This window comes from Pseudomonas sp. GW822-FHT02D10 (genome assembly GCF_058802345.1).
Genome location: NZ_JBXAOB010000004.1, coordinates 1 through 57671, shown reverse-complemented (window position 1 = coordinate 57671; position 57671 = coordinate 1). Strand labels below are relative to the sequence as shown.

Below are 57671 nucleotides of genomic sequence, written 5' to 3'. Positions count from 1 at the left end.
CTGCCACAGCCAGTAGCCGGCGATCAGCTCCTTGGTTTCGGCGAACGGGCCGTCGATCACCGTGCGTTTCTCGCCCGAGAAGCGCACGCGGGTGCCTTTGCTGCTGGGGTGCAGGCCTTCACCGCCGAGCAGGATGCCGGCCTTGACCAGTTCTTCGTTGTAGTTGCCCATCGCGGTCAACAATTCCTGGGTGGGCATCACGCCAGCTTCGGAATCCTGGCTGGCTTTTATAATGATCATGAATCGCATCGTCTTATCTCCGCTGGATTTGAACTACTCACAACCTTGTCGAACGGTGGCGTCCCAAATCGACAATAAAGAGACACCTGTTTGACCGGTCTTACGTCAGCAGCCAAAAAAGGCCTCTATCAGTCAGCCCACCACCGCTTCACCCACAATGCCCCCACAATCCCCACCACAATCGAGGCCAATGGCAACGTCGAGGTCAAACTCAGCGTCGGAAACACCAGCAAAATCTGTGAGTCGTTTCCGCCGAGCATCATCGACGCGCCAGTGCCCATCAACACCCCGGACAATAAGTGCGCGCACGCCTTCGACAGGTTGAACGGCTGGTAGCTGAAGGTCTTGCGGCGCAGGGTGAAGCTGAGCATGCCCACCAGCAACATCATGAACACCGCGACGCGCTGGCCGGTGATGGCCGTTTGTTCGGGCATCCAGAACAGCTGTGACAAGTGGTAGAAGAACACGCTGGGTGTCCATTGCGGTTCGAAGGTGTACAGCGCGCTGGTCAGCGCCCCCAGCAGCATGCTGGAGAACACCAGGTGTCTGTCGCCATGCACATAGGCCAAAAACAACAACGCCACCAGCACCACGCCGAGGGTGAGTAAATAGTGGCTGCTGGAAATTTCGGGCATCAGCAGGGTTCTGTGCTCGGGCAACATATTGAGCCGATACCACAGCACAATCCCCAGCACCCAGCCGACAATCGTAAAGGCCTTGTTGAGGTTGCCGCAGGTGAGCTTGGTCAGGGTGCCGACGCTGCAACCGTCGTTGAGCACCGAGGCGACGCCAAATAACAGTCCGCCACCGATCAGCAATGGATACCCGACTTCGGGCGTGAACAACGGCTGGCTGATGCCGAAATGGTGATAAATCGGTGCCAGCAGCAGGCCGAACAACCCGCAGGAAACCAGTGCCACGAACAAGGTGGGCCGGCGTTTGAGCAGCAAAGCGCTGGCATTGACCAGGCACATGCCCATCCGCTGCGAAACCCAGCCAATCAGGAATGCCAGCAACAACGCGACCAGCAACGAAAGCACATACCTCCTCACAGCTTGGCAGACCCATCAATGGGTTAAAGACTAGTCGGCTTTTCAGCGGGATCGCCAAGGCGCCTGCAACGCCATCGCATCGGCCCGCTCTGAAGCCGACATTGCCGCTGATCATTTACCTTGGACACGCTCATCAAAAGACATAACGGGTGACCGGCCCGGCTGAGCTATATACGGGTTGTACTTGCCGATAATGTTTCCAATTCACATTTTGTTAAGAAATGGCCTCGTATACTTTCGGGCCCTGTTTTACTCTCGGCCCTCATCCTTCGGTAGCCTGATGCCTATGTCACGCCCTGCCCCACTCCTGTTTCTACTCACCTGCCTGCTGTTCTTCTTTGCCCTCGGCAATCACCAGTTGCAAGGTTCCACCGAAGCCCGGGTTGCCGGCATCGCCATGGAAATGCACCTGGATAACGACTGGGTGACGCCGCGCCTGTTTGGCCAGCCCTTTCTGGAGAAACCGCCGCTGAGCCTTTGGCTCGACGCCGGGGCCATTCGTGCATTTGGTGGCACGCCATGGGCTGTGCGGCTGGCCTCGGCCTTCGCCGGGTTGTTCAGCGTGATGCTGCTGTACACCATGCTGCGACGCTTCGGCCGGCCAACGACCCTCGCCTGGGTCGCCGGGATCATGCTGGCGACCATGGCCAGTTATTGGGGCAACGTTCGCGGTGTTGGCGAAGACGCGCTGCTGAGCCTCGGCGTAACCCTGGCGCTGCTTTCGTTCTATCAGGCCCATCGCCAACACACCGAACAGCGTGGAGCCCTGGGCAGCTGGCTGCTCTTCGCCGTCGGTATCACCATCGCCACGTTGAGCAAAGGTGTACTCGGTCTGGCAATGCCTGGCGTGGTGATCTTCGCCTATCTGCTGGCCGAAAGCCTGATCGACAAACGCTTCAGCCTGCCACGCTGGACAGGCCCGGCACTGGCGACCCTGCTCGGGCTGATCCCCTTGGTAATCTGGCTCTTCATGCTCTACCAGCGCGGCGGCTCGCAGGCACTGGCCGAGGTGTTGTTTACCAACAGCATCGGTCGCTTCAGCGGTTCGTTCGTTCAAGCCGGTCACTATGAGCCGTTCTATTACTACCTGACCAAACTGCCGGAAGCCTTCCTGCCGTGGAACATTCTGGTGTATCTGGGGCTGTGGCATTTCCGCAAGAGCCTGGCGAACAATCGCTATCTGCTGTTCTTTACGCTGTGGCTGCTCGCACAGTTCCTGATGCTGACCCTGGCATCGAGCAAACGCACGGTGTACCTGATGTCACTGACACCGGCCGCCGCCGTCATCGCGGCGGAATATGCCGCCGTGCTGTTCGAGCGTCTGCGCCAGCACACCGAAGCATCGACCCTGCTCGGTAAAATCGCCCGCAATCGTCGGGGCATCGCGATCGGCATCGTCAGTCTGTTCATCGTTGCTTATCTGTCCGCCGCCCAATGGGCGTTTCCACGTGCCGACCGCAAAGAGTCGTTCCTGCCATTGACCGATCAAATCCAGACAATGCAGGCCAACGGCCAGGAAGTAGCGCTGTTCAAGGCGAACGAACGGACCGCCGGGGCGACCGTGTTCTACACCCATAGCCTGCTCAAGGACCTGGAGACCGACGCTGAGCTGACGGCGTTTCTCGCCGCCTCCCCAACCCATGTGGCGCTGCTTGCCGGCGATACAGAACCCACAGCACCGTTGAAGATAGTGAAGCAAATACTGGTGGGGCGTCAGGTGTACTACTTCGTCACGCTCTAAAACGGCCAGCAAAAAAACGGCACCTGATGCAGGTGCCGTTTTTTATTGTCCGGTGAAAGTAGTGGCGTTGAGTATCAGTTATTGGGCCAACGTCCTGTAAATCCTCGTGACGAAAAACGTTTCAGCTATCGCGTCTGCCGCCGATACCCCCCTACGAACACATTCTGCTGGCCGCCAAAAACAACAATCTTCCAGCCAACTGACGATCAAGAAGCGCAACGTTCCTGGAGGAATTTTTGATGAATAGCTGGTTCGCCAACATCAGCGTCAACCTGAAGCTGAGCCTGGGTTTCGGCCTGGTGCTGGCCCTTACGTGCATCCTCGCCCTGACCGGCTGGACCAGCCTGGGTGGGCTGATCGACCGCAGTAACTGGATGAGCGATATCACTCAGCTCAACGCGGGACTGACCAAACTGCGGGTCACCCGCTTGCAGTACATGCTGGCCGACGGCGACGAAACCGTGGCGCAGACCGTGCAAACTGCCCTCGACGGCTTCAAGGCTAAACAGCAATCGCTGACGTCGAGTTTCAAGAGCCCGGAAAACCTCAAGCTGCTCAACGAGCAGGGCGCGGTCATCGATGCCTACCAGCAATCGTTGAACAAAATGCGCAACGCTTATCGGGCTGCGGGTGCCGCGCGTCAGGCCATGGGCGAGCATGCCGAAAGCGCCAACATGCTGATCAGTGATATCGGCACCCGTGTGCGCCAGATGCCCTTGAGCGATCAACGCTTCGAGCAGTTTCAGGCCATTACCGAGGCCAAGGAACAGTTTCAGCTCGCCCGCTATGAAGTGCGCGGCTACACCAACGACAGCACGCCGGCCACCGAGCAAAAAGCCGTCGCTCAAATGGACGCGGCCATCGCCAGCCTGAAAATACTCAACACGCATTTCGCCGACACCCAGCAAGACGCGTTGCGCCAGCTGCAAAACGCCCTGTTGAATTACCGCAGCGCATTGCAGGCCTATAAAGCGGCCAACAGCGACGCGGTCCTGGCTCGCCAGGAAATGACTGCCCAGGGCAACGACATCGTTGCGCGCAGTGACGCGCTGTATCAAATCCAGCTGGATCGCCGTGACGCCGAAAGCGCCCGGGCACGTACCCTGCAACTGATCAGCACATTGCTGGCATTGCTGGTGGGCGTTCTCGCTGCCGTGATCATCACCCGGCAGATCACCCGCCCACTGCGCGAAACCCTGGCCGTGGTCGAGCGTATCGCCAGTGGCGATCTGACCCAGGATGTCCGCGTGACCCGTCGCGACGAACTCGGTGTATTGCAGCAAGGCATCGCACGGATGGGCGTCACCCTGCGCGACTTGATCAGCGGCATCCGCGATGGCGTTACGCAGATCGCCAGCGCTGCCGAAGAGCTGTCGGCCGTCACCGAAGAAACCAGCGCCGGGGTCAACAGCCAGAAGATCGAAACCGATCAAGTGGCCACGGCCATGCACGAAATGACCGCCACCGTGCAGGAAGTCGCACGCAACGCCGAACAAGCGTCGCAAGCGGCAGCCGCAGCTGACGGCGAAGCCCGTGAAGGCGACAAAGTGGTCAACGAAGCGATCGCTCAGATCGAACGTCTGGCCAGCGAAGTGGTGCGCTCCACCGAAGCCATGACCGTGCTGCAACAGGAAAGCGACAAAATCGGCAGCGTCATGGACGTGATCAAGGCCGTCGCCGAGCAAACCAACCTGCTGGCACTCAACGCCGCCATCGAAGCCGCACGTGCCGGTGAAGCCGGTCGTGGTTTCGCCGTGGTCGCGGACGAAGTGCGTGGCCTGGCCCAGCGCACACAAAAATCCACCGAGGAAATCGAAGGCCTGGTCGCCGGTCTGCAGAACGGCACCCAGCAAGTGGCCGTGGTGATGAACAACAGCCGCAGCCTGACCGACAGCAGTGTCGAGCTGACCCGCAAGGCCGGTGTGTCACTGGAAAACATCACCCGCACGGTGTCGAACATTCAGTCGATGAACCAGCAGATCGCCGCCGCTGCCGAGCAGCAAAGCGCGGTGGCCGAAGAGATCAGCCGCAGTATCATCAACGTGCGCGACGTCTCCGAGCAAACTGCTGCCGCCAGCGATGAAACCGCCGCGTCCAGCGTTGAACTGGCGCGGTTGGGCAATCAGTTGCAGATGATGGTCAGCCACTTCCGCGTCTAATCATTAGCCCTCGCCTGGAGGCTCCACGCAGAGTGGAGCCTCAGGCAAGTCGAACCAGCCCTCCCTCTGCTCAACGCATGCGCTACTCGCATGCGTCCACGTATCAACATCCTATCGACTAAAAATCCAGACAACGCATCGCTCTTTCGTACAGATCTCCCGAGCCCGTCCTACCGCCTTTTCCTGCACGCTCCTGTACGGTTTTTCCCTGACCGAGGACATTCCGTTCGAACAGGAGATTTACAGAACATGGACGTAAGCAACGACTCGCTGTTGCACAGGTTGGTTGACTTCCCAGGTAGCCAGGACGGTACACGAACTGACTTTAAAACAGCCATGCAACGTATGGGACTGGAGTCAGTGTTCGACATCGTGCGCATGAGCAAAGAGCAATTCACCCAGGCTCTCGCCGAACATTGCGACGCCGATGCGCAGCAGGCTTATGACAACGCGGTGAGTTACGCCCGACAGATCGGCCGTCTCTATCAGGAGCATCAGCTGTCCTCCGGCGATGCCAAACGGCGTACCCGGCGCAGCCTTGGTTCCGACTCAACGTCGGCGCCCGCCACCTTTCAAGCATTGTTCAACGAGAATTGGGAACAGTTCTGTAAAGACGGCGATATCGCTGCGATCGACTCGCCGGTGGCCTATCTGCGGGCGCTGTATCTGTTTGCCGGACAACTCGAGAAGTCGTCCACAGAAACAGGCAAAATCACTCTCGATACACGGCGTCCGGATATCAAAACACTGATACTGGATCAAGAAACCACATTCATTGCGCGACCGATGTTGAACATCGTCAATGACACCTTGAGCAGTCATATCCAGGAACACCTGAAAGAAACCAACGACTCGAAGACCGTTCACGAAGTACTGACTAGCGAGCACTACCCGTTCTCGCTGCCCTACGACCTTCATCACCAACAATGCTTGCTTGGGCTGGGCGCAGACAAACCGGCGCTGGGCGAGCTGAACTATCGGGTCAGTCTGAAACTGCCGTTTTCGCTGGGCAGTTCGGGTTACGGATTCGTTTTGAACGCCCCTGTTGAGGCTCAGAAACTGCTGTCCGGCCTGAGCCCGGAGCAACAGACGATGGTGATCGCACATTACGTCACAAATACGCTGAGCAAGGCCTACGGCATTGACGACTTCAATCGTTTGGGTGAGCTCGAGTTTTTCAAAGAACGTACCGGGCTGACGACAGATCAGGTTGAACAGGTGTTATCGCAGGGTAAACACCGCCCTCGAGCTTCAACCATCAGCCCAACGTCAATTCATCCTAACTACGGTTCCAGCTACATCAACGGATCGATCCACGAACAACAATCGAGGGGTGTTCTGGAAATTGCCCGGGCCGAAAAAAGTACACCGAAGATTACCAACAACTCTAGAGCCCGTTTCAACCGTCTGCAGCAAATGATCCGACTGCAACGCTGGACGGGTATCCCCGTTGCCGAACTCGACACGCTGATCGTCAACGCCATGCGCTCGGACGGCACTACATCAGCGGGGCTCAACACCAATACCGTCCGCGTCCTGGGGGTGTATCGATACCTGAATCAGCGTCACGACATCGCGCCCGAGGAGTTTGCTTCGCTTCTGCACGACATGCCGACATCCGCGTGCGGTGATCGTGCTCCGTTGTTCGATCAAGTGTTCAATCGCACTCAATTGCTCCCCAGCCCTCCACTGCAAAAGCAGGGGGAGGACATTGATATCCAGGCTACCGATTCGCAACCGACTCTCAACTATCTCAGCGCTGGATTGGGTCTGCCCGTCACGCAAGACTCGCTGTTACTGCTCGCGAAACAGACCAAGAAACACCTTTCTTCGCTCAAATATGATTTACCCACAGTGTCTTCGCTCTACCGCCAGGCCCGAATCGCCCGGATGTTTGGTCTGTCACCTCTCGAGTGCACGGCGCTGGCTCGATTGCTGGGAGGAGAAGCGTTCTGCAAGCTGTTGGTGACAGGAACATTGAGCAATCCGAAAACTCCGATTACCGACATTCTCGACGTACTGATGGCCATGGATTGGGCCGTTGACTGGCTCAAGCAAAACAACCGTGATGTGCTGCAATGGTGTCGCTTGTTCGATGCAACAAGGGACGAGTTACCGCTCAACCCGAATCTTGAAAAACGGCTGGAGACACTTCGAACACCTGCCAATCCCGCCGATAACCAACCACTGCGTCTGCTGGAAGGCCTGTTGCACGACATCGCCGATCTCTCCGCTGAACATGTCCCCTGCGTGATGAAACTGGCCGGGACATCCACGACGGCGATCTTCACGGATGTCAAAAACACTCCTTCAGGAAAGACGCCTACGTTATTGGCAAAGGTGCTACGCGCGACCGAGGTGTGCCATAAAATGCACCTTGGCAGCAGCACTTTGCTGACGCTGTTGAGTCATCCCACATGGCTCGCATCAGGCAGCCAGGGGACCTTGACACCCCAAACGCTGTACTTGCTCGAATGCTTCAGTCACTGCGCCCACCATCAGGCACAGTCAGAAGAAAACCTTCTGCATTACTTGCGTCTCGCCAATCAGGACCCAACGCAAGATCCAGAGGAAGAAGCCAACGGCCTGCTGGCCAACCTCCTGAACTGGAGCATCGAAGAGATCAGTGGCCTGACAGCGTTGTTGCCGTCCAAGCGCGCGCAATCAATGGAAGAAGTGGATTGGGTCATGCGCTGCCAAGCCTGCTGCGAAAGCACAGGACTGTCGGCAAGTCTCCTGCTCAAGGCCACCACCCTGACAGCCGACAGCCCGACCTCGGACTGGAAAACTGTCGGTGAAGCGCTGATCGCTGCCCGTCATTGACGCGCACACCTTCTTCAACATTCAAGGATTGAATATGACCGTTGCCATAAAAAAGCAGCTTGATGAAAGCCTGCGCGATGCCCTGTTGGCGCTCTACCTGAACAAAGTCGCGCCCGCCAACGACACGACAAAAACACTCAAGCTCAAGACCGCCCAGGATCTCTACGAATACTGGTTGCTCGATGTGCTGGTCAGCCAGGATGTGCCGACCACTCCCGTGGCTTGCGCCATTGCCAGCCTGCAGCAGTACATCAACCGCATCCTGATGAACCTGGAGCGCGGTTATGACTCGGCAACCCTGACTCCCGCGCACCGGCAGACATGGCGCAACGAGCTGCACCAGTACTCAACCTGGGCCGCCCACCAAAAGCTGCTTTACTTCCCCGCGACGTATCTGGACCCGGCCCTGAGAAACAACAAGAGCGACAACTTCCGGCAACTGGAAAACGACCTCAATCAGAGCCGAATTCAACCCGATGCCGTTCAGGCAGCCGTGCTGGCTTACCTGACCCGGTTCGAAGAAGTCGCCAACCTGAACATCCTCAATGGCTATATCGATGGCGAGGACTTTGCCAACAGCACCTACTACTTCATCGCCAAATCCCGCTCCGAGAACACCTACTTTTGGCGTTCGCTGAATATGGCTCAACGCCCACTTGATGGCACACCGCCGCAACCGCCAGCCACCCCGCCCAAACTCGATCAACCCGATCCGTACGCCTGGTCGGACTGGGAAAAAGCCGATGTGCCTATTCCGGATGACGCGATCGAACACTCGATTCGACCTGTCTGGTTCAACAATCGCCTGTTTGTTGTATGGGCTGAGTACATTCATCAGGATCCTGCGGCCAGCAGCTCCTCACCTTCGCAGAGCAGCGATAGCAAAGAAAACAAATGCAATCCTCTGCTGCGCTTGAACCTCTGCTACAAAAAAAACGATGGCAGCTGGAGTACCCCACGAACATGCCTGCAAGGTTACTGCGAAGATAAAACATTGCGTGCCATGGACCTAGACGCCATCAAGCAAAGGATCAACACCTTCGCAGTGCAACGCTCGAACAGTTCACAGGGGGCACTGTATCTTGCGCTGTTCGCCTACGATAACAACGAGGCAAAAAACACACCTGCCGAAATTTTTTTATTCATTAAAACTGTATACATCGACAAGAATTTCACTCCCACTCCTGGCCTGTCAGCCTCAACAAATAGTACTGTAACAAAAAACAGAAGCCACTTTATCCCCGAAATGATAGAAAAACTATCAAAACCATATAAAAACACAAGATCCGCCACCCCTTGCCAATATAAAATTCAAGCCACCCCCTTACCAACCATAACTACATCTACACCTGACACAAACAATACCAGCACATGGAATCACAGAAACTACCAACACAATATAGACAACAGCTATACAATTGACTCAACCTCTTCAACACTCACCCTTGTCTCAAAGACAACGGCCGAGCTTAATCCAAATGCCAACTATCCAAATTCCGATTTCGACCAGAATTTAGAGTTTATAATTTTCAATTTTATTAACAGCACGAATCTACCAGTGCCCACAGGGCTCCGCCTTAAAATCCGGGCAGAACCTCTACCCACGGATGGATACATAACACTTGAGTCAGGTTCGCACTTTACAACCCCTGATAGCTTTAACAAAATTGCTGACCAAACTTACACACTATCCATCGAAAATTCTGCCGACTTACTCAGCTCAAATAGTATATTGAAAGACGCTGTAAATTCTCTCGGATTCACCTTCAACAACAGTTTTCCGAACAGCAACCTGACAGGAAGACTAGTTTCCACAAAGGCACTACACCTTGTATTAAAAAAATCCGCCGACTTATCCCAAGTCGAAACTGAGAGACTCGCCCTCAAAGTCGGAAACCTTATACTAAAGAATACTGACCGCAATCAAACCACACAACTAACATTCAAAGATGTCTCTTTATTTCACAAAGAGCCGCTCAACATTCAGCATATTCTATTGCATAAAAAAAATGTATCGGACGCAAATTCTAATCTCTATGAAAATATGGTCGTATTGGCAAAGTCAGACCCCGTGAAGACACTTAAAGGCGACTTTGCCTTTACATTGAACTTGGACAATTTCAATGATCAGATTGAAACGCTCTACTGTGGTGTGGCGTTGAGTCATCCCTCCCGTCCAAACGTGTTGCGAGCGTCCGCTCTTAAAGCCATCAATCTGGTACAGACGACCGCTCCAGTTCTGCCTACCCCGCCGACCATCACCAACGACAAGCACCCCCATCTGGGCACCTTCCAATTTGTCGAATTTTCCGGCTCCCCTATCAACAACGGCGACAACACCCAGCAATTGCGCCAGCCGATCAGGCTAAACACCGCATTCACCGCAGAACTGATCCGGCGCACCGAAAATAACCTCGATGAACTGTTTAGCCGGGAAACACAACACCTGTCAGAACCACCCATCCCCCCTGATGCCACCACCGGGATGGATTTCCATGGCCCCTACGGTCGTTATTTCACGGAACTGTTCCTCTACCTGCCATGGTTGGTCGCCCATCGATTAAACGCAGAACATCAATATGATGAGGCTGAACGCTGGATCCGGTACCTGTTCGATCCAGGCCGCAGCCACTCTGATTACTGGTGCGCCGTGCCTTTGACCGGTACCGACGTCCCGTCCTATTCCAATCAAGCCCCCCATGATCCACATCAGATTGCCCTCAGCCATCCGGTGCACTTTCGCAAGGCGCTGTACTTCCTGTACCTCGATATCCTGATCAACCGCGGCGATGCCGCCTACCGCGAGCTGACACCCGACAGCCTTGGCGAAGCAAAGCTGTGGTACGTGCGGGTACTGGATCTGTTGGGCCCGCGCCCGGTCGTTCAACGGATCGATCAGTGGTCGGCCATCAGCCTGAAAACGTTGAGCGAAACATCAAGTGAAAGCCTGCGCACATTCGAGAATTCACTCACCCGTTCAACCGCCAGCCGCCCACTGCTCATACGCGAAGACAGTCAGCAGACGTCCTTGCCTGCGATCGATACCCCGCATTTGCATATACCGTTCAACCCGGAACTGCTCAAGCGCTGGGACATTGCCGAAAGTCGCCTGTACAACCTGCGGCACAATCTCGACATCACCGGCAAACCTCTGCACTTGCCGTTATTCGCAGCCCCGCTGGATCCTCGCGCATTGCTCAGCACCAATGCACTGAGCGCCTCGAGTGGCGATGCTTCGGGATTGCCAGACACGCAAATCCCCCACTATCGCTTCGCGGTCATGCACAGTCAGGCCCTGAGTGCAGTGGAAAGTGTCAGCCAGTTCGGCGCCACGCTGCTGTCGCTGATCGAGCGCAAAGAGCAGGCTCAGATGCAGGAACTGCAGCAGCAGCAAGCCTGGGACCTGGCGAAAATGTCCGTCGACCTGCAAACCCAGGCGCTGCGCATCGACCGTCAGAGTCGCCTGGCCCTGCTGGCCAGTAAGGCGATTGTCCAGGGGCGGGTCAGCCACTACCAACAATTGCTCGAGAAGGATGTCATTCAAGAAGAAGCGGCAGCCGGACAGCTGTATTTGATCAGCGGCTCATCCGAGCTAGCTGCATCAGCCTGCCAGGTCGCAGCTGGCGGAATGATGATGGTTCCGAACATCTTTGGTTTCAGCAATGGCGGCAGCCGCTGGGAAGGTGCAATGCACGCCGCCACGGCACTCGCCCAAGGCACTGCTATTGCGAGTCGTACCGCTGCGGCCCATCTCGACCGTACGGCGCAATTCAGTCGTCGGCGGGAGGAGTGGACCCTGACCCGTGACCAGGCACAACTCGAGCTGGCGCAAATCGACGCACAACTCGCGCACTTCACCGAGCAGGAAACAGCCACCCGCCTGCAATTGCGCCTGGCTGAAACAACATTGAGCCAAACCAAAGCCAATTATGACTTCCTCAGCAAACGCTTCACCAAAGCGCAGCTGTACCAATGGCTCAACAGCCAGTTTGCCGCGCTGTACTACCAGGCCTATGACGTAGCACTGGGAATGTGTCTGGCCGCCGAAGCCTGCTGGCATTACGAGCGTGCCGACTTCACCACGCGTTTTGTTCTACCTGGTGCCTGGAACACAACCTACCGTGGGCTTGGGGCAGGCGAGCAGTTGAAGCTAAGCCTGTTGAAAATGCAGACCGAATATTTGCAGCGTCACGAGCGGGAGCTGGAAATTCGTAAAACGGTGTCGCTGCGTCAGATCAAGAGTCAGGACAAAAACAGCCCGATAAACGAAGAATGGGTGGATATCCATCCCAAACTGACGCGTGGGGCCTGTGATTTCGAACTGACCCACGCGATGTTCGAGGACGATTACAAGGACCAGAATCATTACCTGCGGCGCATCAAGACTATCAGTGTGTCCTTGCCGGCCATCCTCGGCCCCTTTGAAAACATTCGGGCAACGCTGACCCAGACTTCCAGCAAGGTGTTCATGTCTCCTGGTGACAAGGGACAGTTCATGGAAAACAAGCGAGCCAGCCAGCAGATCGCCCTTTCCACCGGAGTCGACGACAACGGCCTGTTCACCCTGAACTTCAGCGATGAACGCTACCTGCCTTTCGAATACACCGGTGCAATCTCCACATGGCGCCTGACCTTTCCCAATCACGAAGCACAGAAAGCCATGCTTGAGTCTCTGACCGACATCATCGTGCACGTGAGCTACACGGCCAGAGTGGGGAGTGCGTAATGAGTGAACAAAACGCATTGCCTGTCATCGCGCCGTCACTGCCCAAAGGTGGTGGCGCCATTCAAAGCATTGGCAAAGGCTGGGGCGCGGTCGGCGCCCACGGCGCGGCCTCTTATGAGCTTGCCTTGCCGATTTCGCCGGGTCGCGGCTTTGCTCCCTCCTTGTCTCTGAGTTATGGCAGCTCAGTGGGTAACAGTGTGTTTGGTATCGGTTGGGGGATTTCATTACCCACCGTTGCGCGACGCACCAGCAAGGGTGTACCGGCCTATGCAGAGGATGACGAGATTGTCGGCCCCAGCGGTGTTCTATGGATGCCCGAGCGCGATCCACAAGGCGCCATCACGTCAACCAGCATCGACCATTACAACGATCTGGTACTGGGTGAAACCTATGCCGTCACGCGCCATTTCCCGAGAATCGAAAGCAGCTTCGACCGAATTGAGCATTGGTCCTCGCAGAGTGACAAAGCGGGCTTCTGGCTGGTGCACGGTGCTGATGGCAGCCTTCACGTGTTCGGAAAGAATCCCGCATCGCGTCGTGCCGATCCGCAGGATTCGAACCGTGTCGGCGAATGGTTGCTGGAGGAGAGCCTAAACCCACACGGCGAGCATATCCTTTACCAGTACAAGGCAGACACAGCAGCCCAGCGCTACTTGCACCGTGTGAGCTACGGCAATTTCAAGGCCGATGCACACCTTTACTCATGGAAAGCCGATCGACTGAAGTCGGTGCAATGGCACTTCGAACTGGTGTTCGACTATGGCGAACGGAGTACGGCGTACGAACACAAACCACTCTATGAAGGCCAACAGTGGCAAGCCCGTAGCGACGCGTTTTCCAGCTTCGCCTACGGTTTTGAATTACGTACGGAGCGCCTGTGCCGCCAGGTGCTGATGTTTCACCGCTTTCCCGATGAATTGGGCACCGCCCCCGTTCTGGTCCGACGCCTGCTGCTCGATTACCGCCAGACGCCTCTGGGTTATCACCACCTGAGCGCTGCCCATGAGCAAGCATTTGGCAACGCTGAAACCGCCGATAGCCGTCCCCCCGTTGAATTCAGCTACAGCGAGTTCAAGCTTCTGCCTGAGACCCACACATGGCAGCGTTTTCAGAACATGCCAGGGCTCAACGACGGCCACGGGTATCAACTAGTGGATCTGTACGGCGAAGGCCTGCCGGGCGTGCTCTATCAAAGTGACACAGGCTGGTATTACCGCGAACCCATACGAGCCAAAGCCAAAAACAATGAAGTGGCTTACGATCAATGGCGAGCGTTGCCCAGGATTCCCGTTGCCGACACGGCAAAACCTGTGCGCCAATCACTGAGCGACCTCACGGGCGATGGTCGACTGGACTGGGTCATCGCTCAGCCAGGGTTGAGCGGGTTTTTCTCCCTGGGCCCCGACCGAGACTGGTCGGATTTCGCCACGTTCCATGCCTTCCCTGTGGAGTTTTTCAATCCACTGGGGCAGTTGGCCGATCTGATGGGCGAAGGGCTCAGCGATCTGACGCTGATAGGCCCGCGCAGCGTTCGCCTGTATGCCAACCGGCGAGAATACGGTTTTTCAGCACCCCGCGAGGTGCCTCGTAAAGAGAATGAAGATGCCCTTCCTCTACTCACGTCTTCGTCCAGTGAGCTGGTGGCTTTCAGCGATGTTCTGGGCAGTGGTCAACAGCACCTGGTGCGCATTCGTCACAACGAAGTGAAGTGCTGGCCAAACCTGGGTCATGGGCGTTTTGGTAAAGGAATCGTGCTGGGTTCGCTGGGGCTTGGGTACGAAACATTCGACGCCTCGCGTATCCGTCTGGCGGATCTGGACGGTTCCGGCGCCGCCGACCTGATCTATCTGGAAGCGGACCAGGCACTGATCTTCATGAACCGCAGCGGCAACGGTTTCGCCCCTTCAGTTGCCCTGCCCTGGCCACAAGGTGTGCGCTACGACCGTTTCTGCCAGGTGAGCATCGCCGATCTGCAAGGGCTCGGTTGTTCCAGCCTGATACTCAGCGTGCCGCACATGGCCCCCCAACATTGGCGCTACGACTTCGTCAGTGAAAAACCCTATTTACTCACCGCGACCAATAACAACATGGGCGCCGCCGGCAACATCCGTTATCGCAGTTCAGCGCAGGAGTGGCTGGATGAGAAAGCGGAGAAAATCAAAGCCGCAAAGCCCCTCACCTGTCATGTACCCTTTGCCCTGCATCTGGTCGAGAAACAGACCCAGCTCGATGAGATTACCGGCACTCGACTGACCCAGCGTTTTTCCTATCGCCAAGGCTACTACGACGGTATCGAACGAGAATTTCGCGGCTTCGGTCTGTTACTGCAAACCGACAGTGAAACCAACCCCGGCGATACCGACTCGCCAGGTTTTACGATGCCGTGTCTGAAAAAGAGCTGGTTCCACACCGGGCAAGCAGTCGATGCGTCACGTAGCGGTTATCACCTTGCCGACAAGCAAGCCGTAGCGCTGGGCAACACGTTGTTGTTCCGCTACTCACCCAACACCAAAAGCGACACACTCATCACCCCGCCAGATGTGGCAACCACCCTTGAAATGACCCGTACCCTTAGCGGTCATTTACTACGCACCGAGTTCTTCGGACTCGATAGGCGCCTGAAAACCCGAACACTGTATTCGGTTCAGGAAAACCGCTACCGGGTGCGCCTGCTACAAGCGCCAGGCGACAACCCGCGCTATGCCCGGATGTTGCCGCTGCTACTGGAATCGATCAGTTATCAGTACGAAGGCATTGTTGATGATCCGCAATGCCAGCACACCCTCAATCTGCAGCACGACGCCTACGGGGCGCTGACTCAGGGCGTGAGCATCCATTACGCCCGACGCAAAGCCGCCAGCGATACCCCGCCGCTCAGCGATGCCGACCAACAACAATGGTGGCGCGACGCTCATGATCCGGCGCAACAGTTCTACTACCTGAACGAAACCCGCGCCGAGTTCATTCATCTGGACAGCGCCCAGGGATGGCGGCTGGGTCTGCCTTACCGCCAGCGCAGCAATGCGTTGAAATTCCCCAAAGCCCCTCAAGCGTTGGGGCTGGCCACAAAGGATATGACTTACGAAAAGCTTATCGAGCTCGTCAAGGGAGCGGCCTGGACGACCCAGAGCGTCCTGACTGGCCTGTCCGTGCAACGCTATAAACACAGCTCAACCGCAGAAACCCTGCCGGACGGCACAGCTCACTTCGAAGCCTTGGCCGACCACCTGGAAACAGCCGAGCTGGACGAAACAGCCCTGAAAGCTTACGACGTACTGTCGCAAGCGGTGCGCCCCAAGGGAAAACTGCTCGAACGAAGTGGCTATCAGCGCATGACCGATTTTCTCCCGGCGTCCACGTCACCCACAAAACTCTGGTCCGTCAAAAGCGCTTTCGTGACCTATGCCCCTCTGGAAGGTTTTTACCGGCCACAGACCTTACAGGCGAGCAAAAGCCTCGGCGTGACCGAGGTCAGCTACGACAACTACCACTGCTTCATCAGCGAATTCAAACTGCCCGATGGCTGCGTCACCAAGGCCACCCACGATTACCGCTCCCTCCTGCCCCAGAGCATTACCGATCCCAACGGCAACGTACAAGAAGGTCTCGTCGATGCTTTCGGCCAAGTACTGGCCACCAGCTTTTATGGCTACAAGCACAAAAAACTCACCGGTTTCAAACCCATCGTGGAGTACCAACGGCCGCTATTCAAAAGCCCGACAGACGCGATCAAACATGACAAGGACGCTCTGCAAGACGCCGCCACTGCCACCTGGTACGCGCCCTTCAACTGGATGGGTTGCGTATCGGCCGCAGCGCTGGCGGACACTGACTGGCTAACGCGTTGCGTAGCCAACCGTGACGTGCTGCCGAGCGGGCATATTTGCGCGTCGACCCGAGCCCGGTTGTCGGGTCTTCAAACACTCAGCGTCGATGAGGTGAAACTGAAAAGCGAACTCAATGCCTCGACACGTGAACCCGTGCACATTGCCGTGCTGATCGCTGATCGCTTTCCCGATGACGACCGGAGGCAGATCCGTATCACCGTCACCGACATCGACGGCTTCGGTCGGACGTTGCAACACAAACAAAAGGTCGAGCCGGGAATGGCCCATGTCGTCAACGACCAGGGACAACTGACACTCGTTGGATCAACAGCACGCCAGCAAGTCGCCGCACAACGCTGGCGCGTCAGTGAACGGGTTGAATACAACAACAAGGGATTGGCGATCCGGACCTACCGTCCCTATTTTGCCGATCAACATCGCTCTATCGATGATGCGTCCTTGCGCACGTTCGGCCACCACGACCAACAGTTTTACGATCCATTGGGACGCCCTACCCATGCGCGTCAAGCCAAACAAAACGGTGTCTCCTATCTGCGGCGCCAGACCCGCCACCCGTGGTACACCGTGGACGAGGACGAGAACGACACGCTGGAAGAAATCATGTCCGAGTCATCCGCTACTGGAGGTGAGGCATGAACGCACGCCTTCACCGCAAGACCCCCACCATCAGCGCCATCGACAGCCGCGGCCTGCCGGTGCGGCAAATCGCCTATTGGCGACGCACTGCAGATGACAGCCCTCAAGTGCGCATTACCCGCCAGCACCATGACACTGCCGGGCACCTGATTGCGCAGTGGGACCCACGACTGTTTGCCGAAGCCTCGAAGGCCAACCTGACGACCGTCTACAGCCTGTCCGGCAAAGCGCTTTTGGTGGACAGCGTCGATGCCGGGTGGCGCCTGAGTCTGCCTGGAGACGCCGGACAGTCATTGCATAACTGGGATCAGCGTGGCAGTCGCTGGCAAACGACCTTTGATAATCAACTGCGGCCGATAGCAATCCAGGAAGAGTCATCAGGGTATCCCGCACGCATCGTCGAACGCTTCAGTTACGGCGACAGCTCCTCGGATTGCGCCGAACTCAATCGGTGTGGTGCGTTGATTCGCCACGATGACAACGCAGGCTCCCTGCTCATCAAGGAATACTCACTCGGCACCAAACCCTCGCGCCAGACACGCCACTTTCTCTTGAACGCTGAACCGCCAGACTGGCCAGCAGAGGAACGGGATCGGGACCTGTTACGTGAAGAGGGCGATGGCCACGAAACGATCTGGCACTACGACGCAATGGGAGAAGTCATCCGACAGGTCGATGCCGGTCAACACCAACAGCGCTTTTCCTTTGATGTCGCCGGCCAGCTCAAGGCCGTGAGCCTGAAAATAAAAGGCGCCGAGATCGAAAAAACCATCGTGAAGGATCTCGCCTACAACGCCTTCGGCCAGGTGGAATCCCAGACGGCCGGCAACAACGTGATCAGTCGCGCCGTGTTCGATCCGGCCAGCGGTCGATTGACCTCGCTCACCGCGTCCGTTTCCACCAGCACGTTGCAGGCTCTGCATTACCGCTATGACGCGGTGGGTAATGTGACGCACATCGAGGATAAGGCCCAACCCGTGCAATTCGGCAGTAACCAAAGGGTCGAAGCCGTCAGCACATTGACTTACGACACCCTCTACCAACTGAGCAGCGCAACCGGACGTGAAGCGGCCGGACCTGGGCCCCAACCACACCTTCCCGCTCTCGGCAGAACACCGATTGACGCCCGGCAACTGTTCAACTTTACCCAGCACTACGATTACGACGCTGGCGGCAACCTGACCGAGCTACGCCATGTTCGCGATCGCAACAATTACACCCGAACCCTGAATGTGGATAACGCAAGCAATCGGATCACGTCCTGGAACCAGGGGGATTCATCGCCCGACGTGACAGCTGCCTTCGATACCAACGGGAGCTTGCAATCACTGCAACCCGGCCAGGCGCTGCAATGGAATGCTCGCAATCAACTCGGCAGCGTGGTGCTGGTGAAACGCGAAGATGGCCCTGATGACAACGAACGCTATGGCTACGACAGCAGCGGCCAACGCGTACGCAAGATACAAACAACCTATGCCGCGTCGGTGACTCACACCCGAGAAGTTCGTTATCTGCCAGGACTCGAAATTCGCACCCGCCATAACGAACGCCTGGAAGTCATCACCGTGCAAACCGGGCGCGTCAGCGTTCGCTGTCTGCACTGGACCGAGGGTCAGCCGTCGGGCATACCGGCAGATCAACTGCGCTATAGCCTTGACGATCATTTGGGTTCCAGCTCACTGGAACTCGACGACCAGGCTTGGCTGATCAGCCAGGAAAGTTATTTGCCCTATGGCGGAACTGCGTGGACGGCGTCTCGTTCGGCGGTGGAAGCCGATTACCGAACCATTCGGTATTCCGGCAAGGAGCGCGACGCCAGTGGTTTGTATTACTACGGGCACCGGTATTACGCGCCGTGGTTACAGCGCTGGATCAGTCCCGACCCGGCGGGGGCGGTTGACGGGTTGAACCTGTATGGCATGGTGGGGAACAATCCCGTCAGATTTACCGATGCGCAAGGACTGACCAAAGAGGACCGCCTGGATTATCTCGATCTGGCAGAGGTGAAACTCGACAAGATGGCGGGATACAAAGAGGGGATGTCTCGTGATCATTTCATTGATGTCGCCCGCCGGGAGATCCCTATAGTCAAAAAGCACTATAAAAACTTCACGGTGGAAACACTCAGAATAATTAAAGAGGCCGATGCCAATAAAAATAAAAAATTCAATCAGTTAAAGGCATTGGAAAAATCGAAAGAATGGAACTACCCCGAGCCTGTGAGATTTTCAGATCCCGTCTATACATCAAATGCACTGGATAAACTTACCGCGTTCTCGGGAATTGTGAATGAACATCACGAACATCCATTGACCGGTTTTCATAATATCCCGGGAAGTTTAAGCCCTGATAGTCTGTTCCCCGGAATCACCCTTGATGAGTCTACAGGGGGCAAGGAGAATACTTACCGAGTATCAAATATTCCGGCTTTCATGAATGGCATACAAAAAGCGTATTTAGCTGAAGGTGTGCGACTCCACCAATTCATGACCAAACGGATCATTCGTCATGTGACCCTCCATCAACAGATCCCGGTAAGCGCCGGTGTAGCAGGCTTACATGCCGAGGTTGTAGCGGCCAATGTCTGGTTGCAGGGAGGAATACGCACGCGCGGTCACCATCAACGACTCTCAGAAGCCTTTATTTACACAGCACGTATGCAAAAACGCAATCGAGGCGCGGACTTCCCTGCCTGCTTCAACTGCAGTGGAATCCTGCCTCCCTTCATCAACGTCGTCACAGGACAAAAAGGTAAGCCCTCTTAACCACTACGCATCTGGCTGTTTCTTCAAACACTGATTGCATTGGTAAACACCAACCGATTGCCGAACGGATCGCTGATGGTCATGTCCTGGCTGCCCCAAGGCATGGCCTGAATCTGTGGGTAGGCGAATCGGTAGCCCTTGGCCAGCAATTGCTGCTGGAACGCTTCCAGCTCATCGGTTTCGATGCGCAGTGCCGAACCCGGCGTAGCGTCGCCTTGGTGCTCGGACAGGTGCAGCACACATTCACCCCGCGACACTTGCAGATAGAGCGGGAAGTTCTCGCCGAACGTGTGCTGCCAGTCGATCGAGAAACCGAGGAAGTCGACATAGAACTCCAGCGCTTTGGCTTCATCGAAGATCCGCAGGATCGGGGTGGTTTTACCGAAGCTCATGGCGCTACTCCCAAACTGAAAGACCCCACTGTAGGCGGGTTGCATGTCAGCGCTTCGGCTTGGTAATGGCTTTCTTTAATTTCACAGTGCCATCATGACGCCTGGATCAAAGGATTGTCCGAACGCATTTACCTGAAGCTGCCGAAGGCTGCGATCTTTTGATCCTCAGCAATCAAACACCTCATTCGCGTAACCGGCCAACTTGCTCTGGATAAAGTCCAGGAAGCACTGGATGCGCAAGGCCAGTTGCGAGTTGCGGTAGTACACCGCGTTGATCGGCTGGCGATAACCACTGTTGGCCTGCGCCAAGAGCAACTTCAGCCGTCCGGCCTTGATGTCATCGATGGTCATGAAGTGCGACAGGCACGCAATGCCCTGCCCCTCCAGCGCCAGATGACGCAGGGTTTCACCGCTGGAAGCGCTGATGTCCGGCTGAATCTCCCAGCGGTCGCCGTGCCCATGGCGCAGCGGCCAGTGGTTGAGGCTTTCGGTCTGGGTGAAGCCCAGCAGCGAGTGGCTGGCCAGTTCCGCAACGGTGGTCGGTGTGCCGTGTTTTGCCAGATACGCAGGGCTGGCGAGGATGTGCAGCGGGCTGCACCCCAAAGAGCGCGCGTGCAGGGTCGAGTCCGCCAACGGCCCGATGCGGATCGCGATGTCGGTACTTTGTTCCAGCAGGTCAATGATCAAGTCGTTGCTGTTGAGTTCCAGCTGGATGTCCGGGTACAGACGGCGGAACTCATCGATATACGGCACGATGGCGTGCAGCATGAACGGCGACGCGGCGTTGATCCGCAGCCGTCCGGAAGGTGTTTTGTGGCGCGAGGACAGGCGCTCTTCGAGTTCGTCCATCTGGTCGAGAATCAGCTTGGCCTGCTCGAAGAAGTACTTGCCCTCTTCGGTCAGGTCCATGCGCCGTGTGGTGCGGTTGATCAACGTGGTGTCGAGCTTGGCCTCCAGACGCGACAGCGTGCGGCTGACCGCCGAGGGCGTTTGCCCGACCTGTTCGGCCGCCGCAGAAATCGAACCGCACTCGATCACGCAGACGAAAATCTGCAACTCATCGGATCTGGCTTTCACGAATGCCCCTTCAATCAAAACAGCTGTGATAGTAGCCGGATGCGGGGCATAACGCAGGTTATGCCGGCAAGTTGAAGACCTGCTTGAGGTGCTGCTCGTAGCGCACAAGGTCGCCTTCAACGTTCGGCCGCTTCATCACGTCAACGCACAGGAAGGTCGGCAGACCGCTCATGCCCAGGAAGGTATTGGCCTTGTGGAACGGGAAGTACACCGCGTCCACGCCTTTGGCTTCGAAGAAGTCGGTCGGGTCGTCGAAGGCTTGCTGCGGTGCGTTCCAGGTCAGCGACAACATGTACTGCTTGCCCTGCAACAGACCGCCGCTGCCGTATTTTTGCGAAGCATCGGAACGGGTCCGACCGTCGCTGGCGTAGAGGCTGCCGTGGCCTTCGGTGAAGACTTCGTCGATGTACTTTTTCACGGTCCAGGGCGCGCCCATCCACCAGCCTGGCATCTGGTAAATGATCACGTCGGCCCAGAGGTACTTGGCGACTTCTTCAGCGATGTCATAGCCCTCGTCGATGTGGGTCACTTTCACGTCGACACCGCCGCGATCCAGCACGCTCAAGGCGGCTTCGTGCAGGGTGGCGTTATAGCGACCGTCGGAGTGGGCGAATTTCTTGCCACCGTTGAGCAACAGAACTTTTTTCATGGGAAGCCTCATCAAGGTCCGATGCGCCGCGCTGTGGATAAGTCGCGGGATCGAGAAGTTTTAAAGTTGATGGCGGCAGGTTATCGATGAGTCCCCCACTGAATAAGCCTGAAGTCGGCAAAATACATTTGACCAAAACGCACGAATCATTAGTAGATTGTTGCCATATAGTTTCCTCAACCCTGACTTGAGGAGTTCTACATGAGCGAACAACACGGTTTCATCCTGCACGCCAAAACCCGTCCGGAAAAAGCTGACGCCTTCGAAGCCCTGTTCCGCGCGTACGTCGAACCCAGTCGCGCCGAGCCTGGCTGCATCGAGTACCACATGCTGCGCGACCAGCAGGACCCGACGCTGTTTATCTTCTACGAGATCTGGCAATCCCGGGCTCATCTGGACGTGCACTCGAACCTGCCACACATGCAGCAGTTTTTCGAAAACCGCATGGATTACCTGGAACACGATTTCGATATCCGCCGCATCGATATGCTCAGCCCGTCGTCGGCCACCCCCTGATAAGCAGATGGCCGACACTAAACCGACGAGTGCCAGCAGGTCCTTGTCTCACGATTGCGTTGGATTCAACGCGGGATTGGCCTTGGTTTTTCTGAAGAACACGCCATAGACCAGCGTAAGGATCAGCAGAAAAGGCACACCAAACACCAAGGTCATTTTGAAGGCTTCGGTGAAGTAGGTGGTGATCATCACCGCGCCCATCAACACCAGCCCCAACAACGTGGTGTAGGGAAACAGCCGCATGCGGAACGACAGTTTCCGCTCGCCATGACGCTCGTGATAGCGACGGAAACAGTAGTGCGTGAGGAAGATCATGAACCAGGTGAAGATCGCGCCGAACATGGAAATCGCCATCATCAAGGTGAAGGAGCTTTCCGGGTACATCACGTTCAACAGCGTCGCCAGCGCAATGCCCGAACTCGACAGCAGCAAGGCATTGAGCGGGATCCCGCTTTTGCTCAACGCGCCCATCGCCTTGGGTGCGTAACCACCACGGGACAGGCTGAACATCATCCGCGTGGTGATATAGAGCTGACTGTTCATCGCCGACAACGCGGCAATCAGAATCACGAAATTCATCACCCCGGTGGCGCCGGGAATACCGATGGTTTGCATGACCGTGACGAACGGACTCTGTGCGTGCCCCGCCTGAATCCACGGCACAATCGCCAACATCAGGGCCAGGGTCAGCAGGTAAAACACCACCAGCCGCACGATGGTTGCGCGAAAGGCTTTCTTCACTGCGCGCTCCGGATCCTGCGCCTCACCGGCCGCCACCGCGATCATCTCCACGCTCAGGTAGCTGAAGATCGACACGATGACCGCCACCCACATTCCTTGCAGACCATTGGGGAAAAACCCGCCGTGGCGGGTGTAGTTGTGCACACCGTAATCCGGATTTCCCGAACCGAACACCACGTACACCGCAAGGATGATAAAACCGACAATCGCGCCGATCTTGATGGTCGAGAACCAATACTCAAAGGTGCCGAAGGTCTTCACGCTGATGGCATTGAGCACGATCAGAACGCTGGAGAACGAGACAATCCAGATCCACTCGGGCACGCTGGCGAACCAGTACTTCATGTACATCGCAACCGCCGTCACCTCAGTGCCGACCGCCAACACAATGGCCGCCCAATAGGCGTAGCGCACCAGGAACCCGGCCAACGGGCTGACATAGAATTCGGCATACGCGCCGAACGAACCCGAGGTCGAGTGGGCCACGGTCATTTCCGCCAGACAGCCCATCAACAGCAGCGTGATAATCGCACCAATCGCATAGCTGAGCAGCACGCTCGGCCCGGCATAGCCGATGGCGTAGGCACTGCCCATGAACAGGCCAGTGCCAATCGCACCGCCAATCGCGATCATGCTCATCTGCCCCGACGTGAGTTGGCGCCTGAGGCCATGCTCACGCTTGGAAATGCTTTCAAAGCCGGTGGTGTCGGTCATTTCTCTGTCCTCTGAATATTGTCTTTTTTGAAGAGAGCACACGGTTCGAAAATGTAAGGCCGTCAGAGGGATCAGGTGACGCTGTGACGAACCTGGAACTGCGCTTGCGCCCAGGTTTTCTGATCGAGAATTTCGCCAAGGATCTGCACCGCATCAAAGACTTCGGTGAAGCTGGTGTACAACGGCGTGAAACCGAAGCGCATGATCCGCGGCTCGCGGTAATCACCGATCACGCCTCGGGCGATCAAGGCCTGGATCACCGCGTAGCCTTGCGGGTGTTCGAAGCTGACATGGCTGCCGCGCTTGGCGTGTTCGCGCGGGGTGATCAGTTTCAAATCGTGAGCGGCGCAGCGCTGCTCGACCAACCGGATAAACAGGTCGGTCAATGCCAGGGATTTACGGCGCAGGCTGGCCATGTCGGTCTGGGCAAAAATCTCCAGGCCGCACTCGACCATGGCCAACGAAGTGATCGGTTGAGTGCCGCACAGGTAGCGCGCGATACCGCTGCTCGGCTCGTAGCCTGACGCCATCTCGAACTGCCGGGAATGCCCGAACCAGCCGGACAACGGTTGCGTGACCAGATCGCACAGTGCCGGCGAGACCCAGACAAACGCTTGCGAACCGGGGCCGCCATTGAGGTACTTGTAGGTGCAGCCGATGGCGTAGTCCGCACCGGCCTCACGCAAGTCGACCGGAACCGCACCGGCGGAATGCGCCAGGTCCCAGATCGCCAGCGCGCCACATTCGTGGGTCAGCGCGGTCAGGGCCTGCATGTCGTGCATGTAGCCGGTCTTGTAGTTGACGTGGGTGAGCATGACCACCGCGGTGTCCTGGTCAATCGCCTGCGCCAGTTCTTGCGGGCTGTCGACCAGACGTAAGGAATAACCCTGTTGCAGCAAATCCATCAGCCCTTCGGCGATGTACAGGTCGGTGGGGAAGTTGCTGCTTTCACTGACAATCACCCGCCGCGTCGGCGCCCGCGTGGCCTGCACGCGCAGGGCCGCGCCGAGGACCTTGAACAGGTTGATCGAGGTGGTGTCGGTGACCACCACTTCGCCTTCACCGGCGCCAATCAGCCCGGCCAGTCGATTGCCCAGACGCTCCGGCAGATCGCGCCAGCCGGCACTGTTCCAGCTGCGGATCAAACCATTGCCCCACTCCTCGGCGATCACCGCTTGAGCACGCTCAAGCGCTGCAATCGGGCGCGCACCGAGGGAATTTCCGTCGAGGTAAATCACGCCGTCGGGAAGCGCAAACTGGTGACGCAGATGAGCCAGGGAATCCTGCGCATCGAGTGCCAGGCAATCGTTTCTTGTGGTCATTGTCGGTCCTGTTCTTGAGATGACATGCCGCCGCTGGATGCGCGGCCTTGGGCATTTTTGCGGCGGCACAATGAGCAAATAATGAACGAAGCTTTGGAGAATTTTCGTGCAAAGTGAAGGGCCATAGCGTAGTTATCTCGAAGATAATTCGAATCCAACTCCAAAAATCGCGGATTTATTCAAGCCATGACGCTCGACTCGACAGACCTGCGGATCCTGCATTACTTGCAGCAGGATGGGCGTATCAGCAATCAGGAACTGGCAGAGAAAGTCGCGCTGTCGCCGTCGGCTTGCCTGCGCCGTTTGCGGCTACTGGAAAGCGAGGGAATCATCACCGGCTATCGCGCGGTGTTGAACGCCGAACGGCTGGGCATCGAACTGGAAGCCATCGTCCATGTATCGTTGCGACAGGACGTCGAAGACTGGCACGAGACGTTTATCAAGAAGGTGCAAGGGTGGCCGGAAGTCGCCACCGCGTACGTGATTACCGGGGCCAGCAACTATGTGCTGCGGGTTCAGGCGCGCAACCTCAAACACTTCTCGGACTTCATCGTCAACAAGCTCAACCGCACGGCGGGGGTGACCGATATTCGCTCGGAAATTGTCCTGCAGAAAATCAAGGAACGCGACGAGCTGCTCGATCTGGTCGTCCGCAAATAAGCCGTTACTGACTGCCTCTGCGTTAAAGCCCGCGCATGCGCCGGGCCTCGTGGCGCTGCAAGGTTGTGCTGGGGGATTCGTCGAACAACTTGCGGTACTCAGCGGAAAAACGCCCCAAGTGGGTGAACCCCCAGCCCATGGCAATTTCCGAGATATTGCGCGCCAGGCCATGCTCAAGAATCTCCTGACGCACCGCGTTCAAGCGGTATTTTTTCAGATAGGCCATCGGTGACAAGGCAAAGTATTTCCTGAACGCTTCGAACAACTTGAACCGCGAAACCCCGGCCGCCGCTTCGATGTCTTCCAGGTGCAGCGCCTCGCGGGCGTTGTCGTGAATGTACTGTTTGGCCCTGATCAGGTAGTGCGGCAACTTCACGCCCAACACGCTCCGCAGCTCATCGGAGTAATTGTTCGGCTGAGCGAGAATCAGGCCTTTGATCAATGAACTTTCGATGTCCCGCGTGAAAGCGACCTGCTCAAACAGCGCGCTGCTGCGCTCAAGCTCAGCGATGAAATACCGCGCCATGCGCCACCACGAGGCCGACGCGCCGTCCACCGCATCCATCACCGACTCGAAACGCAGCGGCGCATCCAGCGGGCGCTGCAACATCCCTTCAAGCGATTCACTCATCGCCGCACGGGTGATCACCACCTGGACCTTGCGACAGTCGCCGGAGATTGCCAGCATCTGGCTTTCATTCGGGGAGATGATCACGCCTTGATCGCGATTGGATTTGAGTAGCGTGCCGTTCTTGCTCAACTCCTGCTCACCGACCAAAGGCAGGCTGAGGCTGTAGCTGCTGAAGTGCTCGGCGTCTTCGATATCGACGGTCACGTCGGTGCCGTATGAGAGTGTGCCCAGGGTCGTGGCCATCGATTTGAAGACGTTGGCCGTGTGATGAAAACGGATCCGCTCGGGCGTCGCGGTTTCGAGACGATGCGGCCCGCAGATACCCGACATCCAGGTCCTCGCCCCCTCAAGGTCATAGCGATCGATACGAATATCGCGAAACTGCGGATCAGCTTTGCTACTCATCACGGCGCACCCACGGCAATATTTTTTCAGCACGCTCTGACGGCGCGCCTCTGACTTGAGTCGAGCAAGTTCCAGACCACTCAACACCTGCGCCAATCCAGTGGATAGCAACCATCGACTAAGTGGATAACGCGGCGGTTCTGGAGCTGGGGCTCACCATCGAACAACACTCAAGGCTGCCCAAGACAGTACCTCAATGCTGCAAACAGGGGCGGCCGTTCATCGCAGGGTGCAGGGGCTTGAGTATTAGCTGCCCAGAGCAGCTTACGGGTGTTACCCCTCTTACTTTGTGGACTGCCTTCGTCGACAAACCGGATAGACCCCTGCCCGCCCCACTCTCTCTAATGAGCGCACCGATTGACCTGAATAAAAAAGGTGCACACCCATGAGTGGCGAAAAAAACCTCGAGCAGTGGAAAACGTTCATTGAAGGCTGCCTGGACTTCCGTCCGGCAGAAGGCGTATTCCGCATCGCTCGGGATATGTTTACCGAGCCGCAGCTGTTCGATCTGGAGATGGAGCTGATCTTCGAGAAGAACTGGATCTACGCCTGCCACGAAAGCGAACTGGCCAACAATCACGACTTCGTCACGATGCGCGCCGGCCGCCAGCCGATGATCATCACCCGTGACGGCGACGGCCAACTCAACGCGCTGATCAACGCCTGCCAGCATCGCGGCACAACGTTGACCCGCGTCGGTAAAGGCAACCAATCGACGTTTACCTGCCCGTTCCACGCCTGGTGCTACAAAAGCGACGGGCGCCTGGTCAAGGTCAAGGCTCCCGGCGAATACCCGGAAGGTTTCGACAAAGCCACACGCGGTCTGAAAAAGGCCCGCATCCAGAGCTACAAGGGCTTTGTGTTCATCAGCCTGGATGTCCACGCTGATAACAGCCTCGAAGACTTCCTCGGCGACGCCAAAGTGTTCTTCGACATGATGGTCGCCCAGTCGCTCACCGGTGAACTGGAAGTGCTGCCCGGCAAGTCGGCCTACACCTACGACGGTAACTGGAAACTGCAGAACGAGAACGGCCTGGACGGCTATCACGTCAGCACGGTCCACTATAACTACGTGGCCACCGTGCAGCACCGCCAGCAGGTCGACAGCGAGAACGGCACCCGCGCCAGCGGCACCCTCGACTACAGCAAACTGGGGGCCGGCGACGCCAATACCGATGACGGTTGGTTTGCCTTCAACAACGGCCACAGCCTGCTGTTCAGTGACATGCCCAACCCGACGGTGCGCTCCGGCTACGCGACGATCATGCCGCGCCTGATCGAGGAACACGGTCAGCAAAAAGCCGAATGGATGATGCATCGGCTGCGCAACCTGAACATCTACCCCAGCCTGTTTTTCCTCGATCAAATCAGCTCACAGCTACGGATCATCCGCCCGGTGGCCTGGAACAAGACCGAGATCATCAGCCAATGCCTGGGCGTGAAAAACGAGTCGGATGCCGATCGGGAAAACCGGATTCGCCAGTTCGAGGACTTCTTCAACGTGTCGGGGCTCGGCACCCCGGATGACCTGGTGGAGTTCCGCGAAGCCCAGCGCGGTTTCCAGGCGCGGCTGGAACGCTGGAGCGATATCTCGCGCGGCAGCCACCAGTGGGCGACCGGCGCCACGCCCAACAGCGAGTCGATCGGCATCGCACCGGCCATGACCGGCACCGAATTCACCCACGAAGGGCTTTACGTCAACCAGCACAGCCACTGGCAGAAATTTCTGCTCGACGGCCTGGACGCGAAATCCCTGAAGCTGCGTGAGGTGTGAACATGAATCCGCAACTGCAGTACCAGATCGAGCAGTTTTTCTACCGCAAATCCGAACTGTGCGACGCCAAGGACTGGGACGCCTACCTCACGCTCTTTGACGAGCAGAGTGAGTTCCACCTGCCGCAATGGGACTCCGAGCACGTCTATACCCGCGACCCCAAGCGCGAAATGTCGCTGATCTACTACGCCAACCGCTCGGGCCTGGAGGACCGCGTGTTCCGCCTGCGCACCGGTAAAGCCGCGTCGGCCACGCCGATGCCGCGCACCCTGCACCTGATCAACAACGTGCGGATCAGCGAACTCGAAACGGGTGAGCTGGAGGTGCGGCTGAACTGGCACACCTTGTTCTATCGCCTGGCCACGTCCGAGCAGTTTTACGGGACCGCGACCTATCGCCTCAAGCCTCACGCAGACAGCTGGATGATTACCCGCAAACACGTGTTGCTGCTCAACGACACCATCAACTCGGTGCTCGATTTCTATCACCTCTGAATCCATGGAGACCGGGGCATGAACCACAAGGTTGCGTTCAGTTTTGCCGATGGCAAAACACTGTTCTTTCCCGTGCAGGCCAACGAAATACTGCTCGACGCCGCCCTGCGCAACGGCATCAATATTCCGCTGGATTGCCGCGAAGGTGTCTGCGGAACCTGTCAGGGTCGCTGTGAATCCGGCGACTACAGCCAGGATTATGTGGATGAAGAAGCCCTCAGCAGTCACGACCTGCAACAACGCAAGATGCTCACTTGTCAGACGCGGGTGAAGTCCGACGCCGCGTTCTATTTCGACTTCGCCTCCAGCCTGTGCAATGCCGCAGGGCCGGAACAACTCAGCGGTACGGTCACGCATGTCCGCCAAGTCTCGGCCAATACCGCAATCCTGCATCTGGATTTGGGCGCGGCCAACCAGCCACTGGATTTCCTGCCGGGGCAATACGCCCGTTTGCTGATCCCGGGGACCACGAGCAAACGCTCCTACTCGTTCGCCAACCGCCCGAGCAGCAGCAATCAGCTGCAATTTCTGATTCGCCTGTTACCTGACGGGGTCATGAGTCATTACATTCGTGAACGCTGCCAGGTCGGCGATGAAATCGCTCTGGAAGCACCGTTGGGCGCGTTCTATCTTCGCCACATCGCCCGGCCGCTGATTCTGGTGGCCGGCGGCACCGGACTGTCCGCGCTGCTGGGCATGCTCGACGAAATCGTTGCGCGCGGTTGCGATCAGCCTGTGCACTTGTTCTACGGCGTTCGGGACGCTGCCGATCTGTGCGAAAGCGAACGGATCAGTGCCTATGCTCAACGCATTCCGGGGTTTCGCTACACCCCTGTGGTCAGCGATCCGTCTGCGGATTGGGACGGAAAACGCGGCTATATCGCCGAGCACTTCGATGCCAGCGAGCTGCGCGGCGCCGCGCTCGACATGTACGTTTGCGGGCCACCGCCGATGGTCGAGTCGATCAAGCGCTGGTTGCAGGCGCAAACCCTGGACAATGTGCAGCTGTACGACGAAAAGTTCACTGAAAGTAATGTCTGAGGCTCACAAACGCGCGGTAATTGAATAAGCTGTCGACCTGTAACAAAGGCTGACCATAACAACGAGAAGGTAACCCGATGGCGGATGAACTACAGCAACAGGGCGTACTCAAGCGAGGGCTGAAAAACCGGCATATTCAGCTGATCGCATTGGGCGGCGCGATCGGTACAGGGCTGTTTCTCGGCTCTGCCGGCGTGCTCAAATCGGCGGGCCCGTCGATGATCCTTGGCTATGCCATTGCCGGCTTTATCGCCTTTCTGATCATGCGCCAGCTGGGAGAGATGATTGTCGAAGAGCCAGTCGCCGGCTCCTTCAGCCATTTCGCTCACAATTACTGGGGTAGTTTTGCCGGCTTCCTGTCCGGCTGGAACTACTGGGTGCTGTATGTACTGGTGGGCATGGCGGAGCTGACCGCCGTGGGCAAGTACGTGCAGTTCTGGTGGCCCGAGGTCCCGACCTGGGTCAGCGCGGCGGTGTTCTTCGTACTGGTCAACCTGATCAATACGATGAACGTCAAAGTCTTCGGTGAAATGGAGTTCTGGTTCGCCATCATCAAGGTCGTGGCGATCATCGGCATGATTGCCCTCGGCTGCTACATGCTGGTCAGCGGCACGGGTGGCCCGCAGGCCTCGGTGAGCAACCTGTGGAGCCACGGCGGTTTCTTCCCCAACGGCACCAGCGGTCTACTGATGTCGATGGCGTTCATCATGTTCTCCTTTGGTGGCCTGGAGCTGGTCGGTATTACCGCTGCTGAAGCCAGCGAACCGAGGAAAGTCATTCCCAAGGCGATCAATCAGGTGGTTTACCGCGTGTTGATCTTCTATGTCGGCGCACTCACCGTGCTGCTGTCGCTGTACCCATGGGACCAACTGCTACAGACACTGAGCGCTTCCGGCGATGCCTACAGCGGCAGTCCGTTTGTGCAGATTTTCGCCTTGATCGGCAGCAACACTGCGGCGCAAATCCTCAACTTTGTAGTGCTCACCGCGGCGCTCTCGGTCTACAACAGCGGCGTCTACTGCAACAGCCGCATGCTCTACGGCCTGGCGGAACAGGGCGATGCCCCCAAGGCGCTGATGAAGCTGAACAAACAGGGCGTACCGTTACTGGCGCTGGGCGTATCGGCGCTGATCACCCTGTTGTGCGTGGTGGTCAACTACGTCGCCCCGAATGAAGCGCTGGAGTTGCTGTTCGCGCTGGTGGTCGCCTCGTTGATGATCAACTGGGCGATGATCAGCCTGACCCACCTGAAGTTTCGCAAGGCCATGGGCCAACGCGGCATCGTCCCGGGCTTCAAGGCCTTCTGGTCGCCGTACACCAATTACCTGTGCCTGGCCTTCATGGCCATGATCATCTACGTGATGCTGCTGATTCCAGGCGTACGCGCGTCGGTCTATGCCATTCCGGTCTGGGTGCTGATCTTGTTTGTGTTCTACCGGATTCGGGTCGCACGAACCCGCGCGTTGTCGGTTGCTCAATAGCCTTCAGCCAGTCGACAAAAAGCCCCGGCATTCTGTGAATGCCGGGGCTTTTTATTGATATCCAAGCCTGTCAGGCCAGGGTTTTTACCCCCCGCCTACACCCGGTAAGGCCAACGATAAACCCCTTCAAAGCACCCACCAGTGCGTAGGCACCATCAATCATCCTGACGTAGGACGGTCATGTAGAAGACTTCCACAGAAAACTTGTCGCAAATTGTGATTCAATACGAAAATTAATCAAGAAAACCGATCTTGATAAAGCCTGCCTGTACACGAAAGACAATTTTGCATATTGCGACAAGGATGATTTTCCATGCTGAACCCCTATCTTCTTGGACTGGACGCCCCTGTGGTATGGGATACGCAGCTAGCATTTCTCCATCTGAACCAACTCAATCAAGCCGATACCAAGCGCACAGCCGAACGGCGACTGCACGAGCTTGAACTCCTGCCTCCCGAGCTAAGCGCGCAGAACCTGAGCGACGAACTCGGACGCCAGCCGACGCCATCGGTCCTGACCTGGGAGATTGAAAAGGCGCGCACAAAACGCAAGTTGGTACTTTTTGCTCAGGTGCTCCGCGCCGCTAATGGCGAGGAGTTCTTGCATGCTAACGATGCCCGGGGAGCTCGCTACTGGCTGCCACTCGGCACTCACGTAGTTGATGCGCAGCAGCTCACGAGCGCACTGCAACGCCTGCAAGAGCATATTGCCAAGAGCATCGTTATCTTTCCAAGCGGTCGCCTGGTTGCTGTTTGCAGGCAAGCCGACGCTCCAGCCGGTGTCGAATTGGGGCTACTGGGTTTCTCCGCCCTGCTGGATGAAAGCAGTCGAACCGGCGCTGTCGATACATTGAAAGTGCGCACACCCCACCTCAAGCGCCTTGAAGCTGAAAGCCTGCAGATCATTCGTGAAGCGGTTGCCGAGGCCGAAAACCCCGCCATGCTTTACTCCATGGGTAAAGACAGCGCGGTAATGCTGCACTTGGCTCGCAAGGCCTTTTATCCTTCGCCGCCGCCATTCCCACTGCTGCATGTAGACACGCGCTGGAAGTTTCAAGAGATGTACATGTTTCGCGACTTCATGGCGCGTGAAAGCGGCATGGATCTGCTTGTACATATCAACCCGGAGGCCATTAGCAAAGACATCAATCCCTTCGATCATGGCTCGGCGCTGCATACCGACATCACCAAGACCGAAGGACTGAAGCAAGCACTGGATAAATACAAGTTTGACGTCGCATTCGGTGGCGCACGCCGGGATGAAGAAAAGTCGCGTGCAAAGGAACGCATCTTTTCGTTCCGTACCCAGAGCCATCACTGGGATCCGAAACAGCAGCGACCAGAGCTGTGGAATATCTACAACTCGCGCAAAAACCAGGGTGAGAGTATTCGCGTCTTCCCGCTATCCAATTGGACAGAACTCGATATCTGGCAATACATCTACCAGGAAAATATCCCGTTAGTGCCTCTGCACTTCGCCAAGGAGAGACCTGTTGTAGTACGCAACGGCATGACACTCATGGTTGATGACGCGCGCATGACCCTGTTGCCAGGCGAGAAGATTGAAGCCAGGAACATTCGCTTTCGCACCCTTGGCTGCTATCCCCTGACCGGTGCAGTGGAATCGAATGCCATCACCATAGCTGACATTTTGCTGGAGTTACTCGGATCCACTCGTTCCGAAAGACAAGGGCGAGCCATTGATAGCGACAGCTCGTCCAGCATGGAAAAGAAAAAACAGGAAGGCTACTTCTGATGGAACCGAAAGCACAAACAACAAACACCAGTAAGCCCTCGACGATTGAGGCCTACCTTGAACAGCAACAAGGTCAAGACCTGCTGCGTTTCATAACGTGCGGCAGCGTCGATGACGGCAAAAGCACACTGATTGGACGCCTGCTATGGGACGCCCAACAACTGACTGACGATCAGTTGGCAGCCCTGAAAAACGAATCGAAAAAGTACGGCACCCAAGGTGCTGACATTGACTTCGCCTTGCTCGTCGATGGGTTGTCGGCAGAGCGCGAACAGGGCATCACCATCGATGTGGCCTACCGTTTTTTTGCTACCAGCAAGCGCAAGTTCATCGTTGCCGATACGCCCGGTCACGAGCAGTACACGCGCAATATGGTCACCGGCGCTTCAACCGCAGACGTGGCGGTCATCCTGATAGATGCCCGGCAAGGTGTACTGACACAGACGCGCCGGCATGCGTACCTGGTATCGCTGATGGGTATTCGCCACGTGGTGCTTGCGGTGAACAAGATGGACCTGGTCAGCTTTGACGCCGCCATTTTTCAGCGCACCGTTGATACCTTCCAACAATTCGCGCAAACACTGGGCTTTGAAAGGGTAACGCCCATTCCGCTGAGCGCGCTAAAGGGAGACAACGTCACTCGGCGCTCGGCAAACACGCCTTGGTATTCCGGGCCGACACTGATGGGCTGCCTGGAAACGATAGAAATCAACACTCCAAAATCCGAGCGTTTGGTGTTTCCAGTGCAGTGGGTAAATCGACCTGATGCTTCGTTTCGCGGGTTCAGCGGTTATGTCGGTGAGGGGCAGGTCCGCGTAGGCGATGAGGTTCGTGTCACCCGCTCCGGGCAAACGGCGACGGTAGCCGATATTGTCAGCATGGACGGTCCGATGCAGGAAGCCCATTGTGGCGATGCCGTTACGTTAAAGCTCAGCAAAGAAATTGACGTCTCCCGAGGCGATATTATTTCCCTGAGCCAACGCCCGCTGGAAGTGACCGACCAGTTTGAGGCAACACTGGTATGGATGAATGAAGAGGCTGGACTGAGCGGTCGTAGTTACGACATCAAATTGGCTACGCAGTGGGCATCCGCATCGATCACTGGCATCAAGTACCGAGTGGACATCAATACCCTCGCCCATGGCGCCAGCAAGCATTTATCGCTGAATGACATCAGCGTATGCACGCTCGCCATCAGCAAACCGTTGGTATTTGACAGCTATCAGCACTCTAAAACGCTAGGCAGCTTTATTCTGGTTGATCGAATCAGCAATGCCACTGTTGCTGCGGGAATGATCACCCACACCCTGCGGCGCGCGCAAAATGTGCATAAACAAGCGCTGTCGATCACTCGCGACAACCGGGAAAAGCTCAACGGCCACAAAGGTAAGGTCATCTGGTTTACCGGTCTCTCCGGCTCGGGAAAATCGACACTCGCGAACGCACTTGAAGTTGAGCTGCATGCACGCGGTCACCGAACCTACATCCTCGACGGCGACAACGTGCGCCAAGGGCTCAACAAAGATCTTGGGTTTACCGATGCAGACCGCGTAGAGAATATTCGGCGCATCGCCGAAGTGGCCAAACTGATGATGGATGCCGGGCTTGTTGTCATGGCCGCATTTATCTCCCCGTTCAGAAGAGAACGGCAAATGGCACGAGAACTGATTGGGGAGGAGAACTTTGTGGAAGTGTATGTCAACACACCATTGGAGGTGTGCGAGCAGCGGGATGTGAAGGGGCTCTATAAGAAGGCCAGATCGGGGCAGCTGCCGAACTTGTCGGGGGTGGGTAGCCCTTATGAACCGCCCCATGCTGCCGAGATTGAAATAGAGGCGAATGAAATGACCATTGGCGAATCCATCGCCAAGGTCGTAGAAGCCATGAAACCATGAGTTTTTTTACAGCACGCCGTTTGCAAGGCTTGTTGAAGAACACGAAAAGCACCGACTCGAACGCTACCACTTTAATTTCTACCAGGGCGGCCAAGCCGCCGACAGGCAGGTGTCAACCTGTTTCAGGACTGACACCTGTCAGAGGCTCGAACGCACGCGCCACAACTCCGGAAACAGCACGGTATCGAGCATCTTGCGCAGGTACCCAACACCTTCAGTACCACCAGTGCCCGGTTGAAAACCGATGATCCGCTCGACCGTCGTGACATGGCGGAAGCGCCATTGACGGAACGAGTCCTCGAGGTCGATCAGCTTCTCCGCCAACTGGTAAAGATCCCAGTACCGCGAAGGGTCGGTGTACACCACACGCCAGGCGGCTTCGACCGAGGCATCATAAGCGGTCGGGCTGGCCGGATCGCGCTCGAAGCGCTGTGGATCAATCGCCAATCCTGCGCTGGCCATCAACCGAATCGCTTCGTCATACAGCGACGGCGTGGCAATCGCCTTTTCAAGCTCCGCCAACAGTTCGGGCCGGTGAGCATGCGGACGCAACAGCGTTGCACTTTTGTTGCCGAGGATGAATTCGATCTCGCGGTACTGGAACGACTGGAAGCCCGATGACTGCCCCAGAAACGGCCGGATCGCGTGGTACTCGGTAGGCGTCATGGTCGCCAGCACCGTCCAGGCATGCACCAGTTGATCGAAAATCCGCGAAACCCGCGCCAGCATCTTGAACGCCGGTGGCAACTCTCCCAGTCTGACGTGTTCGCGAGCGGCCTTGAGCTCGTGCAGCATCAGCTTCATCCACAGCTCGGACGTCTGATGCTGGATGATGAACAGCATCTCGTTATGATCCGGGGACAAGGGGTGCTGAGCGCTGAGAATCTTCCCCAGATCCAGGTAGTCGCCGTAACTCATGGAGTCGGAAAAATTCAGCTCGGCGTTATGCCATTCTTCTGGCTGGCTCGAAGATGACGGGTTTGAAGGTGACTGATTTGACGATGACTGATTTGACGATGAATAGGGACATTGGCTCATTGAGCAGGCTCCTCAAGTGGCGGTTTGTTCAGTGGACGCAAAATAGCCCTGACCGGACTCGCGTCCAGGTTGGCAAACCGCAGCGGCAGCGCAATCAGTTCATAGTCGCCTTCCGGCACGTCATCGAGCACGATGCCTTCAAGGATCGCCATGCCATGGCGGGCCACTGCGTTGTGCGAATCCATGGTCTTGGACTGTTGAGGGTCCAGCGACGGTGTATCGATACCGATCAGCCGTACGCCAAGGCTCGACAGCAAGTCGACGGTTTCCTTGGCCACAGCGGTGAAATCCGGATCCCAGGCCGTCAGCGGCGCTTGTCGATAAGTGCGCAGCAGGACGCGCTCGGGCAGATCGACAAGGCGTCCCTCCAGTTGCTCAGGCTGAACCAGTCGTCCGCTGTCCAGGCAATGCAAGACGCGGCACGGACCGATGTAGACATCCAGCGAAACATCGCCAATAGCCACGCCGTCAGCGCTGTAATGCAACGGTGCATCGACATGCGCGCCCGTGTGAGGAGACAGGGTGATGCGGCCGACATTCACCGGACATTCAGGCCCGAAGGTCCAGACGCGCTCTTCCTGAAACGGCGTATCACCCGGCCACGTCGGTGTTGCCGCGCTCAAGGGTGGGCTGATATCCCACCACGACAGTGTTTTTTTCATTGCATAACTCTCGGCCTACTCATCCGTGAATGATACGAGTGACGCCTGTGAACATTCTTGCGAAAACCGTCGGGAACGCCCAAATGTTTCGCACTTTATTCCAGGAATTCGAAGTTTAGCGGATGAAAATTTCAATCAGCGAATCAGACTCCTGAACGGCTTCTGAATGTCCGATCGAGCGGGTTTGATCAATAGCGCGTTTCTGGATAGCTGAGTGTCGAGCACAGACAACTGACACCATGCCGGGCGCTATAGGGTGCGACTTCAGTCCTGCCTAACGCTCGGAGTCAGCATGTCCAAACCCATTACCGTTCTTCGCGATACCCACCCACTGCCAGTGCTGGATGCCTGCAAATGGGAAAAGCTCGAAGGTGACCCGCACACCGTCAACCTCAACGCCTACACCAGCGAAGACGGCAGCAAGATCATGGGCACCTGGATCTGCACGCCAGGTAAATGGCGAGTCGAGTATGTGAAGTGGGAATACTGCCATTTCCAGGAAGGCTACTGCGTGATCACGCCCGACGGCATGGAACCGATCCATCTGCGCGCAGGCGATATTTTCGTGATTGAGCCGGGGATGACTGGCACGTGGGAAGTGGTCGAGACCGTGCGCAAGTATTTCGTTTTCGCCTGATCGGCAAAAAACCGGGAACCCGCCCGACGCGGGTTCCCGGAAAACCCCTAGTGGGGTTTGCGATAGCTGTTGATGATCGCCGAGAAATCCTTGCCGCCTTCGCCACGCTGACTCATCGCCTGATACAACTGCTGAGCCACCGCGCCGAGCATCACCGGCTGGTGCGCCTGACGCGCGGCTTCAGTGGCCAGCCCCAAGTCCTTGAGCATCAGCTCGGCACCAAAACCGCCGGTATAACCACGCGACGCTGGTGCCGTTTCAACGATACCCGGCCACGGGTTGTACATCTCCGAACTCCAGCAACGACCGGTCGAACTGTTGATGATCCCCGCCAGCACCTGAGTGTCGATGCCCAAGGCATCGCCAAGGGCCATGGCTTCGCTGACGCCGACCATGGAAATCGCCAACAACAGGTTGTTGCAGATCTTGGCGATTTGCCCGGTGCCGACTTCACCGCAATGCACGATGTTGCGGCCCATCTGCGCCAATACCGGTTGCAGGGTGGCGAACAACTCCGGCGTGGCGCCGACCATGAACGTCAGCGTGCCGGCCGCAGCGCCGCCGGTGCCACCGGAAACCGGCGCATCAGCCATGGCCACACCTTGTTTGGCCGCAGCAGCAGCGACGTCGCGGGCGGTCTGCGGGTCGATGGTGCTGCAATCCACAGCGGGAACGCCCTTGGCGATCCCGGCCAGTACGCCGTCTTCACCCAGCCAGACGCTGCGCACATGGACCGCGGCCGGCAGCATGGTGATCACCAGTTCCGCGCCTTGCGCTGCCTCACGTGCAGAGGCGCTGATGGTGCCGCCCAGTTGTGCCAGTTCGGCGAGTACGGCTTTGTTCAGGTCGACCAGGTTCAGCGAATGGCCAGCCTTGATCAGGTTGCGCGCCATCGGCGCGCCCATGTTGCCGAGACCGATAAAAGCGATTTTCATGTCCGGCTCCTTAACGCAAGTTGATGGTTGTGTTCACACCGTCATTGACGCTGTCATCGTCGAACCAGCGACTGGTGACGGTCTTCGTCTGAGTGTAGAACTGCACCACTTGCTTGCCATACGGACCGAGGTCGCCGAGCTTGGAACCACGCGAACCGGTGAAGCTGAAAAACGGAACCGGCACCGGAATCGGAATGTTGATGCCGACCTGACCGACGTCGATTTCATTCTGGAATTTACGCGCCGCCGCGCCGCTCTGGGTGAACAGCCCGGTGCCGTTACCGAACGGGTTGGCGTTGACCAGGGTAATGGCCTGATCAAGGGTGTCGACTTCCAGCACCACCAGCACCGGGCCAAAGATTTCCTGGGTGTAGATCTGCATGTCGGTGGTCACGCCAGAGAACAGGGTCGGGCCGACAAAGTTGCCTTTTTCGAAGCCTGGGACGGTGATGTCACGGCCGTCCAGCTCCAGTTTCGCACCTTCCTTGATGCCGCTTTCGATCAGCTCCAGAATCCGCGCCTTGGCCCGTTTGGAAATCACCGGCCCCACATCGGTGCCCGGCTCGCTGCCGGCATTCACTTTGAGTTTTTGCGCCAATGTCTTGAGGTCCGGCAGCCATTGTTTGGCCGCGCCCACCAGCACCACCACCGAGGTGGCCATGCAGCGTTGACCGGCCGCGCCGAAACCGGCACCGACCAGCGCATTGAGGGCTTGCTCACGATTGGCATCGGGCAGCACCACCGCGTGGTTCTTGGCGCCCATCATCGATTGCACGCGCTTGCCGTGTTTACCGGCCAGGTCGTAGACGTGAGTGCCAACCGCGGTCGAACCGACGAACGAAACTGCCTTGATGTCTTTGTGGGTGCAGAGCGCGTCCACCACGTCCTTGCCGCCGTGAACCACGTTGAGCACACCGGCTGGCACGCCAGCCTCGATGGCCAGCTCTACCAGGAGCATGGTCGACATCGGGTCCTGTTCGGACGGTTTGAGCACAAAGGTGTTGCCGCAGGCGATGGCCATCGGGAACATCCACAGCGGAATCATTGCCGGGAAGTTGAACGGCGTGATGCCGGCGCAGACGCCGATAGGTTGGCGCAGGGTGTAGGTATCAACGCCGCCCGCGACGTTTTCAGCGAATTCGCCCATCTGCAGACTGCCGATGGAGCACGCGTGCTCGACCACTTCCAGACCACGGAAAATATCGCCTTCAGCGTCGGCGATGGTTTTGCCCTGTTCAGCGCTGAGGACCACGGCGATGCGCTTGGAGTGCTCGCGAATCAACGCCTGAAGCTTGAGCATGATGCGCATCCGCGCGCCGATCGGTGTCAGCTTCCAGGTCTGGAAGGCCCGGTGAGCGGCGCTGATCGCTGCGTCGACTTCCTCAGTTGTCGCGAACGGTACTTTGGCCAGAACTTGCTGGGTCGCCGGGTTGACGATGTCGTGCCATTCGGTGGTCTGGGACTCGACCCATTGGCCGTCGATCAACAGCTTGACCTTTTGCACGGTGGTTTCTGGCGTGAGCGATGCGTTCATGTTCGTCTCCTGGCTTCTGGTGACTGAAGCGGTGTTGTTATCTTGGGAGCGAAGGCGAGAAAGTCGCCTTGCGATGAGGCGTGTGTCGCAAATTGGTTGTCGGACTGTTTTTGGAGTATAGATGTGCAAACTTCTAATAAGAACGCACATAAAAGCCGGTCCAACATGCAAAAAAACATCACATCGCTGGGCTCATTGAACTGGGACGACCTGAAGTTTTTCCTCGAGGTCGCCCGCACCCGCAAGGCCAGCACCGCCGCCAAACGCCTGGCCGTGGATTACACCACCGTGTCACGGCGGATCAGTTCGCTGGAAGGTGCATTGGGGACGTTGTTGTTCGAAAAATCGCGGACCAACGGCTTCGTATTGACCGCCGAAGGCCAGCGTTTGCTGGGTTATGCCGAGTCCATAGAAAGCACGCTGCACATGGCGTGCGAGCAGGTGTCCGGCTCAGGCGTGGCGTTATCCGGCCATGTGCGGATGGGCTGCACCGAGGGGTTCGGCAGCTTTTTCATCACCCCACAGCTCAGCCACTTCGTCGATGCCTATCCGGCGATTTCGGTGGATATCCTGCCGCTGCCGCACTTCATCAGCCTGTCCAAACGCGAGGCGGACATTGTCATCGCCCTGGAGCGCCCGGAACACGGCCCGTACGTCTGCTGCAAACTCTGCGACTACCGTTTGCAGCTGTACGCGACCCAGGACTACCTCGACCAACACCCGCTCATCCGCCGCCCGGCAGACCTGGGCAAGCATCAATTCATCAGTTATGTCGACGATCTGGCGTTCAGTTCGGAGCTGCTGTACCTGGCCAATGTGCTGCCCGGCGCCAGCGCCAACCTGCGCAGCACCAGTGTGATTGCACAGTTCGTGGCAGCGCAGCAGGGGCGCTCGCTGGCAATTCTGCCGTGTTTCCTGGCAGCCCAGGATCCACGACTGCTGCCGGTGCTGCCGGAGGAAATCAACATCACCCGGCAGTTCTGGATGTACTGCCGCGAGGACCTGCGCAAGCTCAAGCGGATTACCTTGCTCTGGGATTACATTCGCAGTGTGACCGAGCAGAATCAGGCGCTATTGATGGGTGAGACCCGAACGATGCACTTCGCCGACTAGTCGGCGATCACCACGATCGACACCCGGCGATTCTCGGTGCGTCCGGCGTTTGTCGTGTTGGGTAACACCGGCTCGCTGCTACCAAGACCGCGTAGCTGGATGCTCTCCTCACGTATGCCAATGCTGGTCAGCACCTTGCTGACACTGTTGGCGCGGCGAAGGGAAAGCTGAAGGCTGTTAGCTCCTGGTTTGAACATTGGCGACAAAGTGCTCCGACCCTGCCGTATATTGCCCGCCTCGAGCGAGGCGTTTAGCTTGACACATTGCCGCATCGGCGGCATCGAGCAGGCCACCGGGTGTGGCGCCATGATCAGGGTAAATGGCGATACCGACACTGAGTGAGGTCAAAACCTGGGTTTCGCCCGGCAACTGAACCGGTATTTCCATGCTGGCGATGATCTTTTCAGCAACTCGTTCGGCGTCTTCGGTTTTGTGCAGCGGCGCCAGCAGCACAGCGAACTTGTCGCCACCCAGGCGCGCGACCAGATCCTCTTCACGTAACTGCGCCCGGACCCGGGTTGCCACCGCAACCAGCACCGCATCGCCAGCGGCGTGACCGAAGTTGTCATTGATGCCTTTGAACCGGTCACTGTCGAGAAACAACACGGCAACCCGTTCATCGTGTTTGCTCGCATTACGTAATGCACGCATCAGCCGACCTTCGAAAAACGCCCGGTTCGGCAGACCGGTGAGACTGTCATGGCTGGCTTGACGAGCCAGCGTTTCGTTTTCGTTTTGCAGGTGGGTTTGCCAGGACTCCAGCTCATCAAGCAAGGCATTGAAGTCATTGCCCAGGCTGTCCAGCTCAGCGATTCGCGCCGGCGGTACGCGCCGATCGAAAGCCCGCTCTCTGCGTGCAGCGTGAGCGACCTCGGCCAGGCTGCGCAGTGAACCGGTAATCCCTCGTAGTTGACGGCGCGCCAGATACAGCGCGACCCAGGCACTGACCGCCGTACACAAGACAATCCCGGCCAGACCGCTGAGCAAAAAGCGCATCAGGCTGCCGCCATGCCCGGTCAGCAGGATGCTGCCGACTTCCTGGCCTTGATGAAGGATTGGTATGTTGATGGGCTTTTCCAGAAGCGATCGGGCGATCTGCATTTCCAAATCGGAAACCAGGCCGGTTTCCGGTCGCTGCCAACGAGCGAGCTGTTGGCCCTGTTCATCGAACACCTGAGCATCGGCCACTTCTTCAGTGGACGCGATCAGCGCCAGCGCTTCGGTCGCCGCCACGTTGTCGTTGAACACCACCGCGGCTTCCACGGTGTAACTGATCGAACGGGCAATCAGGTGCAGGTTGTGATCGGCATACACCCGCAAGGCCAGGACCCCAAGCAGGGTCAGGGACACACTGGCCATGGCCACCCCGACCAGCGCGACAATCAAGTGTCCACGACCAATGACCGAACGCAAGGTCGGGCGGTTACCGGATTTGAGCAAACTCATGGGGCCGCCACTTTACGGCGAGAGAGTTGCAAGACGCTGGGGTGAATATGCACACCACTGCGGGCGACCGAGTCGAGGTTAACCTCGAACGACACTTGAGGGTCACTGACCCGCAGGCAGAACAGGCTGCCCACCGTACATTGATCGCCCCCCTCGCTGATGCTCAGCACCAGATGGCCGATCAACGAAGCGAAGAGCGCGCTGCGCTCCTCATTGGTCAGTTTGCCGATGTAGACCGCGTCGCACTCACTGGCGATCGCCGGGTAATTGGCCAACAGACGCCGAACGACCACCGGACGACCCGTGGCTTGAGTGGTGCCTTTGAGCAAATCGTCGGTGTACTGGGTGGGACCGATCACGCATAAACGCAATTGCGCTGGCTCCACAGGCCAGCGAGCGTAGCTGAGGATTCCCAACACGACTTGTGTGACCGACTTGGCGCGCTGATCAGCCATGCTCACTGACGCCTCCGGTTGGGCGAAAACAGGGATGCTCAACAAACAAAAAAGGCCGGCCAGCAGAAGCTGCTTCCAGCCAATAATGCGTTCTGTCGTCCAGACAGCCAGCTTCATGCAGGAACTCTCGTCGATCATTGCGGATGATGCCGCAACGATAGCATACCCGCTGAAATGCTCACGAAAACCGCGGCCATAGATAGGCGCCTAATTGTTTATAAAAATCTGAAGTAACAATTTGGGGTTGCCTATTTTTCTCTGCTTCACGCCATGTCTACTATCGGCGCCAACGTGACCTGTAACCGCACTGCGGTCCTAATAACAATAAAAGCTGACAGCGACGTAAATGAGAACGGATCCACCGAGATCCGACTCATGAAGACCTTTTGCTACTGCCATAACAGCTCGATTCGGTCATGCACCGGCGTCGAGCCTTTTGTAGTTGAAGGCGTCGCGGAGGTTCACCGATGAAACTGGAAATATTTCGTACCCTCTGGGGCTATAGCGCGAGCAAGGCCCAGGCACTCGATGAGCTGCTGGAAGCCGGCTTCGACGGCATCGAGGCGCGCCTGCCCCTTGAAGCCGGTGAGCGAGCCGAGTTCAGTGCCTTTCTAAAGGCCAATCGAGTGGGTTACATCAGTACGGTTTTTACCGCCTACGATGTGTTGCCGGAACAATCCGCATCGCCTGCCGAACATCTCCTTGATCTGGACAAAAAACTCGCGTGGGCTGCTGAGCTCAATCCACGCTTCGTCAATGTGCTGGCCGGCAATGACCGTTGGCCGCTTGCGCAGCAGGTGGAGTTCTTCGGCCAGGCCATGACGCTGGCACGCAAGCAAGGGCAAGTCTGCAGCTTCGAAACCCACCGCTCACGCTCACTGTTCAACCCCTGGCTGACCCTTGAACTGATCAGGCAGCTACCCGACTTGCGGTTCACCAGCGATATCAGCCATTGGGTCGTCACTTGCGAGCGATTGTTGAATGATCCGGCGGATGACCTGAGTGCCTTCGTCGAGCGCGTGCACCATATTCAGGCCCGGGTAGGTTATGACCAGGGCCCGCAGGTTCCCCATCCCGCCGCTCCGGAATACGCCCGGGAACTGGCCTTCCATCAACAGCACTGGGAAGCCATCTGGCGCTCCCAACAAGCTCGCGGCTATCAGGTCAGCACCCTGACGCCAGAGTTCGGTGCCGACGGCTATCTGCATCACCTGCCATTCACCAATGTACCCGTCGCCGACTTGTGGTCGCTGAATGTCTGGATGGCCAGAACAGAGCGCGAACACTTCGATCGCTTCAACCACTCCGTCCGCCAGTGAGGTGTTTGCACATGCCTGAGAAGATAAATACCCGTGAGCCCCAAGCGAACTTCAAGAGCATTCCGGTGGTGGATATCGCCGGCCTGTTCAGCATCGAACGGGAACATCGACTGGCCGTCGCTGAACAGCTCGGGGTGGCCGCCAGTGACGTCGGCTTTCTCTACATCACCCACCACGGCATTGACCCGCAACTGATTGCCAACTTGCGCCAGGCGGCCAAGGACTATTTCGATCAGCCCTTCGAAACCAAGATGCAGCACTACATCGGCACGTCGAAGACTCATAAAGGCTTCGTCCCGGAAGGCGAAGAGGTGTACGCCAAGGGCAAACCGGATCACAAGGAGGCCTTCGACATCGGCTTCGAAGTCCCGGAAAACGACCCGCTGGTGCTGGCTAATACCCCTCTGCTCGGGCCGAATGAATGGCCGACGCTGCCAGGTTTCAAGGAAGCCGTGCAGGCCTACTACGCCGCGATCTTCGCCCTCGGTCGACGGCTGTTCGGTGGCTTCGCCCTGGCATTGGGTCTGGGGGAAGACTATTTCGACAACATGGTCACCCGGCCGCCATCGAAACTGCGTCTGATCCACTATCCGTTCGACGGCACGGCTCAGGACGCGCCGGGGATTGGTGCGCACACCGACTACGAGTGCTTCACCATTTTGCTGGCTGACAAACCCGGGCTGGAGGTGATGAACGATCTCGGCCAGTGGATCGATGCACCGCCCATTCCCGGAGCATTCGTGGTGAACATCGGCGACATGCTCGAAGTCATGACCGCGGGTGCGTTCGTTGCGACCGCTCACCGTGTACGCAGCGTCAGCGAGGAGCGCTACTCCTTCCCGCTGTTCTATGCCTGCGACTTCCATACCCAGATAAAACCCCTGCCAGGCTTCGCCAAGGCAGAACACGAGTATGAGCAGATCACCATTGGGGAACACATGTACGGCCAGGCTCTGCAGACTTACCAATACCTGCGCAAACGGGTGGAAAATGGAGAAATCACTTTGCCGGAAAGAGCACGTAAGCCCTCGAGTTTCGGGCACCTGAAAAACCAGACACAACCGTCCTGATCATTGCTGTCGGCCACTACTTAATTCATCGGAGTCATCGAAATGCTCAACAAAAATAACCGTGCTGCCCGTTTGTCCCTGCTCGCCGCCAGCCTGTTCTGCGCAACCGCCAGCATGGCTTCCGCCGCCACACCGGGCCAGTTGAAGATCGGCATGGAAATTACTTACCCACCGTTCGAATCCTATGACAGCCAGAAGAGTATTGTCGGCTCCGATCCGGAACTGGCTCAGGCCCTGGCCAAGCAGATGCAAGCCAAGGCAGAGTTCGTCGATACCAAGTTCCCCAATCTGATTTCCGGCCTGAACTCCAGTCACTATGACGCGATTATCTCCGGCATGTACATCACGCCCGAGCGTCAGACTCAAGCCATGACCATTGGCTACGCTGTGACTGGCGCGGCGATCATGGCACCGAAAGACAGCGGTCTGAATGCGCAAACCCCTGAGGAACTCTGCGGCCTGAAAGTCGGGCTGGAACAAGGCACCACCTGGGTCGCTCAATTGAAGAAACTTTCGACCGAATATTGCGTGCCGAACAACAAGGGCGCCATCACTGTCAGCGAGTTCCCGTCGGCACCGGAAGTGACCCAGGCCCTGCTGTCGAAAAACATCCAGGCCCAGATGGAAATCGCTGGCGCGGCGAAGATGATCGCCGAGCACACCAATGGCCGTGTAGTGGTCACCTCCCAGCATCTGGTCTATCCGCAAACCCTGGGCATCTTCGTCAAGAAAGGCAACGACGAGACCTATCAGGCGCTGCTCAAAGCATTTGATGCGGCCAAAAAAAGCGGTGACTACGCAGCTATCCTGAAGAAGTACAACCTGGAAGAAGCGTCCAACTAAGGCTACGCCCCTTCGCGGGTCAGCACGCGCCGACAAAAGCACCGCTCCCCGTGCGGGAGCGACTTACCCGCGAAGATTTCAATGCGGCTTGAGGTACTTATGCAATTTGATTGGACGTATTTTTTCTCCCTGTTCGCAGAGTCCGCCTTCTGGCAAGCCTGTGTCACCGTGATCGAGCTCAGTTCGCTGGCCTGGTTCATTGGCATGTTGCTGGGCTTTCTCCTCGCCTCGGCCAAGTTGTCTGCTTCGACCTGGCTTAAATTACCGGCGGCCGCTTATATCTGGTTCTTTCGCAGCATCCCGCTGCTGGTGCTGGTGGTCTTCGTCTACAACCTGCCGCAATTATTTCCGATGACCGGCTCGGTACTGTCCAATCCGTTCTACTCCGGGTTGTTCGCGCTGGTGATAACCGAAGCGGCCTATATGGCAGAGATCCATCGCGGCGGCCTTATCTCGGTAGCCAAGGGTCAGAAAGAGGCCGGGCGCGCGCTGGGTATCGGCTTCCTGGGCTTGCAGCGTTTAATCGTGATTCCTCAGGCCTTTCGCATTTCACTGCCGACCTTGATCAACGAATACATCACCGTGGTGAAACTGACGTCACTGATTTCGGTGATCTCCCTGACCGAGCTGCTCACTGTCGGCCAGCGCCTGTACGCGCAAAACTTCCTGGTGATGGAAACCCTCGGCGCGGTAGCGGTGTATTACGTGTTTATCGTGAGCGTGTTCGGCTGGTTTTTGCACCGACTGGAACGCTATCTGGATCTGAATCAACGCAAACCACAGACCCTCGGCGAAACTGCCGTGGCTCGACTCAAGGCCGAAATCCAACCGCTGACCGCCACCACCGGCCTTCCATCCAACCACGGTGCGGTACCGGTTCTGCAATTGGAAAAAATCCACAAGCGCTATGGCAATCACGAGGTGCTCAAAGGCATTGACCTGAAGGTCGGCAGTGGTCAGGTGATCTCGATCATCGGCCCGTCAGGCTCAGGTAAAACGTCGTTGATCCGTACCATCAACGGCCTGGAAAGTATTGATCAAGGTGAGATCAAGCTGTTCGGCGAAAGCTTCATCAGCCACAACGACACACCCAACAACGCTCGGGTTCGCAGTGGCGTGCGGCATATCGGGATGGTTTTCCAGAACTTCAACCTGTTCCCCCATCGCTGCATTCTCGACAACATAACCTTGGCGCCACGCTACCACGGCAGTGCCAAGCCCTTGAGCGAGCAACGCGCCTATGCGCTGCTGGACAAGGTCGGACTGCTGGCCCACGCACACAAATACCCGCATCAGCTTTCCGGTGGCCAGCAACAGCGGGTAGCGATTGCCCGAGCATTGGCCATGGAGCCGCAGATCATGCTGTTCGACGAGCCGACCTCAGCCCTCGATCCGGAACTGGTGGGCGACGTATTGAATGTGATCCGCGATTTGGCAAAAGAAGGCATGACCATGCTGATCGTGACCCACGAGATGGACTTCGCGATGTCGATTTCTGATCGGGTCATTTTCATGGAAGGCGGGAATATTCAGCTGGATGCAAGCCCGTACGCAATACGCAACAAGCAGACCGGGGAGCGTGTCCGACGCTTCATGGGGCTGACCTCTCAGCCCGAAATGCTGCTGGCAGCGGAGTAGCGCGGGAGCTGGCCAAGTGTTGGTGACGGGAGGCCCCCCCTCGCACCGGCTCATCCCAGCTCCAGCATCAACCCGCTCAAGCGCTTGACCTTGCGTCGTACGGCTTCTTCAAAAATCCCGGTACGTGGTTCGATCAGGCTGAACCAGTCCTTGGCGCGGGTGATTCCGGTGTAGATCAGCTCCTTGGTCAGCACCGGGTTCAGCGCATCGGGAAGGATCAACGCCGTGTGGGCGAATTCGGAGCCTTGGGATTTGTGCACGGTCATGGCGTAAACGGTTTCCACGTCATTGAGTCGGCTGGGCAGAACAAACCTCACCCCCCCCTGACCATCGTTACGCGCAAACGCTACGCGCAGCACTTGGCGTACCACCTCCTGGCCATCGCGTTCAGGCAATTTGAGGGCGATACCGATGTCTCCGTTCATCAGGCCAAGACCGTAATCGTTGCGCGTCATCAGCACCGGACGCCCTTCGTACCATTGCTGATCACTGTCGATCAGTCGCGCCTTGAGTAGCGCGCCGGTAATCCTCTGATTCAGCCCTTCGACACCCCACGGTCCCTTGCGCACGGCGCACAGCAACTGGAATGCGTCGAAGGCTTGCAAGACATTGCGCGCCCACTCGACCCAACACGGATCGTCAGGTAGTGAGTCGAAGGACGGACGCTGGTTGCGCAAGAGACTCAGGTAATGTCGATACCCCTGCGGACCTTCGCCCTGGCCTTCGAGCAATAGCCGCTCCAGCGCCCGGTCCTGCTCACCCTTGAGAGCCAGCGAAAACAGATCGGCATGACTGCGGGCAGCCAGCAACGTGCGGGCCTCATCGGCCTGCTGCTGATTGACCCAGCGTGCCAGTTGACCAATGCCGCTGCCTTCGCCAAATCGCCGCGAGTGACGCAGCATCACCACCTGCTGGGCCAGCGGATGACTGGCGTCGGTGTCTTCCTGCAGACCGCTGGAACCGAGGTCTTCGCCACTGACGGCCTCCAGCCAGTCGCGGGTCTGCGGACTGTACCAACCGGCCTCGGCATCACGACACAGATCACCGAGTACGGCGCCGGCTTCCACCGAGGCCAACTGGTCCTTGTCACCGAGCAAGACCAACCGGGCATGTATCGGCAACGCATCGAGCAGATTGGCCATCATTTCCAGGTCGATCATCGAAGCTTCATCGACCACCAGCACGTCCAGCGGCAGTCGATTACCGGCGTGATGGCGGAAATGCCGGGTACCCGGCCGACTGCCGAGCAGGCGGTGTACCGTCGTCACGTCAGAGGGGATTTTGTCTCTGACATTATCGGCAACTTGCAGCGTGCGAACTTGTTGACTGATGGACTCTGTCAGCCGCGCGGCGGCCTTGCCTGTAGGCGCGGCGAGTCGAATGCGCAGCGGCTTGCCCGCCTCCACCGCTGGCGCCTGGAGCAGGGCCAGCAAACGCACGACCGTGGTGGTCTTGCCGGTTCCAGGCCCGCCGGTAACGATGCTGAATGCACCACGGGTGGCCAAGGCACAGGCAAGTTTCTGCCAATCGATCTGCGCGCTGGAACTGGCCTGGCCGAACAATCCACTCAGGCGCTCGGACAGGTCATCAGGCGTTGGCTCATGGGCGACAAGGCGTTGGCGCAGCGCACTGTCGATGCGGCGTTCGTACGTCCAGTAACGGCGTAAATACAGTCGCTTGCCGGACAATACCAATGGACGTTGCAGTGTTTCGTCACGCCCATCGGCGGCCAGCGCAACAAGGCTGCTGGACGCCAGGACCTTGCACCAGTGAGCGCCCTCCAATGCTTCAAGCAATTGCGACGGCAACAACAGGGTGCCCGTCTGCAGATCGCCTTCTGGCGGCAGGGAAAGCGCGAAGTCCGGTTCCTTGAGCGTCTCGAACAGATCAAGGCACACATGTCCGTGCCCCAGTTGATGGCTGGTCAAGGCTGCCGCCAGTAACACCAGCGGATCGCCATCGGGTGCCAGTTCATGGAGGAAGGCGACAAAGGCTTTGTCCAGCGCCCGAAGCCAGCCTCGCTCGACCCAGCGCTCCAGCAGCAACAACAAATCGTCGGCGCGACTCAGTGGTGTCAGTTGCGCAAGGCTCTCGGCCGTCAACGGTGTGGGTAACAAATCAGCAAAGGAGCGGCTCATAGCAATACACCCTGCTCCCAGGCCGGTTCAGGCTTGGGCTCTGGTTTTCCCTGGAACAGCCGGTCCAGACGTTCGATCAATTCCCGTGGCGGACGGGTGAAATACACACCTTGGCTTGCAGCCCGAGTGCCCCGCAGGAACAGATACAAGGCTCCACCCATGTGCCGGTCGTAATCGTAATCAGCGAGCCGAACCTTGAGCTGACGATGCAGCGCCAGTAGATACAGCACGTATTGCAGGTCGTAGCGATGGTCGAGCATCGCCTGTTCCATTGCTTGCTCGGTATAGGCCGAATCGTCGGCACCGAGCCAGTTGGATTTGTAATCCGCGACGTAGTAACGCCCAGCGTGCTCGAATGTCAGGTCGATAAAACCTTTGAACATACCGTTGAGCAACACTGACTCGGCGAGCACGCGAGGGGCGCCGTCGTGGGTGTATTGGCGCACCAGCTCGTCGAGTTTCAACACATCGACTTTATGGCTGGCAAACCAGAACTCCATCTCGACCCGGTACTCGGTCAGTTGCTCGAACACCACGGGTGGTTGCTCAGTACCGATGCGTAACGGCGCTTGCAACAAGTGCTGCAGCCAGTCGCTCAGGGTGTTGATCCAGCCCTCCCAACCGCGGCGATTGCAGCGGCGCGCAATGGCGTTTTCAATGGATTTCGGGTCTGCGGTGAAACCTTCGTCGCCCGCCCACTCCAATAATCCATGGAGAAAAGTCCCGGGATTTGGCCCCCGTGGGAAGCGATGGATATCGCCGCCGCTGGCGAGCACTTCGCGTGGCGCATCCGGATCGAGTCGCTCATCGTCGAAGAGCTTTTGCGCTTGCGGGCTTTCCGGCGCTTCGTCGCTTCCGGCGCTCAAGCTGTCGCCAATGCGCAATGCACTGTAAGAGGCGATCCACCAGTTCTCGGCCGCCTTGCGTTTCGGTATCAACGGTGGGAGCAACATTGCCTCATTGCGCGGCGGGTGAAAACGTTCGTCTGTGGCTTCAGGCATCTCGCCATAGCTCAACGCGGTGCAGTTTTGCTGCAAGTCTTCCAGCCAGCGCTTCAGTGCCGTCGATTCGGCCAGCTGCTCACCGCCGCCCAGCAAATAGCCCAATGCCGACAGGTGCAGTACCGAACTGTTGTTATTGCCGCGCTTGAGGTCGGTGACACCCAGCCAGCAAGCGTGTTGGGCACGGGTCAAGGCCACATAGAGCAGACGCAAGTCTTCGGCCAGACGCTCATCGTCCGCCTGGGCAATCAGCTCGGGGGTTGGGCTCAGGGTTACCTGGGCCTTGCCGGTCGCGTCGTGGTAATGCAGCGGCAGACGGCTGCCATCTACCGGTTTGGCTGAACAGATGAACGGCAGAAAAACCAACGGATACTCAAGACCCTTGGACTTGTGGATGGTCACTACCTTGACCAGTTGCTCATCGCTTTCCAGACGTAGAATCTGCTCTTCGCCGGCCTGCCCGGACAACGCCAGATGCTCGGATAGATGACGGATCAGGGCTTGCTCGCCATCGAGTTCGGCGGCGGCTTGTTGCAACAGCTCCGAGAGATGCAGCAAGTTGGTCAGCACGCGCTCACCATCGCTTCGAGCAATCAAGGCCTGAGGCAGTTCGAAATCGTGTAGCAACCGTCGCAACATTGGCAGGATGCCCTGATTGCGCCAGATCACCTGATACTTGCGAAACTGCATGACGCGCTTCTCCCAGGCCAGCTCATCCTGGTTCAAACGCTCCAGTTCTGTCAGTGACAGGTTCAGCGTAATGCTGGCCAGCGCTGCACGTAGCGGTCGCTCGACATCCGGTTCGGCGCAGGCCTTTAGCCAACTCAACAGGTCGTGAGCCTCCTGGGCCGCGAACACCGAGTCCTTGTCCGACAGATAAACACTGCGCACACCCCGCGCGGACAACTCGTTGCGTACGGCCTGGGCTTCTTTACCATCGCGCACCAAAATCGCGATATCCGCCGGGAGCAGCCCCTGCAGTTCCTCTGTCCCCCGGACAAAACCCGCACGCCCCTGCTGTCCGCCATTGAGCAACGCAGTGATTTCACTGGCACAAGCCGCAGCTAGCTGCTGTCGGTACACAGCACCGGACAATGGCTGCTCGCTGGACAGCTGCCAGATATTCAGCGCCGGTACGGCCTGACCGTTGATCTGCAAAGACTCTTTGCGGCCCTGAGACTCGACCGGCAGAAACGGAACCGGGTTTTCGCCGCTTTTCTCACGGAACAGAAACGCACCACGTCCCTGCTCACGGGCTTCAGCACGCTGGAACACGTGGTTCACCGCATCGACCATCCCATGACTGGAGCGGAAGTTGGTGCCCAGTGTATGCAAACGACCACTCGTCGCCTGACGTGCGCGCAGGTAGGTATAGATATCGGCGCCACGGAAGGCATAGATCGCTTGCTTAGGATCGCCGATCAGAAACAGTCCACATTCGGGATTGTTGTCTTCGATGCGATAGATGCTCTCGAAGATCCGGTACTGCACCGGGTCGGTGTCCTGGAATTCATCGATCAACGCGACCGGAAATTGCTCGCGGATCAACGTTGCCAGACGCCCCCCCCCTTCGGCCCGCAATGCGGCGTCGAGCCTCAATAACATGTCGTCAAAACCCATTTCAGCACGACGACGCTTCTCTTCTTCAAAGCGTGCCCCCACCCACTGCGCGGCATGTTTCAGGACCGCCGCGTCCGGGGTCGGCAATGCATCGAGACTGGCTTTCAGGCCGGGCATGGCATCCAGGCCGGGGTGATTCGGTGCCTGACCTTTCCAGGCCTCAGCCATGCCGTCGGGTGTCAGACGATTGAAGCCAGTGCCAATATCCAGTTGTTCAAGGCTTTCATCCTCGGCCCAGGCACTGATTTTCTCGAACCAGGGCTCGAAGTAACGCGCTTGCATCTTGCGTCCGTCGACAGACTTGCTGGCAACCCCTTGCAGACAGATATCACGCAACTCCTGCGCCCATTGCCGCCAGGGTGCCTTGAGCTCCAGCAATGCGTCACGTCGAGCTTGCAGGCACTCAGTGATCAGCTCGGCAGGTTCTTTCCCTTCATCGCTGTCACGCTCACTCGCGAACAACCCGCGTACCCGCGGCAGCAAGGCGGCCGGGCCGCCCCAATGGCTGCGAACCCAGTTCAGCACATCACCTTGCATCGGGTAACAAAACAGCCGCCAGTAATCGCGCAGTACTTCACCGAGCAAATCACTGTGATCCGTCTCAAGGGTTTGGGTAAACAGGCTGCCACTGTCGAACGCGTGCTCGCGCAGCATCCGTTGGCACCAACTGTGAATCGTCGAAACTGCCGCCTCATCCATCCACTGTGCAGCGATATCCAAACGGTTCGCACAGCCAGGCCACTGCTCGGGAATGAACTGCCCACGTAACTCGGCAATCAGACTGTCGGGTGCTGGAGTTTCGTCGCGGAAAAACCGCGCAGCCTCTGCAAGGCGGGTACGGATACGTTCACGCAGTTCCTTGGTGGCAGCGTCGGTGAAGGTCACCACGAGGATTTGCGGCGGCAGGAGCTCACTGCCAAATCCGGCAGACTCGTCACCGTGACCAAGCACCAGGCGCAGATAGAGCGCGGAAATAGTAAATGTCTTGCCGGTGCCGGCACTGGCTTCGATCAGTTGGCTACCGCGAAGCGGGAAGGCTAATGCCAGAGGGACTTTCGCCGTCATGAGTGCGACTCCTCGCTGGTCAATGAGCGCCAAGGGGCTTCGAGCAGCGGACGATAGAGCGCGTCACACCAATCGACAAAGGTTTCATCGGCAACCAAAGCGTTGTAATCGGCAAACTGGCGAGCCAGTGCAGGACTTTCGCGACGCTCGCCATCGGTGGTCTGACCGTCGCCTTCATAGGCCTTACGAGCGGCAGCCTCAGCTTTGAGCAGATCAGTCTGCCCCAACCAGGCGAAAGCCGTTTTTACCGCTATGGGCAGTGGCTGGCGCATACCTGATTGCCAGGCCTGCAGCAAATTGCCGAGAGTTTTCAGCGCGGCGTCTTGCTCGATAGGTGCGAGCAGCAAGGTATCGTCATTAGCCACCAACCCTGTGGTCATCGACAAGCCGCTCGCGCAGGCCACCAGATGGTTAACCCAAGGGCGGGTCAGACGATGCCATTTGCGAGTCTTGATCGAGCCAATGCTGTTGGGGATCGTAGTGACAGCCAGCAACCCGCCATCGCTGCGTTGATGAAGACCGCTGAGCCAGCCTTCCAGGCTCACACCCTGCAATTGAAGCGTCACCGGCAAAGCACTGTTTTGCGGTGTCGGCCATAACACCAGCAACTGTTGATAACGTTGCAGCAGATCCGGTAGCGGCTCGATCAACTCACGTTGCAAGCACTCACCGAAACCGGCCATCGGCAGCAGGCCGCTACCCTGCAACCTTTTAGCCTGCGCATGCAGAGCATCATCAGGTTGATCAGGGCTCGCCAGTGCAGCTTCAAGCAAGCTGTCGCTCAGGCTATAGCGTTGCAGCGCGTCGAGCACAAAGGGTTCTTCATCTGCCAAGGGCGCTTCAGCCGCTTCGAAAAACACCTTGAGACGCTGACTGAAAAAATGGCGCACAGGGTTGCGCAGGAAATCCTGTAGCTGACCAAGACTCAGCGGTTCTTCCTGAACATAGGCTTCAAGCACTTCCAAGGCTGGAGCGCGATCGTGCTGCTCATACAACAGCTGCCATTCTCGGGCATAGCTGAACAGTTGATCACCTTCATGGAAATAACGAGCACTGAAAGGTTGTAATGGATGCTCCTGGGTCATCGCCTCAAGGAGTTCCTCGCTGTCATCGGCGAGCTTCCAGCCGTTAGCCAGATGGTCACGCAACTGACCGATCAATACCGATGCGGGGCGCTCGCTGTTGTCGCGAATACTGCGCCCGACCCAGCTGATGTAAAGCTGATCCCGCGCCGAGAGCAAGGCCTCGAGCAACAGATAGCGGTCATCCTCTCTCCGCGACCGATCACCAGGGCGGTAATCGCTGCCCATCAGATCGAAGTCCAGTGGCGGTTGCGCACGCGGATAGTCACCGTCGTTCATGCCCAGCAGGCAAACGAGTTTGAACGGGATCGCCCGCATCGGCATCAACGTACAGAAGTTCACTGCTCCGGCCAGGAAGCGTTGGGACAAACGCCCCTGATCGAGACCCTCCAACCAGGCTTCACGTACCACCGTCAGCGGTAGTTCGTCCTGCAAACCAACCGATTCGCAGGTCTCCAGCCAGGTTTCGCGGAGCAACTCGAGTTGGGCCAGCAGATAGTCGTCGTGCTCGTTGCTCGCGAGGAAAAATAGCTGCATTAAAGCTTGCAGACGTACGCCCCATTGCTCGGGCGATGCCGGTTGTGTGAGTTCTGCGTGAGCGATCTGCAAAGCATCGAGTAAAGCTACCAACGGGCCGATCAGTGCCGCGTCCAGTCCGCCGATCTCATCATAAGGTTCGATACCTTCGCAGGAGTGACCACTGCCAACGGCATAACCCAGAAGCATGCGACGCAGGCCAAAACGCCAACTGTTTTGCTCAAGCTCGTCTGGTAAACCAAGACCGGCGCGCTGTTCAGCGTTCATCCCCCAGCGAATGCCAGCCCCTTCGATCCAGCGATGCAGGGTCGGCAGGTCGCGCTCCTCTACTCCGAATCGAGCGCGCAATGCCGGAACGTCCAACAGGTCGAGGATCTCGCTGACCGGGAAACGGCTATCAGGTAGTTTAAGCAAATGCTCGACTGCGATCAGCAGCGGGTCACGACCACGCTGCCCCTGGTCGGTCAGCGTAAACGGGATAAAACGCCGATCCTCCCGCTCAAGTTGACCAAACACGGCGCGGATGTGTGGAGCGTAACTGTCGATGTCCGGAACCATCACGATCACATCGCGTGGGCGCAGCTGCGAGTCAGCGCTGAAGCGCGCGAGCAACTGATCGTGGAGTATCTCCACTTCACGCTGGGCGCTATGGGCAATGTGAAAACGGATCGACTCGTCCTGCTTCAGATCGACCGCTGGCCAGAGCAGGCGGGTTTCATTCAGCGGACGTAACTCGAGGATGTCGTCTTGTAATTGATTGAGCATATTCAACGGCCGGCTTTCGCTGAAAAGGTCGATGCGCCCATCGCGAAAAGCTGACCGATAGCTGTTGGGATCGTCATAGCTGTCGAGCAGGTTGATGTAGTCGCGCCCTTGTTTACCCCAGGCTGCCAACAGCGGGTGAGCATGTTGATGCAGGGTTTGAGGATCAAGTACGACCGGCATGCCGGTCTTGCGCGCCTGCCGCTTGTATTGGTGCCTTAAAAGGTCTTTGTCGGCGACGATGTCTGCCCAGTGGTGACGACATGGGTTGTGCACACAGAGCAAAACCTGGCTGAAGCGAGCCAATCCCGCGAGTGCTTCCAGAGCTTGAGCGGGTAGCGAAGAAATACCGAAAACGATCACCCGAGAAGGTAACCCTTTAGGTGCAGTGTTCAGGCCAGTGATTGTCTCTATGAAGCGTTGGTGAACGCCTGCGCGGCTTTGTGCCATGCCTTGCTCACCCACATCCAACAGCAATGCTCGCCACAACTCAGCTTGCCAGCAGTTGGCCGACGTTAGCGGCTTGACCTCACCTCGGCCGTTACGTAGTTGATGGCGGCCTGCGGCCCAGTCTTCCAGCCAGTCCGCGCGGTACACCTGATATTGGTCAAACAGATCCGCGAGCCGCTCAGCGAGCTGATAGCGTTTACGCAGATCGGTATCGTGAGTCAGGAAGCGCTGCAGCGGTTCGAAGAACGGTTGATCGATCAGCTCCGGCAACAGGCGCATCAGACGCCAGGTCAGCGGTGTCTTGTCCAGCAAGGACTTCGCTGGAATCTCATCACGTCCGAGCACCGATCGATAAAGTTGCCACATGAAGCTGCCGGGCAACTGCACATCAATGGCCGCGGATATACCACAACCACCCATATCGTCGTCTTCTGGGTCTTCGGCCAACGCCAGCTTCAACCATTGGGCAATGCCGTTGCTCTGTACCAGAGCGATTTCATTTTCCAGGGGAGCAAGCGGATAACGCCGCATCCAACTGACCACCAGGCTACGCAGTTCGTCCAGGCGGTTGCCGTGAACCACCATAAAACCAGCACTGAGGAACGAGGCGTCCGCCATAAGGGCTTCCTTGGAGAAATGCAAAAGCTAGGGCCGAACCTTAGCATTGTCAGGTGACTGTGACAGCCGGGAGCTGTCCGATGTTGCCGTACGAACTTTCTCGCAGGCAAAACAAAACCCCTACCTGCATACGCAGATAGGGGTTTCGGAATTTAATCTTGACGATGACC

37 protein-coding genes and 1 pseudogene (1 of these 38 running past the window's edge) are annotated in these 57671 nt (G+C 57.6%); 20 read left to right on the top strand and 18 right to left on the bottom strand.

Translation table 11 applies throughout. The annotated features are described in order from the left end of the window. Together AC1RPZ_RS08160 and AC1RPZ_RS08155 are read right to left on the bottom strand one after the other, a co-directional pair. Positions 1-249, bottom strand: the 5' portion of a protein-coding gene (locus AC1RPZ_RS08160) for a YciI family protein (protein ID WP_493062536.1). Its footprint begins 189 nt before the window's first position; the window shows 249 of its 438 coding nt (coding positions 1-249); it begins with the start codon at positions 247-249; the stop codon falls past the left edge of the window. Positions 250-368: 119 nt separating this feature from the next. Continuing rightward, positions 369-1280 (bottom strand): YeeE/YedE thiosulfate transporter family protein, encoded by a 912-nt coding sequence (locus tag AC1RPZ_RS08155; protein ID WP_493136512.1) that lies wholly within the window; start codon positions 1278-1280, stop codon positions 369-371. Between the two features lie 298 nt (positions 1281-1578). Here AC1RPZ_RS08155 and AC1RPZ_RS08150 point away from each other — a divergent pair, with 298 nt between their 5' ends. The 6 genes from AC1RPZ_RS08150 (at position 1579) to AC1RPZ_RS08125 (ending at position 19990) form a co-directional block, all read left to right on the top strand. Next, the gene (locus AC1RPZ_RS08150; protein WP_493136834.1) at positions 1579-3033 is read left to right on the top strand and encodes an ArnT family glycosyltransferase; all 1455 of its coding nucleotides are present in this window, start codon (positions 1579-1581) and stop codon (positions 3031-3033) included. A gap of 239 nt (positions 3034-3272) precedes the next feature. Beyond that, on the top strand, positions 3273-5192 hold the full coding sequence (locus AC1RPZ_RS08145; protein ID WP_493136510.1) for a HAMP domain-containing methyl-accepting chemotaxis protein: 1920 nt from the start codon (positions 3273-3275) through the stop codon (positions 5190-5192). 90 nt (positions 5193-5282) lie between these two features. After that, positions 5283-8015: a Tc toxin subunit A gene (locus AC1RPZ_RS08140; RefSeq protein WP_493136509.1), complete on the top strand. Its 2733-nt coding sequence runs from the start codon at positions 5283-5285 to the stop codon at positions 8013-8015. 34 nt (positions 8016-8049) lie between these two features. Beyond that, complete coding sequence (locus tag AC1RPZ_RS08135; RefSeq protein ID WP_493136507.1) at positions 8050-12741, top strand: Tc toxin subunit A-related protein; 4692 nt, start codon at positions 8050-8052, stop codon at positions 12739-12741. Then, the gene (locus tag AC1RPZ_RS08130) at positions 12741-17225 is read left to right on the top strand and encodes a SpvB/TcaC N-terminal domain-containing protein (protein WP_493136505.1); all 4485 of its coding nucleotides are present in this window, start codon (positions 12741-12743) and stop codon (positions 17223-17225) included. Before AC1RPZ_RS08135 ends, AC1RPZ_RS08130 begins: the two co-directional genes overlap by 1 nt. After that, the gene (locus AC1RPZ_RS08125) at positions 17222-19990 is read left to right on the top strand and encodes an RHS repeat-associated core domain-containing protein (RefSeq protein WP_493136504.1); all 2769 of its coding nucleotides are present in this window, start codon (positions 17222-17224) and stop codon (positions 19988-19990) included. The genes AC1RPZ_RS08130 and AC1RPZ_RS08125 overlap by 4 nt, the downstream gene beginning before the upstream one ends. A 23-nt stretch (positions 19991-20013) precedes the next feature. Here AC1RPZ_RS08125 and AC1RPZ_RS08120 read toward each other — a convergent pair whose 3' ends face one another. The 3 genes from AC1RPZ_RS08120 to mdaB form a co-directional block, all read right to left on the bottom strand. Beyond that, positions 20014-20382, bottom strand: a complete 369-nt coding sequence (locus AC1RPZ_RS08120; protein WP_493136502.1) for a glyoxalase superfamily protein — start codon at positions 20380-20382, stop codon at positions 20014-20016. Between the two features lie 165 nt (positions 20383-20547). Beyond that, positions 20548-21459 (bottom strand): LysR substrate-binding domain-containing protein, encoded by a 912-nt coding sequence (locus tag AC1RPZ_RS08115; protein ID WP_493136500.1) that lies wholly within the window; start codon positions 21457-21459, stop codon positions 20548-20550. A gap of 58 nt (positions 21460-21517) precedes the next feature. Continuing rightward, on the bottom strand, positions 21518-22108 hold the full coding sequence (gene mdaB, locus AC1RPZ_RS08110) for an NADPH:quinone oxidoreductase MdaB (protein WP_493136499.1): 591 nt from the start codon (positions 22106-22108) through the stop codon (positions 21518-21520). 201 nt (positions 22109-22309) lie between these two features. Here mdaB and AC1RPZ_RS08105 point away from each other — a divergent pair, with 201 nt between their 5' ends. Further along, entirely contained in the window at positions 22310-22624 is a 315-nt protein-coding gene (locus AC1RPZ_RS08105) for a putative quinol monooxygenase (protein ID WP_493136498.1), read from the top strand. 48 nt (positions 22625-22672) lie between these two features. Here AC1RPZ_RS08105 and AC1RPZ_RS08100 read toward each other — a convergent pair whose 3' ends face one another. Together AC1RPZ_RS08100 and kynU are read right to left on the bottom strand one after the other, a co-directional pair. Continuing rightward, complete coding sequence (locus tag AC1RPZ_RS08100; protein WP_493136496.1) at positions 22673-24079, bottom strand: amino acid permease; 1407 nt, start codon at positions 24077-24079, stop codon at positions 22673-22675. A 71-nt stretch (positions 24080-24150) separates the two neighbouring features. Next, positions 24151-25401: a kynureninase gene (kynU, locus tag AC1RPZ_RS08095; RefSeq protein ID WP_493136494.1), complete on the bottom strand. Its 1251-nt coding sequence runs from the start codon at positions 25399-25401 to the stop codon at positions 24151-24153. A gap of 186 nt (positions 25402-25587) precedes the next feature. Here kynU and AC1RPZ_RS08090 point away from each other — a divergent pair, with 186 nt between their 5' ends. Next, on the top strand, positions 25588-26061 hold the full coding sequence (locus AC1RPZ_RS08090) for an Lrp/AsnC family transcriptional regulator (protein ID WP_493136493.1): 474 nt from the start codon (positions 25588-25590) through the stop codon (positions 26059-26061). Between the two features lie 22 nt (positions 26062-26083). Here the strand turns inward: AC1RPZ_RS08090 and AC1RPZ_RS08085 are convergent, their stop codons facing one another. Then, entirely contained in the window at positions 26084-27097 is a 1014-nt protein-coding gene (locus AC1RPZ_RS08085; RefSeq protein ID WP_493136491.1) for a cupin domain-containing protein, read from the bottom strand. A 385-nt stretch (positions 27098-27482) separates the two neighbouring features. On the opposite strand from AC1RPZ_RS08085, the gene antA reads away from it, so the two are divergent. The 6 genes from antA (at position 27483) to cysN (ending at position 35538) form a co-directional block, all read left to right on the top strand. Beyond that, a complete protein-coding gene (gene antA, locus AC1RPZ_RS08080; protein ID WP_493136490.1) occupies positions 27483-28871 on the top strand; it encodes an anthranilate 1,2-dioxygenase large subunit in 1389 nt (462 codons plus the stop codon). A gap of 2 nt (positions 28872-28873) precedes the next feature. Then, positions 28874-29365 (top strand): anthranilate 1,2-dioxygenase small subunit, encoded by a 492-nt coding sequence (gene antB / locus AC1RPZ_RS08075; RefSeq protein WP_493136488.1) that lies wholly within the window; start codon positions 28874-28876, stop codon positions 29363-29365. 18 nt (positions 29366-29383) lie between these two features. Beyond that, positions 29384-30406, top strand: coding sequence for an anthranilate 1,2-dioxygenase electron transfer component AntC (antC, locus tag AC1RPZ_RS08070; RefSeq protein ID WP_493136487.1), 1023 nt, complete (start codon positions 29384-29386; stop codon positions 30404-30406). Between the two features lie 77 nt (positions 30407-30483). Next, entirely contained in the window at positions 30484-31887 is a 1404-nt protein-coding gene (locus tag AC1RPZ_RS08065) for an amino acid permease (RefSeq protein WP_493136485.1), read from the top strand. A gap of 313 nt (positions 31888-32200) precedes the next feature. Next, complete coding sequence (cysD, locus tag AC1RPZ_RS08060) at positions 32201-33643, top strand: sulfate adenylyltransferase subunit CysD (RefSeq protein ID WP_493136483.1); 1443 nt, start codon at positions 32201-32203, stop codon at positions 33641-33643. After that, positions 33643-35538 (top strand): sulfate adenylyltransferase subunit CysN, encoded by a 1896-nt coding sequence (cysN, locus tag AC1RPZ_RS08055; protein ID WP_493136482.1) that lies wholly within the window; start codon positions 33643-33645, stop codon positions 35536-35538. Before cysD ends, cysN begins: the two co-directional genes overlap by 1 nt. 138 nt (positions 35539-35676) lie before the next feature. Here the strand turns inward: cysN and kynA are convergent, their stop codons facing one another. Both kynA and kynB read right to left on the bottom strand, forming a co-directional pair. Beyond that, entirely contained in the window at positions 35677-36576 is a 900-nt protein-coding gene (kynA, locus tag AC1RPZ_RS08050) for a tryptophan 2,3-dioxygenase (RefSeq protein ID WP_493136480.1), read from the bottom strand. After that, positions 36573-37238, bottom strand: coding sequence for an arylformamidase (gene kynB / locus AC1RPZ_RS08045; RefSeq protein WP_493136478.1), 666 nt, complete (start codon positions 37236-37238; stop codon positions 36573-36575). Before kynB ends, kynA begins: the two co-directional genes overlap by 4 nt. Positions 37239-37530: 292 nt before the next feature. Here kynB and AC1RPZ_RS08040 point away from each other — a divergent pair, with 292 nt between their 5' ends. Then, positions 37531-37875 carry a cupin domain-containing protein gene (locus tag AC1RPZ_RS08040; RefSeq protein ID WP_071551926.1) on the top strand — a complete coding sequence of 115 codons (345 nt, stop codon included), beginning with the start codon at positions 37531-37533 and terminating at the stop codon, positions 37873-37875. A 47-nt stretch (positions 37876-37922) separates the two neighbouring features. Here AC1RPZ_RS08040 and mmsB read toward each other — a convergent pair whose 3' ends face one another. Next, positions 37923-38810 (bottom strand): 3-hydroxyisobutyrate dehydrogenase, encoded by an 888-nt coding sequence (mmsB, locus tag AC1RPZ_RS08035; RefSeq protein ID WP_493136476.1) that lies wholly within the window; start codon positions 38808-38810, stop codon positions 37923-37925. Positions 38811-38820: 10 nt separating this feature from the next. Continuing rightward, positions 38821-40344: a CoA-acylating methylmalonate-semialdehyde dehydrogenase gene (locus AC1RPZ_RS08030; protein WP_493136475.1), complete on the bottom strand. Its 1524-nt coding sequence runs from the start codon at positions 40342-40344 to the stop codon at positions 38821-38823. Positions 40345-40509: 165 nt separating this feature from the next. Between AC1RPZ_RS08030 and AC1RPZ_RS08025 the strand changes: the two genes are divergently transcribed. Then, positions 40510-41457, top strand: a complete 948-nt coding sequence (locus AC1RPZ_RS08025; RefSeq protein WP_493136473.1) for a LysR family transcriptional regulator — start codon at positions 40510-40512, stop codon at positions 41455-41457. On the opposite strand, the pseudogene AC1RPZ_RS08020 reads toward AC1RPZ_RS08025, so the two are convergent. The 3 genes and pseudogenes from AC1RPZ_RS08020 to yfiR all read right to left on the bottom strand — a co-directional run. Further along, positions 41454-41627 (bottom strand): annotated as a pseudogene (locus tag AC1RPZ_RS08020) (OmpA family protein); the annotation flags it as partial. The gene AC1RPZ_RS08025 and the pseudogene AC1RPZ_RS08020 sit on opposite strands and share 4 nt — an antisense overlap. Before the next feature lie 7 nt (positions 41628-41634). Next, entirely contained in the window at positions 41635-42903 is a 1269-nt protein-coding gene (dgcN, locus tag AC1RPZ_RS08015) for a diguanylate cyclase DgcN/YfiN (RefSeq protein WP_493136471.1), read from the bottom strand. After that, entirely contained in the window at positions 42900-43475 is a 576-nt protein-coding gene (gene yfiR, locus AC1RPZ_RS08010) for a regulatory sequestration protein YfiR (RefSeq protein WP_493136470.1), read from the bottom strand. The genes dgcN and yfiR overlap by 4 nt, the downstream gene beginning before the upstream one ends. 350 nt (positions 43476-43825) lie before the next feature. On the opposite strand from yfiR, the gene AC1RPZ_RS08005 reads away from it, so the two are divergent. The 4 genes from AC1RPZ_RS08005 to AC1RPZ_RS07990 all read left to right on the top strand — a co-directional run bounded on the left by AC1RPZ_RS08005 (position 43826) and on the right by AC1RPZ_RS07990 (position 48228). After that, entirely contained in the window at positions 43826-44677 is an 852-nt protein-coding gene (locus AC1RPZ_RS08005) for a sugar phosphate isomerase/epimerase family protein (RefSeq protein WP_493136468.1), read from the top strand. Between the two features lie 11 nt (positions 44678-44688). Then, positions 44689-45747, top strand: coding sequence for an isopenicillin N synthase family dioxygenase (locus AC1RPZ_RS08000; protein WP_493136467.1), 1059 nt, complete (start codon positions 44689-44691; stop codon positions 45745-45747). Positions 45748-45789: 42 nt separating this feature from the next. Next, on the top strand, positions 45790-46590 hold the full coding sequence (locus tag AC1RPZ_RS07995; protein ID WP_493136465.1) for an ABC transporter substrate-binding protein: 801 nt from the start codon (positions 45790-45792) through the stop codon (positions 46588-46590). 99 nt (positions 46591-46689) lie between these two features. Beyond that, entirely contained in the window at positions 46690-48228 is a 1539-nt protein-coding gene (locus AC1RPZ_RS07990; RefSeq protein WP_493136464.1) for an amino acid ABC transporter permease/ATP-binding protein, read from the top strand. Between the two features lie 50 nt (positions 48229-48278). On the opposite strand, the gene recD is transcribed toward AC1RPZ_RS07990, so the two are convergent. From recD to recC, 3 genes are read right to left on the bottom strand one after another with little or no spacing between them, the layout of a single operon-like run. Further along, positions 48279-50366: an exodeoxyribonuclease V subunit alpha gene (gene recD, locus AC1RPZ_RS07985; RefSeq protein WP_493136462.1), complete on the bottom strand. Its 2088-nt coding sequence runs from the start codon at positions 50364-50366 to the stop codon at positions 48279-48281. Continuing rightward, on the bottom strand, positions 50363-54052 hold the full coding sequence (gene recB / locus AC1RPZ_RS07980) for an exodeoxyribonuclease V subunit beta (protein WP_493136460.1): 3690 nt from the start codon (positions 54050-54052) through the stop codon (positions 50363-50365). The genes recD and recB overlap by 4 nt, the downstream gene beginning before the upstream one ends. Then, the gene (gene recC, locus AC1RPZ_RS07975) at positions 54049-57501 is read right to left on the bottom strand and encodes an exodeoxyribonuclease V subunit gamma (protein WP_493136459.1); all 3453 of its coding nucleotides are present in this window, start codon (positions 57499-57501) and stop codon (positions 54049-54051) included. Before recC ends, recB begins: the two co-directional genes overlap by 4 nt. Between the last annotated feature and the right edge of the window lie 170 nt (positions 57502-57671).

Bases quoted from the DNA above. Each gene is read 5' to 3' on its own strand.
- kynU (WP_493136494.1), bottom strand. From the start codon at position 25,401: ATGACCACAAGAAACGATTGCCTGGCACTCGATGCGCAGGATTCCCTG.
- cysD (WP_493136483.1), top strand. From the start codon at position 32,201: ATGCTGAACCCCTATCTTCTTGGACTGGACGCCCCTGTGGTATGGGAT.
- AC1RPZ_RS08140 (WP_493136509.1), top strand. From the start codon at position 5,283: ATGCGTCCACGTATCAACATCCTATCGACTAAAAATCCAGACAACGCA.
- AC1RPZ_RS08125 (WP_493136504.1), top strand. From the start codon at position 17,222: ATGAACGCACGCCTTCACCGCAAGACCCCCACCATCAGCGCCATCGAC.
- mmsB (WP_493136476.1), bottom strand. From the start codon at position 38,810: ATGAAAATCGCTTTTATCGGTCTCGGCAACATGGGCGCGCCGATGGCG.
- antC (WP_493136487.1), top strand. From the start codon at position 29,384: ATGAACCACAAGGTTGCGTTCAGTTTTGCCGATGGCAAAACACTGTTC.
- AC1RPZ_RS08025 (WP_493136473.1), top strand. From the start codon at position 40,510: ATGCAAAAAAACATCACATCGCTGGGCTCATTGAACTGGGACGACCTG.
- dgcN (WP_493136471.1), bottom strand. From the start codon at position 42,903: ATGAGTTTGCTCAAATCCGGTAACCGCCCGACCTTGCGTTCGGTCATT.
- AC1RPZ_RS08100 (WP_493136496.1), bottom strand. From the start codon at position 24,079: ATGACCGACACCACCGGCTTTGAAAGCATTTCCAAGCGTGAGCATGGC.
- AC1RPZ_RS08065 (WP_493136485.1), top strand. From the start codon at position 30,484: ATGGCGGATGAACTACAGCAACAGGGCGTACTCAAGCGAGGGCTGAAA.
- AC1RPZ_RS08145 (WP_493136510.1), top strand. From the start codon at position 3,273: ATGAATAGCTGGTTCGCCAACATCAGCGTCAACCTGAAGCTGAGCCTG.
- AC1RPZ_RS08130 (WP_493136505.1), top strand. From the start codon at position 12,741: ATGAGTGAACAAAACGCATTGCCTGTCATCGCGCCGTCACTGCCCAAA.
- AC1RPZ_RS08085 (WP_493136491.1), bottom strand. From the start codon at position 27,097: ATGAGTAGCAAAGCTGATCCGCAGTTTCGCGATATTCGTATCGATCGC.
- antB (WP_493136488.1), top strand. From the start codon at position 28,874: ATGAATCCGCAACTGCAGTACCAGATCGAGCAGTTTTTCTACCGCAAA.
- AC1RPZ_RS08090 (WP_493136493.1), top strand. From the start codon at position 25,588: ATGACGCTCGACTCGACAGACCTGCGGATCCTGCATTACTTGCAGCAG.
- AC1RPZ_RS08030 (WP_493136475.1), bottom strand. From the start codon at position 40,344: ATGAACGCATCGCTCACGCCAGAAACCACCGTGCAAAAGGTCAAGCTG.
- AC1RPZ_RS08000 (WP_493136467.1), top strand. From the start codon at position 44,689: ATGCCTGAGAAGATAAATACCCGTGAGCCCCAAGCGAACTTCAAGAGC.
- antA (WP_493136490.1), top strand. From the start codon at position 27,483: ATGAGTGGCGAAAAAAACCTCGAGCAGTGGAAAACGTTCATTGAAGGC.
- kynA (WP_493136480.1), bottom strand. From the start codon at position 36,576: ATGAGCCAATGTCCCTATTCATCGTCAAATCAGTCATCGTCAAATCAG.
- cysN (WP_493136482.1), top strand. From the start codon at position 33,643: ATGGAACCGAAAGCACAAACAACAAACACCAGTAAGCCCTCGACGATT.
- kynB (WP_493136478.1), bottom strand. From the start codon at position 37,238: ATGAAAAAAACACTGTCGTGGTGGGATATCAGCCCACCCTTGAGCGCG.
- recC (WP_493136459.1), bottom strand. From the start codon at position 57,501: ATGGCGGACGCCTCGTTCCTCAGTGCTGGTTTTATGGTGGTTCACGGC.
- recD (WP_493136462.1), bottom strand. From the start codon at position 50,366: ATGAGCCGCTCCTTTGCTGATTTGTTACCCACACCGTTGACGGCCGAG.
- AC1RPZ_RS07995 (WP_493136465.1), top strand. From the start codon at position 45,790: ATGCTCAACAAAAATAACCGTGCTGCCCGTTTGTCCCTGCTCGCCGCC.
- AC1RPZ_RS07990 (WP_493136464.1), top strand. From the start codon at position 46,690: ATGCAATTTGATTGGACGTATTTTTTCTCCCTGTTCGCAGAGTCCGCC.
- AC1RPZ_RS08105 (WP_493136498.1), top strand. From the start codon at position 22,310: ATGAGCGAACAACACGGTTTCATCCTGCACGCCAAAACCCGTCCGGAA.
- AC1RPZ_RS08135 (WP_493136507.1), top strand. From the start codon at position 8,050: ATGACCGTTGCCATAAAAAAGCAGCTTGATGAAAGCCTGCGCGATGCC.
- recB (WP_493136460.1), bottom strand. From the start codon at position 54,052: ATGACGGCGAAAGTCCCTCTGGCATTAGCCTTCCCGCTTCGCGGTAGC.
- AC1RPZ_RS08005 (WP_493136468.1), top strand. From the start codon at position 43,826: ATGAAACTGGAAATATTTCGTACCCTCTGGGGCTATAGCGCGAGCAAG.
- yfiR (WP_493136470.1), bottom strand. From the start codon at position 43,475: ATGAAGCTGGCTGTCTGGACGACAGAACGCATTATTGGCTGGAAGCAG.
- mdaB (WP_493136499.1), bottom strand. From the start codon at position 22,108: ATGAAAAAAGTTCTGTTGCTCAACGGTGGCAAGAAATTCGCCCACTCC.
- AC1RPZ_RS08150 (WP_493136834.1), top strand. From the start codon at position 1,579: ATGTCACGCCCTGCCCCACTCCTGTTTCTACTCACCTGCCTGCTGTTC.
- AC1RPZ_RS08120 (WP_493136502.1), bottom strand. From the start codon at position 20,382: ATGAGCTTCGGTAAAACCACCCCGATCCTGCGGATCTTCGATGAAGCC.
- AC1RPZ_RS08040 (WP_071551926.1), top strand. From the start codon at position 37,531: ATGTCCAAACCCATTACCGTTCTTCGCGATACCCACCCACTGCCAGTG.